This is a genomic window from Pseudomonas fluorescens (genome assembly GCF_902497625.1).
In the GTDB taxonomy this organism is placed as follows: domain Bacteria; phylum Pseudomonadota; class Gammaproteobacteria; order Pseudomonadales; family Pseudomonadaceae; genus Aquipseudomonas; species Aquipseudomonas fluorescens_BQ.
On sequence record NZ_CABVGX010000044.1, the window covers coordinates 1 to 48,771 of the forward strand.

Here is a 48,771-nt window from a genome sequence, read left to right on the forward strand (position 1 = left end):
CCCTTAAGTGGCTTTGAGATTAGCGGAACGTTCTGGAAAGTACGGCCATAGTGGGTGATAGCCCTGTACGCGAAAATCTCTTAGTCATGAAATCGAGTAGGACGGAGCACGAGAAACTTTGTCTGAATATGGGGGGACCATCCTCCAAGGCTAAATACTACTGACTGACCGATAGTGAACTAGTACCGTGAGGGAAAGGCGAAAAGAACCCCGGAGAGGGGAGTGAAATAGATCCTGAAACCGTATGCGTACAAGCAGTGGGAGCCCACTTTGTTGGGTGACTGCGTACCTTTTGTATAATGGGTCAGCGACTTATTTTCAGTGGCGAGCTTAACCGAATAGGGGAGGCGTAGCGAAAGCGAGTCTTAATAGGGCGTCTAGTCGCTGGGAATAGACCCGAAACCGGGCGATCTATCCATGGGCAGGTTGAAGGTTGGGTAACACTAACTGGAGGACCGAACCGACTACCGTTGAAAAGTTAGCGGATGACCTGTGGATCGGAGTGAAAGGCTAATCAAGCTCGGAGATAGCTGGTTCTCCTCGAAAGCTATTTAGGTAGCGCCTCATGTATCACTGTAGGGGGTAGAGCACTGTTTCGGCTAGGGGGTCATCCCGACTTACCAAACCGATGCAAACTCCGAATACCTACAAGTGCCGAGCATGGGAGACACACGGCGGGTGCTAACGTCCGTCGTGAAAAGGGAAACAACCCAGACCGTCAGCTAAGGTCCCAAAGTTATGGTTAAGTGGGAAACGATGTGGGAAGGCTTAGACAGCTAGGAGGTTGGCTTAGAAGCAGCCACCCTTTAAAGAAAGCGTAATAGCTCACTAGTCGAGTCGGCCTGCGCGGAAGATGTAACGGGGCTCAAACCATACACCGAAGCTACGGGTATCATCTTAGGATGATGCGGTAGAGGAGCGTTCTGTAAGCCTGTGAAGGTGAGTTGAGAAGCTTGCTGGAGGTATCAGAAGTGCGAATGCTGACATGAGTAACGACAATGGGTGTGAAAAACACCCACGCCGAAAGACCAAGGTTTCCTGCGCAACGTTAATCGACGCAGGGTTAGTCGGTCCCTAAGGCGAGGCTGAAAAGCGTAGTCGATGGAAAACAGGTTAATATTCCTGTACTTCTGGTTATTGCGATGGAGGGACGGAGAAGGCTAGGCCAGCTTGGCGTTGGTTGTCCAAGTTTAAGGTGGTAGGCTGAGATCTTAGGTAAATCCGGGATCTTAAGGCCGAGAGCTGATGACGAGTGTTCTTTTAGAACACGAAGTGGTTGATGCCATGCTTCCAAGAAAAGCTTCTAAGCTTCAGGTAACCAGGAACCGTACCCCAAACCGACACAGGTGGTTGGGTAGAGAATACCAAGGCGCTTGAGAGAACTCGGGTGAAGGAACTAGGCAAAATGGCACCGTAACTTCGGGAGAAGGTGCGCCGGTGAGGGTGAAGGACTTGCTCCGTAAGCTCATGCCGGTCGAAGATACCAGGCCGCTGCGACTGTTTATTAAAAACACAGCACTCTGCAAACACGAAAGTGGACGTATAGGGTGTGACGCCTGCCCGGTGCCGGAAGGTTAATTGATGGGGTTAGCTAACGCGAAGCTCTTGATCGAAGCCCCGGTAAACGGCGGCCGTAACTATAACGGTCCTAAGGTAGCGAAATTCCTTGTCGGGTAAGTTCCGACCTGCACGAATGGCGTAACGATGGCGGCGCTGTCTCCACCCGAGACTCAGTGAAATTGAAATCGCTGTGAAGATGCAGTGTATCCGCGGCTAGACGGAAAGACCCCGTGAACCTTTACTATAGCTTTGCACTGGACTTTGAATTTGCTTGTGTAGGATAGGTGGGAGGCTTTGAAGCGTGGACGCCAGTTCGCGTGGAGCCAACCTTGAAATACCACCCTGGCAACTTTGAGGTTCTAACTCAGGTCCGTTATCCGGATCGAGGACAGTGTATGGTGGGTAGTTTGACTGGGGCGGTCTCCTCCTAAAGAGTAACGGAGGAGTACGAAGGTGCGCTCAGACCGGTCGGAAATCGGTCGTAGAGTATAAAGGCAAAAGCGCGCTTGACTGCGAGACAGACACGTCGAGCAGGTACGAAAGTAGGTCTTAGTGATCCGGTGGTTCTGTATGGAAGGGCCATCGCTCAACGGATAAAAGGTACTCCGGGGATAACAGGCTGATACCGCCCAAGAGTTCATATCGACGGCGGTGTTTGGCACCTCGATGTCGGCTCATCACATCCTGGGGCTGAAGCCGGTCCCAAGGGTATGGCTGTTCGCCATTTAAAGTGGTACGCGAGCTGGGTTTAGAACGTCGTGAGACAGTTCGGTCCCTATCTGCCGTGGACGTTTGAGATTTGAGAGGGGCTGCTCCTAGTACGAGAGGACCGGAGTGGACGAACCTCTGGTGTTCCGGTTGTCACGCCAGTGGCATTGCCGGGTAGCTATGTTCGGAATAGATAACCGCTGAAAGCATCTAAGCGGGAAACTAGCCTCAAGATGAGATCTCACTGGGACCTTGAGTCCCCTGAAGGGCCGTCGAAGACTACGACGTTGATAGGTTGGGTGTGTAAGCGCTGTGAGGCGTTGAGCTAACCAATACTAATTGCCCGTGAGGCTTGACCATATAACACCCAAGCAATTTGCTTGCTCTAACGAGCACCAGATTGCGGTGACTGTGAAGACGACACGAACCGAAAGTTCGCATGTCTTGCTCACAAGCAGCACACAAAACTATCACATACCCATTCGCTGGAGCGTGAACCGAAAGGTGAACGACCTGGCTACCGAATTTCTTGACGACCATAGAGCATTGGAACCACCTGATCCCATCCCGAACTCAGCAGTGAAACGATGCATCGCCGATGGTAGTGTGGGGTTTCCCCATGTGAGAGTAGGTCATCGTCAAGATTAAATTCCGAAACCCCTATCTGCGTATGCAGGTAGGGGTTTTGTTTTGCCTGCGGGAAAGTCGTGTTTCTTACACTGGCCAGTGCAGTGCATAGACTGCGCCGGTCACAGAATTTCTTGACGACCATAGAGCATTGGAACCACCTGATCCCATCCCGAACTCAGCAGTGAAACGATGCATCGCCGATGGTAGTGTGGGGTTTCCCCATGTGAGAGTAGGTCATCGTCAAGATTAAATTCCGAAACCCCTATCTGCGTATGCAGGTAGGGGTTTTGTTTTAGTAGAAGTCACCAGTTTTCACCAGCTTGTTTCCGAAACGGGCCGGTCACAGAATTTCTTGACGACCATAGAGCATTGGAACCACCTGATCCCATCCCGAACTCAGCAGTGAAACGATGCATCGCCGATGGTAGTGTGGGGTTTCCCCATGTGAGAGTAGGTCATCGTCAAGATTAAATTCCGAAACCCCTATCTGCGTATGCAGGTAGGGGTTTTGTTTTAGTAGAAGTCACCAGTTTTCACCAGCTTGTTTCCGAAACGGGCCGGTCACAGAATTTCTTGACGACCATAGAGCATTGGAACCACCTGATCCCATCCCGAACTCAGCAGTGAAACGATGCATCGCCGATGGTAGTGTGGGGTTTCCCCATGTGAGAGTAGGTCATCGTCAAGATTAAATTCCGAAACCCCTATCTGCGTATGCAGGTAGGGGTTTTGTTTTAGTAGAAGTCACCAGTTTTCACCAGCTTGTTTCCGAAACGGGCCGGTCACAGAATTTCTTGACGACCATAGAGCATTGGAACCACCTGATCCCATCCCGAACTCAGCAGTGAAACGATGCATCGCCGATGGTAGTGTGGGGTTTCCCCATGTGAGAGTAGGTCATCGTCAAGATTAAATTCCGAAACCCCTATCTGCGTATGCAGGTAGGGGTTTTGTTTTGCCTGCGGGAAAGTCGTGTTTCTTACACTGGCCAGTGCAGTGCATAGACTGCCGGCCTCGACGCTGGCGAAGTCCCTGCGCAAACCAGAGTCTTCGACCCCGGGCAGGTTCCCGGGAGAGACGGTGATCCTTGGTGTTGTCCAGGGGACTACCGTCGCAGCCGAGGCTTTTCAATAGTGGGAAACCATCAAGTCGCGGGTACGGGGCAGCTCATATCGCCCTCCGGACATTTCAGGTAACCCTTGAATGTTTCCACGCGCGCTTTGGTCAGGTCAGTGAGGCAGTTACTGTAGATCAGCGGATACACGCTGCCACCCGCGACGCCTGAGGCAGAGAACTTGCATTCAGCATCGCGGAACGCAATCCACGCACGCTGTGCACCCACCAACACCTTTTTGCTGTCCGGGCTGCCCTTCAAGCGCGCCGTGATTTGCTGATACAGCGTATTCAGTTCCTTGTCTGCGGCCTTGTTTTGCTGGACAGCGCACTGATTCATGGTGGCCTGATCGGTCGCGTTATCGCAATCTGCAGCCGAGGCCAGCGTTGCGACGAGCAGAGGCGTCAATGCCCAGAGAAAGCGTGCTTGCATAAGATTCTCGCTGTGTCATGAATATTGAGATGCAGTGTAGCGATCTGCGCTCCACTTGTTGTGTCGCTGCCTGGCACAAGGCCAGAACTTACGCATGCGGAGACGGCCGAATATTGCAGGATGGTCGATTGTGGACCTGTAGTACAACTTTAAGGTTGGTCTTGTGGTCTTACAGGCCTACTGTTCATTACAGGAGGTGATTTATGAATCCTGCATCAGATCGAATCGAAAGAAAGATCCTGCTTAAAGCGCCGCGCTCGCATGTCTGGCGCGTGGTGGCCAATGCCGAAGCATTCGGGCAATGGTTTGGCGTGGCGCTGGAGGGCAAGCGTTTTGTTGCTGGTGACTGGACCCAAGGGCAGATTACCTACCCCGGCTACGAGCATTTGCTGTGGAACGTGCTGGTAGAGCGCGTCGAGCCGGAGCGGGTGTTTTCGTTTCGCTGGCACCCCTATGCGGTCGAGCCGGATATCGATTACACCCAGGAGCCGACTACGCTGGTCAAATTCGAGCTGGAAGACCTTGATGGAGGCACCTTATTGAAAGTCACCGAGTCCGGTTTCGATCACATACCTCAATCGCGTCGTCTCAAAGCTTTCCGAATGGACAGCCGCGGCTGGGATGAACAAATGGGTAACATCGAAACGTTCATCAAAGAGACGACTAGCGCTCGGAAGCTACAGGAAAACTGATCGCTGATCGTTTGAAGAAAGCTTGAGTCGCTGGACCCTGGTGCCAGACGGCGCATCGATGATCAGGCCGGGCAGTCGACTGGAAAGTTGATGCCTGGGAGCATCGTGCAACCGCAGGTATAGCGAATGTCTTACACGCGAGGGTAGCGATGTCGTCTATGCCATATTGGATCCGTTGCGTATTCTAGCCACATCAACTGAAGCACAGGGAGCGCTTCAGGATCATGGATGATCGACCATCAGCAAGGATTCGCTATCGACAGGGAGTCGACAATGGTCTTGGAAAAACCCGCCTATGGCGGGTTTTTTTCGTTTGTCGGAAACCGGACATTCAAGTGCTTTTATCTATCGGCGATACGGTTCAATACCGCTGCCGCCCGCTCGGTGATCAGCGTGCGCTGGAGCAGAGAGTGCGCAGTGCGCCGATTGGCCTCCTGCAGTACATGGGCGGGAGCCGTCTGGGGGGTGCCCGAATCAAAGGGTGGCGCCGGTGCGTATTCGAGCTGCAGCTGCACCAGTTGTGCGGTGTCCTTGTCGAATAATTCAGCGGCCAGCGTCAGGGCGAAATCAATCCCGGCGGTGATCCCCCCTCCTGTCAGCAGGTTACCGTCGCGTACCACTCGTTCCATCACGGGGATTGCCCCCAGCGGCGCGAGCAACTGATGATAGGCCCAGTGGGTGGTGGCTCGTTTGTCCCTGAGCAGACCGGCCGCACCTAGCACCAGCGCCCCGGTGCAAACGGACGTGACATAACGCGCGCCGGCCGCCTGCATCTTGATGAAGTCGAGCGTCTCCTCATCCTCCATGAGCACTCCGACGCCGCTGCCCCCCGGTACGCAAATTACGTCCAGCCGAGGGCAATCGGCGAAGGTCGTGGTTGGTTTCAGCATGAGGCCGGTGCTGGCCTCCACCGGCATCAGGTTTTTCCAGATCAGATGCACTTTCACATCCGGCAACGAAGCCAGCACATCGAAAGGTCCTGTCAGATCCAGTTGCTGCACCTGGGGAAATAATAGGAAACCGATCTGCAGGGTCATGTGTATTACTCTTGAGGTGGGTGGACGACTTCACCTTAGCGTCGTAGGATCTGGCGTATACGCCAATTACCCCACGAATCACGCCAAACATGCCCAAGACCATTCACGTCCTCGCCTTCGCCAATGTGCAGTTGCTCGACGTCACCGGGCCCTTGCAGGTGTTCGCCTCTGCCAATGACATTGCCGGGCACAAGGGCCTGCAGCCACCTTACGCGCCGTCAGTGATCGCAGCGGACGGCGGCGCGGTACTTTCTTCGGCCGGTCTGGCAGTGCTTGCCGAGCCGCTGCCAAAGCAGGCCAGCGATACTGTGATCGTCGCCGGAGGCTGGGGGGTTTACGCCGCAGCAGAGGATCAGGCTCTGGTGACGTGGCTGCGCTCGCATGCGATGGGTTGTCGACGCGTGGCCTCGGTCTGCACCGGCGCGTTTCTGCTGGCGGCCAGTGGCTGGCTGGACGGGCGGCGAGTGGTTACGCACTGGACGCGCTGTGAACAACTTGCGCGGCAGCATCCTCAGTTACAGGTAGAGCCCGATCCTATCTTCATCAACGACGGGCCGGTGTGGACCTCCGCCGGGGTTACTGCCGGCATCGACCTGGCGCTGGCCATGGTCGAAGAGGACCTCGGCCGCGCGATGGCCCTGGAAGTCGCGCAGCAGTTGGTGGTTTTCCTCAAGCGGCCCGGCGGTCAGGCGCAGTTCAGTGTGACCCTGTCTTTACAAAAGGAGGGCAACCGCTTCGATGACCTGCACGCCTGGATCAGCGAAAATCTCACCGTGGACCTGAGCATCCCGACCTTGGCCGAACAGGTGGGCATGAGCGAACGCAGCTTCGGCCGCCATTACCGCGCAGACACCGGGCAAACACCGGCGCGAGCGATCGAGCTGATCCGGGTCGAGACCGCGCGGCGTTTGCTCAGTGACACCGGCACTCCAATCAAACGCGTCGCGATGCAGTGCGGGTTCGGCAGTGAAGAAACCTTGCGGCGCAGTTTTCTACGCTCCATGGGGGTGACGCCGCAAGCCTACCGCGAGCGATTTTCCGTCAGCGCTTCAGCAGATCCAGCAGCGCTTTGACGGTCGCTTCTGGCGCCTCTTCAGGAATGTCATGCCCTACGCCCGGCAATATGCGGCGCTCGTAGGGCCCGCTGAAATGCTCGATGTCCTCATCGATTTCCGCTGGCGGGCCCACACCATCGTCTGCGCCACACAATGAAATGGTCGGGACGCTGATTATCGGTTGTTCCGTCAGCGCTTGCTCCAGCCACTCCAGTGCCGGATCACCGGCGGCATACATGAAACGGTGGCGATAGGAGTGAATCACCACCTCGACGAAATCTGCATTATCGAAAGCGGGAGCGCTGAGTGGGTAGAGTTCGGGACCATCGGTCCAGGTCGGCGACCACAGTTTCCAGAGCAGCTCGCACAGACTTCGGCGATTTTCGGTCAGGCCTTCGACGCCGCGTGGCGTGTGGAAATAATACTGATACCACAGGCGATGTTCGGTTTCCGGTGCGCTCGGCTGGCCCGATTCAGGAATGTTCTGCAGGTTGTACCCATCCCCGGTGACCAGGCACCGAACCCGCTCCGGCCACAGCGCTGCGACGATGCATGCTGCCCGACCACCCCAATCGTAGCCGCACAAAGCGGCTTGCGAGATGCCGAGAGCGTCCATCAGATCAAGCAGATCTTGAGCGAGTGCGGCTTGCTGACCGGAGCGCAATGTCTCGCAATTGTTAAAACGAGTCGGCCCATAGCCGCGCAGGTACGGCACGATGACACGGTAGCCCAGAGCGGCAAGCGGCGGGGCGACTTCATCAAAACCACGCGGAGAATACGGAAAGCCGTGCAGCAGAATCACCGGATCGCCGGACATCGGCCCATGCTCCTCGTAAGCGATTTGCAGCGTGGGGGTCAGGGCATAGTGGACCTGCAAGTGTTCGTTCATGAATCACTCCCGTGGCCTGCAACCGGTCTCAAGGCTGCCAGTAATTTTTCTCCCCGCTCAACTTGCGATCAAGGAAACTCGCCGCGCTGATCAGCGCCAGGTGCGTCAATGCCTGCGGTGTATTGCCCAGGTGCCGGGCGTGGCTGTCGAGTTCCTCGGCATACAAACCCAGCGGGTTGGCATAGCGCAGCAATTGCTCAAATTCCAGATGGGCCTTTTCCACCTGACCGGCGCGGGCCAGGCATTCCACGTACCAGAACGAGCAGGCCGCGAACGCGCCTTCGGTGCCACTGAGGCCGTCGATACCGGCGTCCTCGTTGCGGTAGCGATAGACCATGCCGTCACGCACCAGGTTTTTTTCGATCGCGGCCAGCGTCGAGAGCCAGCGTGGGTCCTTCGCGCTGACGAAGCGCACCAGCGGCATCAGCAACATCGAACCGTCCAGCGCAGTACCGCCAATGTGCTGCACAAAATGCCCGCGTTCCTCGTCCCAGAAATTTTCCCAGATGTCGGCGTAGATCGCCTGACGGGTTTCGTCCCAGCGCGCGAAAGGGGCGGGCAGCGAGCGTTTGGAGGCCAGGCGAATCGCGCGGTCCAATGCAACCCAGCACATCAGGCGCGAGTGCAGGAAGTGATGCTGCTCGCCGCGCATTTCCCAGATGCCGACATCCTTTTGCTCCCAGGTGCGGCAAACTTCGTCGACCACTTCCACGGCATGCTTCCAGCCTTCGTGGGAGATGGCATCACCGTATTTATTGACCAGGTACACCGCGTCCATCAGTTCGCCGAAAATGTCCAGCTGGACCTGATCGTACGCGTCATTGCCGATGCGCACCGGTGTCGCCCCGCCGTGGCCGGCGAAGTGCGAGAGTTCGGTTTCCGGGAGCTTTTGGCGCCCGTCTACGGCGTACAGGATATTCAGTTTTACCGGGTTACCCTGGCAATCGCTGACCCGCCCGCGCAACCAGCGCATGTAATCGTTGGCTTCCTGGACGAAGCCCAGGCGCATGAACGCATAAACCGTGAACGACGCGTCGCGGATCCAGGTGTAGCGGTAATCCCAGTTGCGTTCACCGCCTGGCGTTTCCGGCAAACCGAACGTCGCCGCGGCGAGGATCGCGCCGTGTTTTCGAGAGGTCAGCAGCTTCAGCGCGAGGGCGGAGCGGTTGACCATTTCCCGCCAACGGCCACGGTAGTTGGACTGCCTGGACCAGTCGCGCCAGAACTTCAACGTGCGCTCCATGCACAGCGCGGCGGCACCTTCCTGAAAGCGCGGGTCGTCGATGCCGCCCAGCAGGAATTGCGCGGTCTGATCCTGACTCAGGCTGAATTCAGCGACGGCGGAGTTGGCGTCTACGCAAAGCTTCTGATCGGACGTCAAGCGCAATGAGGGTTGACCGGCGGCCTCGAACACCACGTCCTCAGCATCCGCCCGTGTGTGGGTGTCGGCACGCGCATAGTCGAGGCGCACGGCACAGCGCATGTGAAACGTCGCGCGACCGCTCACCACGCGAACCCTGCGCATCAGCACCGGCAGATCATCTTCGCTGTCGCCGATGGGTAGCAGGTCGGTGACTTCGACCACCGCGTGCGCACTCAACCAACGGGTTTGCAGGACATTGGTGTCGGGCAGGTAGATCTGCTCGCGACGCGCATCGGGCAGGTCCGGGGCCAGCTGAAAAATTCCCGCCTCGGGCGTGTCCAGTAGCGAGCAGAAGATCGATGGGCTGTCGAATTCCGGCCAGCAGAAAAAATCCACACTGCCCTTGTCGTTGACCAGTGCTGCGCTGCGCATGTCGCCGATGATGCCGTGAGCGGCGATCGCGCTTTGTCGTTCCGTATGATGATCAGCCATTGCCGCGAAACTCCGGGTAGAGGCTCATGCCGCCGTCGATGAACAGGGTCGTGCCGACGATGTAATCGGAGGCGTCCGAGGCGAGAAAGACCGCCGCATTGGCGACATCCTCGACGTCGCCGACCCGGCCGTAGGGAATGAGTTTGAGCAACTCTGCTTCAGCGACGTCGCGATTGATCGCCGTGCGAATTGCCCCAGGTGCAATGCCATTGATGCGGATGCGCTGATGGCTGACTTCCTGTGCCAGGGTCTGCATCAATAAGTCCACGCCGCCCTTGGAGGCTGCATAGTTCACGTGCCCGGCCCAGGGAATGCGCTGATGCACCGAGCTCATGTGGATGATTTTTCCGGCGGCGCGGGAGACACCCTCGCGAATACCTTGCCGGTTGAAAATTCGCAGGGCAGCTCGGGCACAGAGAAACTGGCCGGTGAGGTTGACGTTGATCACCGCGTTCCAGTCGGCAAGCGTCATGTCAACGGCCGGGGCATCTTTTTGCAGGCCGGAATTAGCCACCAGAATGTCCAGCGAACCGAACGCATCGAGGGTCTGCGCGAACAGCCGTTCAACGTCGTCTTCCTTTGAAACGTCGGCACCGATGGCGATGGCGCGACCGCCGCTGGTATTGATCTGCCGGGCCAGTTCTTCGGCGGGAGCAGCCTGGGAATGGTAGTTGATCACTACTGCGGCACCGGCGGCGGCCAGCGCTTGGGCGACACCGGCGCCGATGCCGGAACTGGCGCCGGTGATCAGCGCGACTTGTTGGTCGAGAGAAATCTGCATGGACGATCTGCGCCTTCAGGTTGGGGGCCTTATCAGCTGACTGGTCGATACTGTGCAGAGTTCACTTGGCATCGGCACCGCTACGTTAACATTCAAGCAACATTTCGACCCTTCCCCGACCCTCGGCCTTGTGGCAACGTGCAGGCCCCTGACAAGACGCGCACACCATGGCCAACCCCTACCGCGAATTATTCAAAGCGCCCGGCAGCCGTGCGTTCGTGCTGGCCGGCATGATTGCGCGCATGCCGATTTCGATGACCGGAATCGGCCTGATCACCATGCTCGCGCAACTGCAGGGCGGCTACGGATTGGCTGGTGCGGTGGCGGCGACTTTCGCGCTGGCGACAGCTTTCTGCGCGCCGCAGGTTTCCCGTCTGGTCGACCGTTTCGGCCAGCGGCGGATCCTGCCGGCGGCGGCGCTGATCGGCGGCGGCGCGTTGTTGATGGTGTTGCTTTGCACGCGCCTGCAAGCGCCACACTGGACCTTGTTCGTGTTCGCTGCGCTCGCCGGTTGCATGCCAAGCATGTCGGCGATGGTGCGGGCACGCTGGACCGGGATCTATCGCGGCCAGCCACAGTTGCAGACGGCCTATGCGCTGGAGTCGGTGCTCGACGAAGTGTGTTTCATTGTCGGGCCGCCGCTGTCGGTGGGCTTGTGTGTGGTGGCGTTTCCCGAGGCCGGGCCGTTGGCCGCCTTGTTGATGCTGGCGGTCGGCGTCACCGCGTTCGTCCTGCAACGTAGTACCGAACCGGCGATTCACCCCCATGCAGAACACTCAAGAGGCTCGATCATCCGGTCCAGGGACATTCAGTTGTTAATGGCGGCAATGGTTGCCTTGGGTACCATCGTTGGCGTGATCGATGTAGTCAGCGTGGCTTTCGCCCAGCACCAGGGACAGCCGGCGGCGGCGAGCATTGTGCTGTCGGTATACGCAATCGGCTCATGCCTGGCGGGGCTCGCGTTCGGCGCGCTGCGCTCGAAAGTGCCGCTACAGCGATTGTTCCTTTTCGGCGGCGTGGCCACTGCGATCACCACGCTGCCCCTGCTGCTGGCGAGCGATATTTTCGGACTGTCGATGGCCGTGTTCGTCGCCGGCCTGTTCTTCTCGCCCACGCTGATTGTGGCGATGGCACTGGTCGAGCAGATCGTGCCGCCGGCGAAACTCACTGAAGGGCTGACCTGGCTCGTGACCGGGTTGAGTATTGGCGTGGCGATCGGTGCCGCCAGCTCAGGTTGGCTGGTGGATGCTTTCGGCGCGGCCAGCGGTTTCTGGGTGGCGATTGCGGCGGGGCTGGTAATACTGGTCTCGGCCATTCAGGGCTATCGCCATTTGAAATGAAATGCCCGCTCGTTTGCGCAATTACCAGCCTCTCCCCGAGTTCACCCAGAAATTCACCGACAGTGAAGTGGAGATCGATTCCACTTGATGGAACCAGCCCTCGGGCAGGAACAGTAAATCGCCGGCCTCCAGCGTCACCCGCAAAAACGGCACCTGTGCCGCCAAGGGAAAACGCTGATAGTCCGGTGCATCCGGGTTGAAATCACAGCCGTCGAGCCCGCCTTGCGGCGCGGTCGACCAGGTGCCGAGCGCCTCGCGGTGATGGGGCGCAGCGAGGGTGAAGGTTTTGCGGCCCCAGACCTGGGCGAAGAGGTTGTCGGTGTCATCCCGGTGCAATGGCGTCAGCGTGCCTTTGGGGCCGATCCAGATCCGTGGCGGTATGAACAGCGCCTGATCGAAGTAGGACGGGTACTTGATCTGTTCCATCAATTGCGCCGGCAGAATGTTGTTGCCCATGTAGGCCGGTGGTTTCCCATTGGCATCCTTGAGCGCCGGAGCGTCCAGCGATTCGATAAACCCGGCCATGGGCGTCGCGCGAAAATCCCGCTCAGTGGAGAAGGTTTTCTTCACATAATCGCCATGTCGGGTGATGCCCTGCAACTCGGCAAAATGCACCAGCGATTCTTCGCGACTCAGGTTGAACAGGGGCCAGTCATGCAGCGCATTGCTGATGACCACGGGAATCCCGCAGGGCAAGTAACGGGTTTCGAACTCGCATATGGATAACTCGCTGCGCGGTCGCCGCTCGACGGTGCGCTGCACCGGTAATCCGGCGGTGAGTGTTTCGCTGAACCGCGGCGGGGTCGGGTAGCGCTTGTTCATGTCGAGCTTTTCCACCACTGCACCGCCATGCCGGGCATGGTCGATGATCTGCGGCAACATTGTCGCCAGGCCCATGCTGCCGCCGATCTGCAAGCGGCCGCTGGCGAACAGCTCCTCGACGTTGGCGACGCCCTCCATGATCCCGAGGAAATCCTTCTGCGCAATTTCGATGGTGACGTCGGGGCTGGCATGCCGCCCGACTTCAGTGCGGCTGCTCGCCTTGACTTCCGTCCAGTATGCCTGGTGCGGGCCGAAGACGAATTGGAATACACCTTCTATACCGACTGCGCCGGCGTTGGCGAAAAGTTTGCCCAGGATGGTCTGCAGGTCCACGACGATCACTCTTCTTGGTTTTGTCTGAACAGGGAACGAATATGCCGGGCGCGAATTTATCCAGGTCGCTGACTAATTCCTCGTGGCCCTCATGCGTTCAAGGGTACAGACGACTTTTTTAAGGTGAACGCGGTGACCAAGCTGACCTTGCTGTGCCTGCCATACTCCGGCGCCAGCGCTATGGTTTACAGCCGCTGGCGGCGCAAAGTGCCGCAGTGGCTCCATGTGCAGCCTGTTGAACTGCCGGGGCGTGGGGCTCGTTTCGATCAGCCGCTGCACACGGATATGCGGGCGCTGGCGATGCAACTGGCGCAGGAGCTGAAGCCGCAGATAAAAGCGCCGTATGCGTTGTTCGGGCATAGCCTCGGTGCCTTGCTCGCGTGCGAGATAGCCCATGCCTTGCGTGCGCTGGGCTGTCCGGAGCCGGTTGCATTGTTCGCCTCGGGTACCGCTGCGCCAACCATGCGCGCCGACTATGATCGGGGCTTCGCCGAACCAAAAACCGATGCTCAACTGATCGAGCAGCTGCGCACGCTCAATGGCACCAGTGAAGAGGTACTGGCCAACGAAGAATTGATGAGTTTGACCCTGCCGGTCCTGCGCGCGGATTTTCTCTTGTGTGGGCGGTTTCAGCCCTCGCAGCGAGCGCTGCTCTGCTGTCCGGTGCACGTGCTCGGCGGCAAGGCCGACAAGGCGACCACCGAGCAGTTGATCGGCTGGAGCAAGGAAACCCACGGCAGTTTTTCCCTGGACATGCTGGCCGGTGGGCACTTCTTCATTCATGAGCACGAAGCCAAAGTGCTGCGCGTCATCAAGGATCAGCTGGAAGTGCATCATCGGCGGCACGCCATGTCCGTCCCTGCCTGACACGACACGTGCTTAACCCTGTGGGAGCGAGCCTGCTCGCGATAGCGGTGTGTCATTTAGCAATGATGTTGACTGACATACCGCTATCGCGAGCAGGCTCGCTCCCACAGGTTTCTCGACACCTGAAAAGCCGCGCACTACAACCTCTCTGATACTTATTCTCATTCGCTAATTTTTCCGGCCTGCATTCGTTTTATAGGGGCGACGTGCCTTTGTGCTTTCTGCCTACTGAATCCGGATGCCAAGAAATGAATGCTGAAGACTCCTTGAAACTTGCTCGCCGGTTTATCGGGTTGCCCCTGGAAAAGCGCCAGATGTTCCTCGCGGCCTTGCACAAGGAGGGCGTGGATTTCGCCCGTTTTCCGATTCCTCAAGGCGTCGAGGCCGGGGATCGTCACGCACTGTCCTACGCGCAGCAACGCATGTGGTTTCTGTGGCAGATGGACCCGCACAGTGGCGCCTACAACTTGCCGGGTGCCGTGCGCCTTGCGGGTCGTTTGAACCACTCGGCGCTGGAGCAGGCGTTCGCCAGTCTGGTGGCGCGTCACGAAACCTTGCGCACGGTTTTTCAGCGCCAGCCCGACGAAAGCCTGCTTCAAGTGGCAGCCAGCACGCCGCTGCAGATCGGGCAGGTCGACTTCAGCGCGCTGCCGGTCGCCGGGCGTGAACACGCGGTGGCCGACGCGGCGCAACAGCAATCACTGCGGCCCTTCGATCTGGCGCTCGGACCGCTGTTGCGCGTGCAATTGCTCAAGCTGGCCGAGCAGGAACATGTGCTGCTGCTGACCCTGCATCACATCGTGTCTGACGGCTGGTCGATGAACGTGCTGATCGATGAATTCATCCGCTGCTACGACGCTCACGATGCCGGGCAACAACCGCAGCTGGCCGCGCTGCCGATCCAGTACAGCGACTACGCCCTGTGGCAGCGGCGCTGGCTGGAGGCCGGCGAGCAGGCGCGGCAACTCGAGTACTGGCAGGCAACCCTGGGCGACGAGCATCCGGTGCTGGAGCTGCCCACCGACCATGCGCGTCCGGCAATGCCGAGCTACCGCGGCACGCGCCATGAATTCGGCATCGACGCTGCGCTCGCCGGGAAATTGCGCAGCACTGCCCAGCAGCACAACGTCACCCTGTTCATGTTGCTGCTCGGCGCCTTCAATGTGCTGTTGCACCGCTACACCGGGCAGACGGACATCCGCGTCGGCGTGCCGATTGCCAACCGCAATCGCGGCGAAACCGAAGGTTTGATCGGCTTCTTCGTCAACACTCAGGTACTGCGCACGCAACTCGATGGTCAGACCCGCGTGGCTGATCTGCTCGGCGCCATCAAGGAAACGGCGCTTGGTGCCCAGTCGCACCAGGACCTGCCATTCGAGCGCCTGGTGGAAGCGCTGAAACTTGAACGCAGCCTCAGCCATACGCCGCTGTTCCAGGTGATGTACAACCACCAGCCGCAGGTGGCCGATATTTCCACAGTCACCACCGCATCCGGTCTGCAACTGGGCGCCATTGAGTGGGAAGGACGCACCACGCAGTTCGACCTGACGCTGGATACCTACGAAAAGGCCGGCACCTTGCACGCCGCGCTGACCTACGCCAATGACCTGTTCGACGGCTCGACCGTCGCACGCATGGCGCAGCACTGGACGCGCTTGCTGGAGGCGATTGTCGCGGATTCGAATCAGCGCGTCGGCGAACTGGCGATGCTTGCCAGTGCTGATCAGCACAGGCTGGTGCATGACTGGAACGACACCGCCGAGACCTACCCGGTCGATCAGTGCATTCATCAACTGATCCATGCGCAAGTCATGCGCACTCCGAACGCGCCGGCGCTTTTATTCGACGACCAACAGCTGACTTATGCACAGCTCGAAGCGCGCAGCAATCAATGGGCTCATTACCTGCGCGAGCACGGTGTCGGCCCCGATGTGCTGGTGGGGATCGCCGTCGAGCGTTCGCTGGAAATGGTCATCGGCCTGTTGGCGATTCTCAAAGCCGGTGGTGCCTACGTGCCGCTGGACCCGGAGTACCCGGCCGAGCGTCTGGCCTACATGATCGAAGACAGTGCGATCAGCCTGTTGCTCACCCAGCGTGCGCTGCTGGGCTCGCTGCCGAGCGCTGGCATCAAGGTCATTGCGCTGGATCAGGACGAGCACTGGCTGGACGTTTACAGCGACGCGTGCCCGCCGGTGTCGACGCAGCCGTTGAACCTTGCGTATGTGATTTACACCTCTGGCTCCACCGGCAAGCCCAAAGGTGCCGGCAACAGCCACGCGGCACTGGTCAACCGGCTGTGCTGGATGCAACAGGCGTACGGCCTCGATAGCAGCGATTCGGTGCTGCAAAAAACTCCGTTCAGTTTTGATGTATCGGTCTGGGAGTTCTTCTGGCCCTTGATGACTGGTGCGCGTCTGGTGGTCGCGGCGCCCGGCGCACATCGTGAACCGGCACAGCTGATCAGCCTGATCAACGACTGCGCAATCAGCACCGTGCACTTTGTGCCCTCGATGCTCCAGGCGTTCATCCACGAACCCGGCGTTGAAAGCTGCACCAGCCTCAAGCGTATCGTCTGCAGCGGCGAAGCCTTGCCGCTGGATGCGCAACTGCAGGTATTCGGCAAACTGCCGGCGGCCGGGTTGTACAACTTGTATGGGCCGACCGAAGCGGCCATCGACGTGACGCATTGGACCTGCGTTGACGAGGGCGCCGACAGCGTGCCCATTGGCCGCCCTATTGCCAACCTGCGCACCTTCGTCCTGGACGCGCAGTTGTCGCCGGTGCCGGCAGGCGTGGCGGGGGAGTTGTACCTCGGTGGTGCCGGGCTGGCGCGCAGTTATCACCGTCGTCCGGGGCTCACGGCCGAGCGCTTTGTGCCATGCCCGTTTCATCAAGGCGCACGCCTTTATCGCACAGGCGACCGTGTGCGCCAGCGCGCCGATGGGGTGATCGAATACCTCGGTCGTCTCGATCATCAGGTCAAGTTGCGCGGGTTGCGGATTGAACTGGGCGAGATCGAAACCCGCCTGACGCAACACCCGCTGGTGCGCGAAGCCGTGGTGCTGGTGCAGGGTGGCAAACATCTGGTGGCGTACATCGTGCTGCAAAACGTCGAGGTGCAATGGCCGCAAACCCTCAAGGCCTGGCTGCTCAGTAGCCTGCCGGAATACATGGTGCCCACCTGCCTGATCCCGCTGGATGCCTTGCCGGTCACGGCCAACGGCAAACTCGATCGCATGGCCCTGCCGCAACCGGAAGCGGCGGCGCAGCAAGCGTTCGTCGCGCCGCAGGATGCGATGCAGACGGTGCTGGCGCAGATCTGGCAAGACGTTCTCGGTCTGGAGCGCGTGGGCCTCAATGACAATTTTTTTGAGCTGGGCGGCGATTCGATCATTTCGATTCAGGTGGTCAGCCGCGCGCGTCAGTCCGGCATCCGCGTGAGCCCGCGCGACCTGTTCCAGTACCAGACTGTGCGCAGCCTCGCGTTGGTAGCAGCGTTCGATGATCAAAGCTGCATCGACCAAGGTCCGGTCAGCGGTGAAGTGATGCTCACGCCGGTTCAGCACTATTTTTTCGAGCAAGCCATCGCGCAACCGCAGCACTGGAATCAATCCCTTTTACTGACCCCGCGCACGCCGCTCAAGCCTGAAGCGCTGGAGTCCGCGCTGGTCGCCGTGCTCAATCATCACGACGCCTTGCGCCTGCGCTTCACCGCAGGCGTTGACGGCTGGCAGCAACACTACGCCGCCCCCGTCGATACGTCCGGGTTGTGGCAGCGTCACGCATTGTCGGCCGAAGCACTCATGACGCTGTGCGACGAGGCGCAACGCAGTCTGAATCTGGCGAACGGGCCGTTACTGCGTGCGTTACTGGTCAGCCTCGATGACGGCACCCAGCGCCTGTTGCTGGTTATCCATCATTTGGCCGTGGATGGCGTGTCGTGGCGCGTGCTGCTCGAAGATCTCCAGCACGCCTATGGGCAACTCGAACGCGGCAACGCCGTCGAGTTACGCGGGAAGACCAGCGCTTATCAAACCTGGGCGGCGCGTTTGCCGGAGCATGCGCGCACGCTGCACACGCAACTGCCGTACTGGCAAGCGCAAGCGGCCGACGCGCGCGATTTGCCGTGTGCAAACCCGCTGGGCAGTCTGCAAAACCGCCACGGGCAAAAAATCGAAACGAAACTGGACGCCGGATTGACTCGCCAGCTGCTGCACGCAGCCCCGGCGGCCTATCGCACGCAGGTCAACGACTTACTCCTGACCGCGCTGGCGCGGGTGATCTGCCGTTGGACCGGGCACGATTCGACGCTGATCCTGCTCGAAGGCCATGGCCGCGAAGACCTGTTCCAAGAGGTCGATTTGACCCGTACGGTGGGGTGGTTCACCAGCCTGTTCCCGGTGCGTTTGCAACCACAATCCGAGGCTGCCGACTCGATCAAATCGATCAAGGAACAACTGCGCGCCGTTCCCGACAAAGGCCTCGGCTACGGCCTGTTGCGCTACCTCGGCGAGCCGGCTCAGCGCGAATTGCTCGCCGGCCTGCCAGCACCGCAAATCACCTTCAACTACCTCGGTCAGTTCGACCGTCAGTTCGATGAAGACGCGCTCTTCGTGCCGGCGGCGGAAAGTGCTGGACAGGCCCAGGCAGACGACGCGCCGCTGGCCAACCGGCTGACCCTGGAAAGCCAGGTCTACGGCGGTCAACTGTCGCTGCAATGGGGCTTCAGTCGCGAGATGTTCGCCGACTCCACCGTGCGGCAACTGGCCGACGCCTACGCAGAAGAACTCACAGCTCTGATCGAACATTGCTGCGCGACGCCGGCGGGCCAGGCCACGCCGTCAGACTTCCCGCTGGCGCGCCTCACTCAGGCGCAACTCGATGGATTGCCAGTCGCGGTCGGACAGCTCGACGACCTTTATCCGCTGTCGCCGATGCAGCAGGGCCTGTTGTTCCACACCCTGTATGAACAAGCGGCGGGCGAGTACGTCAACCAGTTGCGGGTCGGCGTGCAAGGTATCGATCCCGAGCGTTTCCGTGCGGCGTGGCAGGCGACTGTCGATACGCAGGACATTCTGCGCAGCGGGTTTGTCTGGCAGGGCGAGCTTGAACAGCCCATCCAGATCGTCCACAAGCAGGTGCAGTTGCCATTCAGCGTGCTCGACTGGCGCGGACGCTGCAACATGGCTCAGGCGCTGAGCGAATTGGCCGATGCGGAACGCCAACAGGGTTTCGATCTCAGTCGAGCACCGTTGCTGCGCCTGGTGCTGGTGCAGACTGCCGAGAATGCCTGGCATCTGGTCTACACCCATCACCACATTCTGCTGGATGGCTGGAGCAATTCGCAGGTGCTCGGCGAAGTGTTGCAACGTTACAGCGGCCACACCCCGCCGAACGCGGGCGGGCGCTATGCCGATTACATCGGCTGGCTGCAACGCCAGGATGCGCAGGCAAGCGAGGATTTCTGGCGCGAGCAACTGGGGCCACTGCAAGAGCCGACGCGACTGGCCCAAGTGCTGGCCGGCAACGCCACACTGAGCGGTCACGGCGATTACGTTCAGACCTTTGATCCAAGTTTTACGCAAATCCTTGAGGCGTTCGCGCGGCAGCAGAAAGTCACCCTCAACACCTTTGTGCAAGCGGCGTGGCTGCTGTTAATGCAGCGTTATACCGGGCACGAGACCGTGGCATTCGGCGCAACGGTCGCCGGGCGTCCGGCGGACTTGCCCGGCATCGAGCAACAGGTCGGTCTGTTCATCAACACCTTGCCGGTCATCGGCACGCCGCGTGCGGACCAGAGCGTTTCTGCCTGGCTGCAAACAGTGCAAGGGCAAAACCTTGGCCTGCGTGACTTCGAGCACACACCGCTGGCGGATATTCAGCGCTGGGCCGGGCAGAGCGGCGAGGCGTTGTTCGACAACATTCTGGTGTTCGAGAACTACCCGATTGCCCATGCGTTGCTGCAAGGTTCAGAGCAAGGCGTGGTGTTTGGGGAAGTGGCCAACCTTGAACAGACCCATTACCCGCTGAGCGTGGCAGTCACACTGGGCGAAACCCTGGCCGTGCATTACAGCTTCGACCAGTCACTGTTCGCGCAGTCGGCCATCGAGCAAATCGCCGCGCACCTGAGGCATTTCCTACAGCAATTCAGTGAATCCGCCGAACGTTGCCTGGGCGAGATTGCCATGACCAGCGCCGCAGAAGTGGCGCGGCAAACCGCCGCCAACCAGCCACAGCCGTACCCGGTCAACGTCGCGGTGCACCGGCGCATCGCCGAACTGGCAGCACAGCGGCCCGAGCGCACGGCGGTGATTTTTGCCGGTGAACACTTCAGCTACGGCACCATCGATCGGCGCGCCAACCAATTGGCCCACGCCCTGATCGCTCGCGGAGTCGGCCCGGAAATCCGCGTCGGTGTGGCGTTGCCGCGCAGTGAAGGCGTGATCGTCGCGCTACTGGCGGTGCTCAAGGCCGGTGGCGCGTATGTGCCGCTGGACACCAGTTACCCGCGCGAACGGCTGGCCTATCTGATCGAGGATTGCGGATTATCGCTGCTGCTGACCGACTCGTCGGTGGTGGCGCAACTGCCGGTGCCGGGCTCGGTGTCGTTGCTCGAACTGGATCGAGTCGACCTCGACGACCAGCCACAGAGCGCGCCGCAGGTACAGCTCGATCCGCAGAACCTCGCTTACGTCATTTACACCTCGGGCTCCACTGGCAACCCGAAAGGGGTGAGCGTGGCGCACGGGCCGTTGGCGATGCATTGCCAGGCGATCGGCGAGCGCTACGAAATGCGTGACAGCGACTGCGAATTCCACTTCATGTCCTTCGCTTTCGACGGTGCCCACGAACGCTGGCTGACCAGCCTGACCCACGGCGCGTCGCTGCTCATCCGCGACGACAGCCTGTGGACCCCGGAACAGACCTACAACGCCATGCGCGACCACGCGGTGACGGTGGTGGCGTTCCCGCCGGTGTACCTGCAGCAACTGGCCGAACACGCCGAGCGCGAAGGCAACCCGCCGAAGGTGCGCGTCTACTGCTTCGGTGGCGATGCGGTGCCGGCGGCCAGTTTCGAACGGGTCAAGCGTGCGCTCGATCCCGACTACATCATCAACGGCTACGGCCCGACCGAAACCGTGGTCACGCCGCTGATCTGGAAGGCCGGCCGCGAGGTGCCGTGCGGTGCCGCGTACGCACCAATCGGCAGCCGCATCGGCGACCGCAGCGCCTACGTGCTCGATGCCGATCTGAACCTGGTGCCACAAGGCATGGCCGGTGAGTTGTACCTCGGCGGCAGCGGGCTGGCGCGGGGTTACCTGAACCGCCCGGGACTGACCGCCGAGCGTTTTGTCGCCGATCCGTTCAGCCACAGCGGTGGGCTGCTGTACCGCACCGGTGACCTGGTGCGCCAGCGCGTCGACGGCACCTTCGACTACCTGGACCGCATCGACAACCAAGTAAAAATCCGCGGTTTCCGGATCGAACTGGGCGAGATCGAAGCGCGCCTGCAAGCCTTGATCGGGGTTCGCGAAGCCGTGGTGGTTGCGCAGGAAGGCAGCGCCGGCAGTGGCAAGCGACTGGTGGCGTATGTGGTCGCCGACGCAGTGAATACCGTGAGCACCACGTTCGCCGAGTCGTTGCGTGAGCAGCTCAAGGCCGCGCTGCCCGCGCACATGGTGCCGGCGTATTTGCTGGTGCTCGAACGCCTGCCGTTGACGCCCAACGGCAAACTCGATCGCAAGAACCTGCCCATGCCGGACATCAGCCAGTTGCAGCAAAGCTACCTCGCACCGCAAAGCGCGCTGCAACAGCAACTGGCGGCGATCTGGCAGGACGTGCTGAAGCTTCAGCAGGTCGGCTTAAGCGACAACTTTTTCGAGCTGGGCGGTGATTCGATCATTTCCATTCAGGTGGTCAGCCGCGCGCGTCAACTCGGCATTCGCTTCACCCCCAAAGACCTGTTTCAACACCAGACAGTTCAGACGCTGGCGCGGGTGGCGCGGGTCGGCGAACAGCTGCAACGGGTCGATCAAGGGCCGGTGACCGGCGAGCTGGCGCTATTGCCAGTGCAGCAGGTGTTTTTCGCGCAGGCAATTCCCGAGCGTCAACACTGGAACCAGGCGGTGATGCTCAAACCGACGCAAACCCTGGCCGCTGACATTTTGGAGCAGGCGCTCGGCGCGCTGGTCGCCCACCACGACGGCTTGCGCCTGAGCTTCGTCGAAGGCGCGGCGGGTTGGCAGGCGCGTTACCGCGCGCTGGATAACGCGACGGATGCTCTGGTCCGGTCGGTGGACGTGGCCGATGCCCTGGCACTGGAAGCGATCGCCAATGCCGCGCAACGCAGCCTCGATCTGCGGCAAGGGCCGCTGTTGCGGGCGCTGCTGGCCAACCTCGACGATGGCAGTCAACGGCTGCTGCTGATCGTCCATCATCTTGTCGTAGACGGCGTGTCGTGGCGGATTCTGTTTGACGACCTGCAAAGCGCCTATCGACAATTTTCCGCAGGCGAGCCGCTGCAGTTGCCAGCGAAAACCAGTGCGGCCAAAGTCTGGGCCGAGCGTCTGCAAACCTATGCACGCAGTGCGCCCTTGCAGGCGGAACTGGCCGATTGGCAACAGCGCTTGCAGGGCCCCGACGTGGCCTTGCCGCTGGACAATCCTGGCGGTGGCCTGCAGAACAAGCATGCGCTGACCGTGCGCACGCGCCTGGACCGCGACCTTACCCGCCAACTGCTGCAAGACGCGCCAGCGGCCTATCGCACGCAGGTCAACGACTTACTGCTGACCGCGCTGGCGCGGGTCATCACACGCTGGACCGGCGCCGACAGCGCGTTGGTTCAATTGGAAGGCCATGGCCGCGAGGAGCTGTTTGACGACGTCGATCTGACGCGCACGGTGGGCTGGTTCACCAGCCTCTACCCGGCGCGATTGACCCCGACGGCGGACCTCGCCGGTTCGCTGAAACAGATCAAGGAACAGCTGCGCGCCGTCCCCAATAAAGGCATTGGTTTTGGCGCACTGGCGCATTTGGGCAACGACAACGCAAGGGCCACGCTTGGCCAGTTGCCGGTGCCGCGCATGACTTTCAATTATCTGGGCCAGTTCGACGGCAGCTTCGCCGACACGGCGGGCGCGTTGTTCCTGCCGTCCGCTGAAGCGGCCGGGGACGAACTGGACGCCGAAGCGCCGCTGGCCAACCACTTGGCGCTCAATGGCCAGGTCTATGGCGGCGAGCTCGATCTGGGCTGGACCTTCAGCCGGGAAATGTTCCATGCACAGACCATTCAGCGTCTGGCCGACGCCTACGCAGACGAACTCAAAGCGCTGATCAGCCACTGCTGCGAGGTCGGACGACACGGCATCACGCCATCGGATTTCCCGCTGGCGCATTTGACTCAGGCGCAACTGGACGAGCTGCCGCTGCCGGCACAGCTGATCGAAGACATTTACCCGCTGTCGCCGATGCAGCAGGGCATGCTGTTCCATGCGGTGTACGAAGAGGCCAGCAGCGATTACATCAACCAGATGCGCCTGGACGTCGAAGGCCTTGATCCCGAGCGCTTTCATCAAGCCTGGCAAGCGGCGGTCGTCGCCCACGATATTTTGCGCACGCGCTTCATCTGGCAGGGCGCCTTGCAAACCCCGGTGCAAGTGGTCAGCAAAACCGCGCCGATGCCCTGCAGCCTGCACGACTTGCGCGCGCATCCGCAGCCGGAGCATGCCCTGCAGGCCCTCGCCGACAGCGAGCGGCAACAACTGCAGCTGAGTGATGCAAGCCTGTTGCGCCTGGTGATCGTGCGCCTTGCTGAGCAGCGTTATCACCTGATCTACACCAACCACCACATTCTCATGGACGGCTGGAGTAACTCGCAGTTGCTCGGCGAAGTGCTGCAGCGCTACAGCGGTGAATTCAATGCGCCGATCACGGGTCGCTATCGCGATTACATCGACTGGCTGCAACGCCAGGATGCCGCTGCCAGCGAAGCCTTCTGGACGCCGGCCCTGCGCGAGCTGGAGGAGCCGACGCGCCTGGCGCAAACCGTTCCGTCGCCGTCAGTAGGCGCCGAAGGTTATGGCGATTACTTCCAGGTACTGGACACCGAACTGACCGCACGCCTGAGCGAATTCGCGCGGTCTTCGAAAGTCACGCTCAACACCCTGGTGCAGGCGGCGTGGTTGTTGTTGCTGCAACGCTACAGCGGCAAAGACACCGTGGCGTTCGGTGCGACCGTGGCCGGGCGGCCGGCAGAATTGCCGGGCGTGGAGCAGCAAATCGGTCTGTTCATCAACACGCTGCCGGTGATCGCCACCCCGCGCGCGCAGCAGTCCCTCGACAGCTGGCTGCAAGCGGTGCAGGCGCAAAATGTGGCCCTGCGCGAATTCGAGCACACGCCTTTGTTCGATATACAGCGGTGGGCCGGGCAGGGCGGTGAACCATTGTTCGACAGCCTGCTGGTGTTCGAGAACTACCCAATCGCCCAGGCGCTGGAGCAGGGCGCGCCGCAAGGGCTGCGGTTCGGCCCGGTGGCCAGCCGCGAACAGACCAACTACCCGCTGACCCTGCTGGTCGCTCTGGAGCGTGAGCTGACCTTGCATTTCAGTTATCAGCGCAGCCATTTCGCAGCGGCGACCGTGACGCAACTGGCAACCCATCTGCAACATCTGTTGAGTCAGATGCTGGAGGGGGGTGAGCGCTGCCTCGCGGACCTGGTGCTGCTGGATCAGGCCGAGCACCAGCGCATCGTCCATGACTGGAATCGCCGCGATGAGGGCTTTGCCGACACGCTGTGCATCCATCAATTGATCGCCCGCCAGGTCGCGGAGACGCCGGATGCGCGGGCGGTGATGTTTGGCACGCGGCACCTCAGTTACGCCGAGCTCGACGCGCAGGCCAACCGCCTGGCGCACAGGTTGGTCGAGGCTGGCGTAGGTCCGGAAGTGCGCGTCGGCGTGGCGATGCAGCGTTCCGAACAGTTGCTGGTCGCCCTGCTGGCGGTGCTCAAGGCCGGCGGCGCCTATGTGCCGCTGGACCCGCAATACCCGGCCGAGCGGGTTGCCTACATGCTCGAAGACAGCCGCGCGTTACTGTTGCTGACCGAACAGGCAGTCGTCGCGCACTTGCAGATTGCGAGTGACATGCAAGTGCTGCTGCTGGATACCGCAGGCGCCTGGGCGACTTATCCGGACCACGCGCCACTGACTCGGGTGACCCCGGACAACCTCGCCTACGTGATTTACACCTCCGGTTCCACCGGCCAACCGAAGGGCGTGGCGATCGCACACCGCAACGTACTGGCGCTGATCGACTGGTCGCAATCGGTCTACAGTCGCGACGATATTCAAGGCGTGCTGGCCTCGACGTCGGTGTGCTTCGACCTGTCGGTGTGGGAGCTGTTTGTCACGCTGGCCAACGGTGGCTCGCTGATTATCGCCCGCAATGCGCTGGAGTTGCCGCAGCTGCCGGCGCGCGATCAGGTGCGTTTGATCAACACCGTGCCGTCGGCCATCAACGCCTTGCAAGGTGCCGGGCAGATCCCGCCGAGTGTGCGCATCATCAACCTCGCTGGCGAGCCACTCAAGCAGGCGTTGGTGGAGACGCTCTACGAACAGCCAACGGTCGAGCACGTTTTCGACCTGTACGGCCCATCCGAAGACACCACCTATTCAACCTGGACGCGCCGCGCCGCCGGTGGTTCGGCAAACATCGGCCGGCCGCTGGAACACAGCGCCGGTTACCTGCTGGATGCCGACCTGCAACCAGTGCCGCAAGGCGTTTCAGCCGAGCTGTACCTGGCCGGTGCGGGCATCACCCGTGGCTACCTGAATCGTCCGGCGATGACCGCCGAGCGCTATGTGCCGAACCCGTTCGCGAGCAACGGCGAACGCCTGTACCGCAGCGGCGACCTTGCGCGTTATCAGGCCGGGGGCGTGCTCGAATATCGCGGCCGCATCGACCATCAAGTGAAGATCCGCGGCTTGCGCATCGAGCTGAGTGAAATCGAAGCGCGGCTGCTGCAAGTGCCGATGGTCAGTGACGCGGCGGTGCTGGCTCAGGAAGCCCTTGGTACTCAGCAACTGGTGGCCTACGTGGTTGCGCCGGACCTGGCGCTCGACGATGACCAGGCTCGGCGGCGCTTGCGCGATCAGCTAAAGGCGCAGCTTCAGCAAAGCCTGCCCGAGTACATGGTGCCGGCGCATTGGCTGTTCATCGCGCAGTTGCCATTGACGCCTAACGGCAAGCTCGACCGCAAGGCGCTGCCGGCGGTGGATGTCAGCCGGATGCAGGCCCGCTATGTCGCCCCGGCCAGCGAGCTCGAACAGCAGGTGGCGGCGATCTGGGCGCAAGTGCTGATGGTTGAGCAGGTTGGCGTGTACGACCACTTCTTCGAGCTCGGCGGTCACTCGCTGCTGGCGGTGAATGTGGTGTCGCGGCTGCAACTGGAGTTGGGGCTGAAACTGACCCCGCAACTGATTTTTCAGCACCCCGTGCTGGCGGATTTCGTCGCGCGACTCGACCGCGACGGCGGCGCCATCAACGAACAGAAACTCAACAAGCTGGAAAGCCTGCTTGACGAAATGGAGGAAGTCTAATGGACAAGAGTGTTGCTTTGAGAATTGCCAAGCGCTTTATCACTCTGCCGCTGGACAAGCGCACGTTGTACCTGCAAAAGATGCTCGAAGAGGGCGTCTCGCCGGCGAACCTGCCGATTCCGGAGGTCAAGTCCGGGTTTGATTCGATCCCGCTGTCCTATGCCCAGGAACGCCAGTGGTTCCTCTGGCAGATGGACCCGCACAGCACCGCGTATCACTTGCCCAACGCGTTGCGCCTCAAAGGCGAGCTGGATGTGGCTGCGCTGGAACGCAGCTTCAATGCGCTGGTGGCACGTCACGACAGCTTGCGCACGACGTTCACCGAGCAGGACGAAAAAACCGTCCAGATCATCCACCGGCAGATGCCGATCAGCATCAATGAGCAAACTCTCGACGCGGGGCTCGATCCGGCGTTACAGGATGAGCGGATCAAGGCGTTTGTCGAGCAGCAAACCCATCGGGCCTTTGACTTGCAGCACGGGCCGCTGCTGCGGGTGTCGCTGCTCAAGGTCGCGGCCGACGACCACGTCCTGGCGCTGATCCAGCACCACATCATCTCCGATGGCTGGTCGATGCAGGTAATGGTCAAGGAATTGATCCAGCACTACGTCGCACAGACTTCCGGCCAGCCTTTGAATCTGCCCGAGCTGACGGTGCAATACGCCGACTACGCGATCTGGCAGCGGCACTGGCTCGAAGCCGGCGAGCGCGAGCGTCAACTGGCTTACTGGACCGACACCCTGGGCAGTGAGCACAGCATTCTGCAGCTGCCGATCGATCATCCGCGCCCGGCTGTGCAAAGCTTTCGCGGCGCACGCCTCGACCTGAACCTGCCGCCGGCGCTGGCAACTTCGCTCAAGCAACTGGCGCAACGCGAAGGCGCCAGTGTGTTCATGGTCCTGTTGGCCTCGTTTCAGGCCTTGCTGCATCGCTACAGCGGCCAGGCGGACATCCGCGTCGGCGTGCCGGTGGCCAACCGCAATCGGGTGGAAACCGAAGGTCTGATCGGCTTTTTCGTTAACACCCAGGTGCTCAGTTCACGGGTTCACGGGCAGCTGCCGTTCACGCAATTGCTGGCGCAGGTCAGGCAATCAGCACTGGCTGCTCAGGATCATCAGGATTTGCCGTTCGAGCAGCTGATCGAAGCGTTGCAACCGGAGCGCAGCCTGAGTCACAGCCCGGTGTTTCAGGTGATGTACAACCACCAGGCGCTGGACGACCAGACCCGCCAGCAGAGCCGCGTGCAGCTGCCGCAGTTGGACGTGGAAAGCATCGTCTGGGCAGGGCGCACGGCGCAATTGGATCTGACGCTGGGCACCTACGAATCGAGCGACGGGTTGTCGGCCGAGCTGACCTACGCCACGGACCTGTTCGAGCCGGCGACCATCGAGCGTCTGGCGCGGCATTGGCAAAACCTGCTGCAAGGCATCGTCGCAGATCCAGGCCGGCGTATCGGCGAACTGCCGCTGCTCGACCGTGGCGAGCAGAGTGAAATGCTGCAGGATTGGCACCGCGTGATCGAGCGCAGCGCGCAGGCACCGTGCGTGCACCAGCGCATTGCCGCGCAGGCCGAACGTACGCCGGAGGCCATCGCGCTGATTGTCGGTGAGCAACGCCTGACCTACGCGCAGCTGGACGCTCGCGCCAATCAGCTCGCACACAAACTTGTCGATGCGGGCGTCGGCCCGGATCGGCTGGTTGGAATTGCGGTCGAGCGCAGCGTGGAAATGATCGTCGGCCTGCTGGCGATCCTCAAGGCTGGCGGCGCGTATGTGCCGCTCGATCCGGCGTATCCCGAAGATCGCCTGGCCTACATGATTGAAGACAGCGGCCTCACGCTGTTGCTGACCCAGTCGCATCTGCAGGCGCAGTTACCGATTCCGGTCGGCCTCGACACGCTGTTGCTCGATCAGCCGCCAGCGTGGCTGGCGGGGTATCCGCAGACGTGCCCGGCGCTGACGCTGGACGGCGAACACCTGGCGTACGTGATCTACACGTCGGGCTCGACCGGCAAGCCGAAAGGCGTGATGGTGCGTCATGCCGGGCTGAGCAATTTCGTCGATAGCATGATCGATCAGCCAGGCCTGAACGCCACGGACCGCATGCTCTCGCTGACCACGTTCTCGTTCGATATTTTCGGCCTGGAAATCTACGCTCCGCTGCTGGCCGGTGCCAGCGTGGTGCTGACCGGCAAGGACGAGCATCAAGACCCGCATGCCGTGCTCGAACTGATCGAGCGCCACGACGTGACGGTGCTGCAAGCGACGCCCTCGACCTGGCGCATGCTGCTCGACAGCGAGCAGGCCGCGACCCTCGCCGGGCGCACGTTCCTGTGTGGTGGCGAGGCGCTGCCGCAAGCACTCGCCCGGCGCCTGCTCGCGCTGTCGCCGAAGGTATGGAATTTGTATGGCCCGACCGAGACCACCATCTGGTCGGCGCTGCATCCGTTGACGCAAACGCAGGCTCAGCCGTACCTCGGTAAACCAATCGACAACACCGCGCTGTACATTCTGGGCAGTGATCTGCAACTCAATCCCCCGGGCGCAGCGGGTGAGCTACTGATCGGCGGCGAAGGTCTGGCGCGCGGTTATTTCCAGCGCCCGGCCTTGACCGCCGAACGTTTCGTGCCGGATCCGTTCTCGGCGAACGGCGGGCGTTTGTACCGCACCGGCGACCTGACCCGTTACCGTGCCGAGGGCGTGATCGAGTACGTCGGCCGGATCGACCATCAAGTGAAAATCCATGGGTTTCGTATCGAACTCGGCGAGATCGAAGCACGCCTGCTGGCACTCGATAGCGTCCGTGAAACCGTGGTCGCGGCGCAGGATGGCGCGACCGGACCGCAACTTGTGGCTTATGTGGTGGCGGGCGCCGTTCATGATGATGAAGCTGTGCTGCGCGCCGCGCTCAAGGCCAGCCTCAAGGCCGGGTTGCCGGAATACATGGTGCCCGCGCACCTGTTGTTCCTCGCGCAGTTGCCGTTGACCCCCAACGGCAAGATCGACCGCAAGGCTTTGCCGGCGCCCGACGCCAGCCTGCTGCAATCAACCTACATCGCGCCGCAAACCGCCACTCAGCACAAAGTCGCCGAGATCTGGCAAGCGGTGCTCAAGCTCGAACAGGTCGGGCTGGGGGACAACTTCTTCGAACTGGGCGGTCACTCCTTGCTGGTCACCCAAGTGATTTCCCGTGTGCGTCAGGCTTTGAATGTGCAGGTGCCGCTGCGCACGCTGTTCGAGCACAGCACTCTGGAGGATTTCGTCGCTGCGCTGGACGTCGCCCCGGCACACGCCGACCCGGCGCTGGTGGCGCTGCCACGTCAGGGACCGATGGCGTTGTCGTATGCGCAGGAACGCCAGTGGTTTCTCTGGCAACTGGAGCCGACCAGCAACGCCTACCATGTGCCTGCGGCGTTGCGCCTGCGCGGCAGCCTCGATCTCGCGGCGTTGCAACGCAGCTTCGATACCTTGATCGGCCGCCACGAATCGCTGCGCACTCGCTTCATTCAACGGGACGAACAGACCTTGCAGCAGATCGATGCGCCGGCGCCGCTGGCGCTTGTCGTGCAGGCCTGTGCGGACGGGCTCGATGCCGAGCGCCTGAAGGCGTTGGTCGCCGAGGAGACCCTGACGCTGTTCGATCTGCAGCAAGGCCCGCTGTTGCGGGTCAGGTTGCTCAAGCTGGCCGCCGACGACCATGTGCTGGTGCTGACGCTGCACCACATTGTCTCCGATGGCTGGTCGATGCAAGTGATGGTCGATGAGCTGATCGAGCTCTACACGGGTTTCAGCGCAGGGCAACCGCGGCAATTGCCACCCCTCCCTGTGCAGTACGCCGACTACGCCGTGTGGCAGCGGCAGTGGATGGACGGCGGTGAGCGGGAGCGGCAACTGGCTTATTGGACCGCACACCTGGGTGGCGAGCAGCCGTTGCTGGAACTGCCGGCAGACCGTCCACGTCCGGCCGAGCAAAGTTATCGCGGCGCGCGTCAGGACATCCCGCTGAGCGCGGAACTGACGCATGCCTTGAAGCACCTTGCGCAGCGGGAAAACGTCACACTCTTCGCGCTGTTGCTGGCCTCGTTGCAGACCTTGCTGCACCGCTACAGCGGCCAGGCCGACATTCGTGTCGGCGTGCCGGTGGCGAACCGCAACCGCCTGGAGACCGAAAATTTGATCGGCTTCTTCGTCAACACCCAGGTGCTCAAGGCCGAGATCGACAGCCAGCAAACCTTCCGCGACCTGTTGCAGCAGGTCAAAAACACCGTGCTCGGCGCTCAGGCGCATCAGGACCTGCCGTTCGAGCAATTGGTCGATGCCCTGCAACCGGAGCGCAGCCTCAGCCACAGTCCTTTGTTCCAGGTGATGCACAACCACCAGAGTCAGGCGCGGCAAGCGCGGAGCGCGGCGCGTCTGCCGCACCTGCAGATCGACGGGCTGACCTGGGCGTCGCACACAGCCAAGTTCGACCTGACCCTGGACACCTTTGAATCGGCCGATAACGTCTGGGCCGAACTGACCTACGCCACCGACCTGTTCGACGCCGCAACCATGGCGCGCATGGCCGCGCATTGGACGAATCTGCTGACGGCCATCGTTGCTGATTGCGGCCAGCGCATCGCCGAGTTGCCGTTGCAGGACCACGCCGAGCGCCAGGCCACGCTGTTGCAGTGGAACCCGGCCGTGGCCGATTTCCCGAGCGAGCAGTGCCTGCATCAGTTGATCGAAGCCCAGGCCCTGAAAACGCCCGACGCCATTGCCGTCACCTGCGGTGACCAGCGCCTCAGTTATGCGCAGCTGAACGCCCGGGCCAACCCACTGGCGCATCAGCTGATTGAATGCGGCGTCGGCCCGGACGTGCGCGTCGGCCTTGCGGTCGAGCGCAGCCTCGAGATGCTGGTGGGACTGCTGGCGATCCTCAAGGCCGGTGGCGCCTATGTGCCGCTGGACCCGTCCTATCCCGAGGAACGCCTGGCCTACATGATCAGCGACAGCGGGATCGGCCTGCTGTTGACCCAGAGCCATCTGCTCGTTCGGCTGCCAGTGCCGGACTCGGTGCGCAGCCTGACGCTCAGTCATGAAAACGCTGGCCTCGAGGGCTACAGCGACGCCAATCCACAGGTGCGCATGAGTCCAGACAACCTCGCTTACGTCATCTACACCTCCGGCTCCACCGGTCAACCGAAGGGCACCTTGCTCGCCCATCACAACGTAGTGCGTCTGTTTGAAGCAACGCAAGGCTGGTTCGATTTTGGTCCGCAGGATGTCTGGTGCCTGTTCCATTCGTTCGCGTTCGACTTCTCGGTCTGGGAAATTTTCGGCGCGCTGCTGCACGGCGGCAAACTGGTGGTGGTGCCTTACGAAGTCAGCCGTTCGCCGGAAGACTTTTATGCCTTGCTCTGCCGGGAACGCATCAGCGTACTCAATCAGACGCCATCGGCGTTCAAACAGTTGATGCAAGTCGCCTGCGCGCCGGAACATGCCGCGCAGTCGTTGTTCCTGCGTTACGTCGTGTTCGGTGGCGAAGCACTGGAAGTCAGAAATCTGCGCCCCTGGTTCGAGCGATACGGTGACCACGCTCCGCAACTGATCAACATGTACGGCATCACTGAAACCACCGTCCACGTGACCTATCGCCCCTTGACCGTGGCCGACCTGCAAGGGGAGGCGGGCAGCCCGATCGGCGAGCCTATTCCTGACCTGTCGTGGTACTTGCTCGACGCTGATCTGAACCCGGTCGCCAGAGGCTGCATCGGCGAGCTGTACGTGGGGCGCGCAGGTCTGGCACGGGGATATCTGAACCGCGCCGACCTGACGTCACTGCGCTTTATCCCGGACCCTTTCGCAGCGGACGGCGGCCGCCTGTACCGCACCGGGGATCTGGCGCGTTATCGCGCGGACGGCGTCATCGAGTACACCGGGCGCATCGACCATCAAGTAAAAATTCGCGGCTTCCGCATCGAGCTCGGCGAAATCGAAGCTCAGTTGCTGGAGCAGGCTGACGTGAGTCAAGCGGTGGTCCTCGCCCAGCCGGGCCCCAGTGGTCAGCAACTGGTGGCGTGGCTGGTGCCGTCCGACGCGGCATTGCTCGAGGCGAGCCCGACCGAGCAAAGTCAGTGGCGAGACACTGTGCGCGTTGCACTCAAGGAAACCCTGCCGGACCACATGATCCCGGCACACCTGTTGTTGCTGGCGCAGTTGCCATTGACCGGCAACGGCAAACTCAACCGCAGCGCGTTGCCTTCTCCGGACGCCAGCCAGGCACAGCAGGCGTATGAGGCTCCGCAAAGCGATCTTGAACAGCGCATCGCGGCGATCTGGCAAGACGTCCTGAAGCTGCCGCAAGTGGGGCTGCACGACAACTTCTTCGAGCTCGGCGGCGATTCGATCATCTCGATTCAGGTGGTCAGCCGGGCCCGTCAACTGGGGATTCGCCTGAGCCCCAAAGACCTGTTTCAGCATCAGACTGTGCAGCGTCTGGCGCAGGTGGCACAGGTCGGTACCAGCGAATCCGTTGTAGATCAGCAAGCGGTGAGCGGGCCGGCAGTGCTGTTGCCGATCCAGCAGCAGTTCTTCGACGATGACATTCCCGAGCGTCATCACTGGAACCAGTCGGTGCTGCTCAAGCCGCGTGTAGCCCTCGACCCGGAAAAAATCGAGCACGTTCTGCGCGCACTGGTGGTCCATCACGATGCCTTGCGCTTGAGCTTCACCCAACAGAACGAGGGCTGGGCGGCACAGCATCAGCCGATTGAGCCGCCGCAACAGCACTCACTGTTGTGGCAGGAAACGCTCGCCGATGCGTCGGCCCTTGAAGACTTGGGCAACCGTGCCCAGCGCAGCCTGGACCTGCAACACGGCCCACTGCTGCGCGCGGTATTGGCGACCCTGGCCGATGGCAGTCAGCGTCTGTTGCTGGTGATCCATCACCTGGTGGTGGATGGCGTGTCGTGGCGGATCCTGCTGGAAGACCTGCAAAACGCTTATCAGCAATTGCTCGACGGTCGCGCGCTGAGCCTGCCGGCGAAGACCAGCGCTTTCAAGGACTGGAGCGAACATTTGCAGCGCTACGCCAACAGCCCGGCACTGCAACAGGAACTGGCGTACTGGCAAGCCTGCCTGAGTGACGTGCACTCCGACTTGCCGTGCCTGCGCGACGATGCCGGCCAGCAGAATCATCTGCGGGTAAACGCGCAGACGCGTCTCGGCCAGACGCTGACGCGGCAATTGCTGCAAGAAGCGCCGGCGGCCTATCGGACGCAGGTCAACGACCTGTTGCTGACGGCGTTGGCGCGGGTGATCGGTCGCTGGACCGGACAGCCATCGACGCTGATTCAGCTCGAAGGCCACGGCCGCGAAGAACTGTTCGACGGCGTGGACCTGACCCGTACGGTCGGCTGGTTCACCAGCCTGTTCCCGGTGCGCCTGACCGCAGCCGCAGACCCTGGCGACGCGATCAAGCAGATCAAGGAGCAACTGCGTTCGATCCCCAACAAAGGCATCGGCTTCGGTGCCTTGCGTCACCTGGGCGACGAGCAGGTACAGCAATCGCTGCGCGCACTGCCGAGCCCTCGGATCACCTTCAACTACCTCGGCCAGTTCGACGGCAGTTTCGCTGGCGATGACGCCGCGCTCTTCACCCCGGCGCAGGACAATGCCGGGCTCGACCAGAGCCTCGATGCACCCATGGGCAACTGGCTGACCCTCAATGGTCAGGTGTACGGCGGTGAGTTGAGCATCGGCTGGAGTTTCAGTCGCGAACGTTTCGACATTGCGACCATTGAACGCCTGGCTCAAGACTACGCCGCAGAACTTGCCGCGCTGATCGCCCACTGTGTGACCCCGGGCACGCAAGGGCTGACGCCTTCGGACTTCCCGCTGGCCGGCCTGAACCAGGCCCAGCTCGACAGCGTCCCGGTCGCCTCGCGGCAGATTGCGGACATCTATCCGTTGTCGCCCATGCAACAAGGGATGCTGTTCCATTCTCTCTACGAACAGCAGGCCGGCGACTACGTCAATCAGATGTGCGTGGACGTTGAAGGGCTGCACGTCGAACGCTTCCGCCAGGCCTGGCAAGCGGCGGTGGAGGCGCACGAGGTGCTGCGCAGCAGTTTTCTCTGGGACGGTGAGTTCAAGCGTCCTTTGCAGGTGATTCACAAGCAACTGGCTGTGCCGTTCACGTTCCATGACTGGCGCTCCCACAGCGATGTCGCCCTTGCGCTCAGCGAACTGGCGGACGCGCAGCGCCAGCAGGGTTTTGACCTTGCGAGCGCACCCTTGCTGAACCTGACCGTGGTGCGTCTGGATACCGATCGCTTTCACCTGATCTACACCAGCCACCACATTTTGATGGATGGCTGGAGCAACTCGCAGCTGTTGGGCGAAGTGTTGCAACGCTACAGCGGCCAGACACCCGCGAGCACGGCGGGGCGTTATCGCGATTACATCGACTGGCTGTCCCGGCAAGACGCGCAGGTCAGCGAAGATTTCTGGAAGGGCCAGTTGGCAGCTTTCGAGGAACCGACCCGGCTGGCCAGGGCGCTGGTGTGGACCGGCAGCGAAGCAGGCAACGCCGCTCAGGGCGAACACTTCCTGACGCTCGACCCTGCGCAGACCGCCCGGCTCAACGGTTGTGCACGGGAGCAGAAAGTCACCCTCAACACGATGGTGCAAGCGGCCTGGCTGCTCTTGTTGCAGCGCTACACGGGCCTGGACACCGTCAGTTTCGGCGCCACAGTCTCCGGTCGGCCGGCACAACTGAGCGGGGTCGAGCAGCAGATCGGCCTGTTCATCAACACGTTGCCGGTGATCGCCAGCCCGCGTGCCGAGCAGCCGCTGGCGCAGTGGTTGCAGCAGGTGCAGGCGCAGAACCTGGCCTTGCGTGAGCAGGAACATACGCCGCTGTTCGACATTCAGCGTTGGGCCGGGCAGGGTGGCCAGGCCCTGTTCGACAACATTCTGGTGTTCGAAAATTACCCGATCTCCGAGGCCTTGCAACAGGGTTCGCCGCAAGACCTGCGCTTCGGTGACGTGGGCCATTTCGAGCAAACCAACTACCCGTTGACCCTGGCGGTCAACGTCGGCGCCGAGTTGTCGTTTCAAATGAGTTACGACCGTCAGCAGTTCGATGAGGCCGCGATCAAGCAACTGGCCGGGCACCTCGCGCACTTGCTAGTGCAAATGGCGTCAGCACCTGAGGCCAGTTGCGCCGGTGATCTGGCGCTGATCGTCAGCCCTGTTCGCAAGCCGCTGGCGCTGCCGGCCGATGACACCTGTGTTCATCGTCTGTTTGAGCAGCAAGCCGAACGTACGCCAGACGCGTTAGCGCTGATCTTCAACGAACAACGCCTGAGTTATGCGCAGCTCAATGCCCAGGCCAACCAGCTCGCCCATGTGTTGCTGCAACACGGTGTCGGTCCTGAAGTGCTGGTGGGCATTGCGGTCGAGCGTTCGCCGCAGATGATCATTAGCCTGCTGGCGGTGCTCAAGGCCGGCGGCGCTTACGTGCCGCTGGACCCCGAATACCCGCCCGAGCGTTTGCGCGCCATGATTGAAGACAGTGGCCTGCGAGTGCTGCTGACGCAAAGTCATCTCGCCCCAGCGTTGCCACGTACGGCAGACGTGAGCGTGCTGAGCCTGGATCAACTGGCTTATCCGGCGTTCTCCGATAATTTGCCTGCGCACAGCGGACCGCAAAACCTCGCGTATGTGATGTTCACGTCGGGTTCCACCGGGCGCCCGAAAGGCGTCGGCATCACCCAATCGGCGCTGGCCCGTCACGCGCAAGTGGCGCTGGACTTCCTTGGCCTGACCGCGCACGACCGTTCCCTGCAATTCGCCACGTTCAACTTCGATGCCTTTGTCGAGCAGCTTTACCCGGCGCTGATTTGCGGCGCGTCGGTGGTGTTGCGCGGGCCGGACATCTGGGACAGCGAGACCTGGTATCGCGAATTGCTCGACAAACAATTTACCGTCAGCGACCTGACCACGGCCTACTGGAACATGCTGGCCAAGGATTTTGCCGCCGCCGGGCTGCGCGATTATGGGTCGCTGCGTCAGGTGATTGTCGGCGGCGAAGCCATGCCGCGGGAGGGTGTGGCCGCCTGGGGCAAGGCCGGCCTGGGACATGTGCGCCTGTTGAACACCTACGGCCCGACCGAGACAACGGTCAGCGCCACGCTGCTCGATTGCAGCGGTTACGTGACCGGCCAGAGCGCCCTGCCAGTGACCATGCCGATAGGTCGCGCCTTGCCCGGCCGGGCCATCCATGTGCTCGACTCGCAGGGCCAACCGGCTCCCGTCGGGGTGGTCGGGGAACTGGTCATCGGCGGTGACTTGCTCGCCCGCGGTTACTTCCAGCGGCCGGAGCTGACGGCCGAGCGGTTCATTCCCGACCCGTTCGACCCGTTGGGCGGTGGTCGCGTGTACCGCACGGGTGACCTGGCGCGCTACCGCATCGACGGGGTGATCGAGTACGTCGGGCGCATGGACCATCAAGTGAAAATCCGCGGGTTCCGTATCGAACTCGGCGAGATCGAAAGCCATCTGCTGCAGATGCCAGCAGTGCGTCAGGCGCTGGTGGTGGCGCAACCAGGCGCGGTCAGTCAGCAACTCGTCGCGTATGTGGTGTTCGATGATCCTGCGCACATCGGCGGTGATGCGTCCACGCTGGCGGCATTGCGCGATGACATCAAAACGCGGTTGAAGGCTGGTTTGCCGGACTACATGGTGCCGGCGCATGTGCTGTTCCTCGAGCGCTTGCCGCTGAGCCCGAATGGCAAGATCGATCGCAAGGCCTTGCCGGGCGTCGATGCCAGCCTTGTGGCGCTGGACTTCGTTGCGCCTCAAGGCGCTTTGGAGCAGCAGATCGCCGCGGTCTGGCAGGAGGTGCTGGAGCTGGATCAGGTGGGTCGCGACGACCACTTTTTCGAATTGGGTGGGCATTCGTTGTTGGCCACGCAAGTGGTATCACGCCTGCGCAAACTCACCACTGCTGCGCTGAGCCTGCGTGACGTGTTCAGCCATCCGCGCCTGAAGGACCTGGCGGCATGGATCGCGCAACAGCAGGGCACGCCTGAGTCAAACGCTCACGGTGTGGCACTCAAGGCTCACGGCTCCCGCCACAGCGCGCCGTTGTCGCTGGTGCAGCGCCGGTTGTGGATCGCCGAACAACTGTCCGGCGGCACCTCGGCTTACGGCATGCCGATGGCGTTGCGCTTGCGCGGCGAACTGTCGGTGGAACGGCTGATCAGCAGCTTCGCCGAAGTGGTGTGCCGTCATGAAGTGTTGCGCACTGCCTACACCCAGGACGATGAAGGTAACCCGATTGCGCTGATCGCCGAACAGGTCGAACTGGATTTTCCGCTGATTGATTTGTCCGGGCTGTCGCGCAGTGCCCAGGAAGAACACGTGGCGCAAGCCGCGCTGGACAACGCGCGCACGCCGATTGCCATGGAGCAGGCGCCGCTGTTGCGCGGGCGGATCCTGCACTTGGGCCCGACCGAACATGTGATGCTGTATGCAATGCACCACATCATCTCCGACGGTTGGTCGATGGGCGTGCTGATCAACGAACTGGTGCAGATTTATGACCGCCGCAAGGTCGGTGACACGACTGCGCTGCCAGCGCTGGAGGTGCAATATTCCGACTTCGCGCTGTGGCAGCAGGCACTGCAGCATCAAGGCGTACTGGCGCGTCAGGCCGAGTACTGGAAAGCGCGGCTGAACGGGTATGACGGGCAACTGCAATTGCCTGCAGACAAGCCTCGTGGCCTGACCGCCTCCTACGAGGGCGACGCGGTGCAGTTCCGCCTGACCGTCGAGCTGAGCCGCGCCCTGCGTCAGCGCTCGATGGACGCGGGCGTCACGCTGTACAGCACGCTCCTGGCGTCATTCCAGGTGTTGCTGCACCAGGTCAGCGGTGCGGCGGATGTGCTGGTCGGCGCCGACGTGGCCGGACGCGAACAGCCGGAACTGGAGCGGCTGATCGGCTTCTTCGTCAACGTGCTGCCGCTGCGTTCGCGCTTCGACAACAGCGTTTCCTTCTCGAACTTCCTCGCGCAGACCCAGGAAACCTTGCTCAGCGCCCTTGAGCATCAGGACCTGCCGTTCGACATGATCGTCGACGCCTCGGGCGTGCCGCGCCACAAAGGCATGAATCCGCTGGTGCAGGTGTTGTTCGTGATGAACAACCTGCCGGGCAGTGTCCAGGCAATGGGCGGTTTGAGCGTGGAATCGCTGCCGGCGCTGGAGACCCATTCTAAATTCGACATGGCGTTGTTCGTTGACGAGGAAGAAGGGCAATTGCTGGGTAATTGGCAATTCTCCACAACCTTGTTCGGACACGAGCGCATTCAGTCCCTGGTCAAGGCCTGGATAGCCCTGTTGGAACAGATCGTCGCTGATCAGGACATTCAATTGGGAGCTATCAGCATGCCAGTCGAACCTCTCGCCGTTACCGTACGGCCTGCGGTCCCCGGACCCAAAGCCGACAAGCTGGGCAAATTCCTCAAACGCTCCGCAGGCACGGAGGCAAGGATTCAGCTTTCACCGGTGCGGGAATCCCTGCTGGCGGCGCCGCAGCCATTCCCGCTGTTGCTGGAGCCCAATGAGCCGCAGCTGGACCTGATCGAGTGGATCAATCAGCACCGGCCGTTGATCGAAAAGAAACTCGCCGAGCACGCCGGCATCCTTTTCCGCGGTTTTGCACTGAACGGCATTCAGGGCTTCGAGGCGTTCGCCGAAGCGATACAGCCGGGTCTGTACGGCCAGTATGGCGATCTGCCGAAGAAGGAGGGCGGCAAGAACACGTACCGCTCCACGCCGTACCCGGAACGCAAGATGATCCTGTTCCACAACGAGAGCTCCCACCAGGACCGCTGGCCGCGCAAGCAGATGTTTTACTGCGAGCAGGCCGCTGCGGTGGGCGGCGCGACGCCGGTGGTCGATTGCCGCCTGATGTACGAAAAACTCCCGGCGCAAATGCGTGACACGTTCGAGGAAAAAGGCCTGCTGTACGTGCGCACCTTCACCGACAAGCTCGACGTGTCGTGGCAGCACTTTTTCAAGACCGAGGACCGCGCCGAGGTTGAGGCCCGCTGCCGCGCCGGTGGCATTGAGTGGCGCTGGCTCGACAACGATGAGCTGCAAACCCGTACGCCGGGCCCGGCGATCATTCGCCATCCGCTGACCGGGGCCAAATCGTTTTTCAACCAGGTGCAGTTGCATCACATCTATTGGCTCGAGCCGGATGTGCGTGAAGACCTGCTGTCGATGTTCGGCCTGGAGCGCATGCCGCGTCAGGTGTATTACGGCGACGGCACGCCGATCGAACACGAGGTGATGCAACGCATCGGCGAACTGTACGAAGAATGCGCGGTGCGCTTCGACTGGCACAAAGGCGATGCGATCCTGCTCGACAACATGCTCGTGGCGCACGCCCGGGATCCGTATGAAGGCCCGCGCAAAATTGTCGTGGCCATGGGCGACATGTTCGACCGCAACGCCCTTCAAGGCGCTCAGGCAGCTATCGCCACAGTCGCAATGAATACCGAGGACACCGGCGCATGAACGAAGTCACGATGGACTCGCAACATCCGGGTTACGCCTTGACCCCTGAACAGCAGCTATTGCTGGATCAGTTGCCCAAGGCACCAGTCTGCGGGGATGCGCTGCATTTCCTCACTATCGAGATCATTGGCGATCTCGATCCACAGCGTTTGCAACGTGCACTGGATGGCCTGCTGGCCCAGCAACCATTGCTCGTTGCGCGACTGGGCAGGGCGCCGGGTTTTCATGGCCTGCGACAGTTCGTAGGCAGCGCCGAACGCTTTGCGCTGACGGTGCAGACTCGGATGGAGACGGCGAGCAACGTCGACGCGCAGATCGCCGAATGGGCGGCGCGCTCGTTCGTCATCGGCGAGTCCGAGAATGCGCAAGCGGTGCTTTTCCGCCTCGCGGACACCCGCTGGAAACTGGTGTTGGGTGTGGCCCGGCACAGCAGTGACGAAAGTGCGCTGCAACTGATCCGTCAGCAACTGCAGCAAGCGTATGAGCACGGCCTGGCGCAGGGCGAAGAGGCGCCGGGGGAATTCACCCAATACCTCCAATGGCGCAGTGAAGTGGTGCTCGACGAAGACGCTGCCGGCGCCCGGGCTTATTGGCAAGCGCATCTGCACGACGCGAGCAGCGAGTTGTGCAGCCCATGGCTGGCTTATCGCCAGACTGCTGGTGATTCCGCGCCGGCGAACAGGCTGTTGACGGTCGCATTGGAACCCGCGCTGCGCAGTGGTTTGCAGCAGGTGGCCGACTTCCTGCAGCAACCGCCGAGCGCCGTGCTGCAAGCGGCCTGGTGGTTGTTGCTGGGACGCTTGAGCGGCGCTGAGCAGATGCTGGTTGGCGTGCGCCATGACAGTCGCTGCGACTACGAGTATTTCGCCGACGCCGTGGGTGTTTTCGAGAAGAGCCTGCCGCTCAACCTGTCGCTGCGCAAGGACATGCGGTTCGACCTTTGGCTGGTGGAAGTCGCGGCTCATCTGGAGGCGCACCGCACCTGGCAGGAATACTGGTCAGCGCAACTGGCACCGCTCGCCGCCCGGCCCGCTTATGGTTTCCGCGCTCGACGCGCGTCGCCACTGACGGCGTCCGGCAGCTTGGACTGGCAGCGCGCAGAACGGTCGCAGGTGCAAGAAGCGCTGTATGAGTTAATGCTGGACGTCGAGCTCGATGATGCCGACGGTGCAACTGCGCTGGCGGTACGTTTCGCTGATTCAGGTTATTCGGTCGAGGCCATTCATGGCCTGACGGCGCAGTTCTGCGTGTTGCTCGCAGCCATTGTCGCGGACCCCGCCGCCGTGCTGAGTTGCTTGCCGTTGCTGGCGCCTGCCGAGCAGGTGCGCCTGCTGTCAATCAATCCGCCTCAGCGTGCAGTATCAGGGCCCTGGCTGCCGCAACGCATCGCCGAACACGCCCGGCTCACTCCCGATGTGATCGCCTTGAACGACCCGCAGCAGTGTCTGAGCTACGGGCAATTGCAGGCGCGCGTCGAAACGCTGGCCGGGGCATTGAAAGCAGAAGGGCTGGGCCGTGGCGCGATCGTCGCGCTGAGTTTGCCGCGTTCGGCTGATCTGGTAGTGGGCATGCTGGCTGCCTGGCAGATCGGCGCGGCGTATCTGCCGCTGGACCCGCAGTGGCCGCTGGCGCGTCAGGCGATGATGCTGGAGCAGGCAGACGCTGGCCTGTTACTGGTCGATGCGGCCTGTCTTGATCAATGGCATGACGCCGCGCTGCCTGTAACAACGCTTGCGCAACTGCTGCAGCCGGCCGCGCCATCGGCCACCGCTGTTACGCTAGAGACCAATGGCGAAGACGTTGCTTACGTGCTGTTCACGTCGGGCTCCACCGGCGTGCCCAAAGGCGTGGTCATCGAACATCGGCAATTGCTCAATTACATCGCCGAAGTCAGCCAGACGCTCGGCCTCGAGCAATGCAAACAGGTTGGTTTCACCTCCACCGTGGCCGCAGATCTTGGCAACACCGCGTTGTTCGGGGCGTTGTTCAACGGGGCGACACTGCATGTCGCCAGCGATACGCAAATGCAGGACGCCAACCTGTTCGCCGAATTCGTGCAACAACAGGCGATCGATTGCCTGAAGATTGTGCCCTCGCACCTGGCGGCGCTGCTCGACAGTGACCAGGCGCAATTGCCGCGCACGCTGATCCTCGGCGGTGAACCGATCGCTGCGGCGCTGCTCACGCGCATTGCCGGCTTGCGCAAGGACTGCCGAGTGTTCAATCACTACGGTCCCACTGAAGCCACGGTGGGCGTACTGATTCATCCGGTGCAACTGAACGCTGACGGCGGGGACACGGGCGTGCTCAGCCAGGTGTTGGGCAACAATCAGGTGTTCGTGCTGGATGACGCTTTGCAACTGGCGCCGGTCGGTGTGCAGGGCGAGTTATACCTGGGCGGCGCGCAACTGTGTCGCGGCTACCTGAACGCCGAGGCCGATGCACTGGCGTTCATTCAAAGCCCGTTCGATGCTACGCAACGGCTGTATCGCACAGGCGACCTGGCCCGCTATCGCCCTGACCTGACGATCCAATTGCACGGGCGCCGCGATCAACAGGTCAAGCTGCGTGGTTTCCGTATTGAACTGGCCGAGATCGAAGCAGAACTGCTGCGTTTGCCGCAGGTCGCGCAGGCACTGGTGCTGCACGGCGTGACGGCGGAGGAGGGACTGCTGGCTTTCATCGTGCCACGACAGGCACCGTCGGTCGAGCTGCTCGAGAGCCTGCGCGGCGAACTGATGCTGCGCCTGCCGAGCATCATGGTGCCGCAGCGGATGCAGCTCATCGACAGCTTTCCTCGGGTGGCCAATGGCAAAATTGATCGCAAGGCTTTGCAGCAGCTCGCGGCTGTGTCGAACGATGCATCAGGCGTAGCTCCGCGAGATGCACTCGAGCAAATACTCGCAGCGCGCATGGCGCAGTTATTGGGTGTCGAGAGGCTGTTTGTCGATCAGGATTTCTTCGCCGCCGGCGGTCATTCGTTGCTGGTGATCAAACTGGTTGCGGGCATTCGCAAGTCGCTGCAGTGCGAAATCCAGCCGGGTCTGGTCTTTGATCATCCGACTGTAGCGGCACTGGCGTCGGCGTTGCGCGCTTGCGAGATCAGCCCCGGGCAACTGGAAAAAATCGCCCAGGTCAGGTGGCGCCTGGACGCGATGAGCCCGGAAGAAAAAGCCTTGCTGACCGAAAAGGCCCGGCAGATGCAAGACGCCAAGGCCGGACAAGCCAGCTGAAAAAACCAGAACAAAGGGCCGACGCTTCAGACGTCGGCCTTTTTTTTGAGAATTATCGCTAATGATAAATAAACTCATTCCGGTTTTTGCGCGGTGCTGCGTCTTACTAACGTGAGCAGAAGAATCCGGTGGGGCAGGGCCGCCCCATACGCCTGATTTGCCCAGTTCTACAAGAATTTTTCCGTTGTCTTAACGACCGCTGCCCGGGGAGGGGCGCGGTGTGGCCGGTGATTGACGAGGTGCCTGGAGGCGCCCGTCAGCGGCGGTGTTGACGTCCAGACAGCGTCGGGCTCGATGCCCGCTTATTCACTTCTACCAATAATAGAGAGCACGATGTCAGCAATTCACGAGTTGAAACCTCTGTTCAAAGCCTTGGTCATTTCTCGCAGCCTGCGCCCGCGTCACGCGCTGGCCGGGTTGGGCATGGCCTGTCTGGTGCCGTTCAGTGCGCAAGTTTTCGCGGCAGATTTCGCGATCGACATTCCCGCTCAGCCATTGCCTCAGGCATTGCAGACATTCGGCGTGCAAACCAATCAGCAGGTGATCTATAACGCCAGCGATATGGCTGACCTGCGCAGCACTCGTGTCAGCGGCAAGATGAGCGCCGAAGCCGCCATTGCGCAGTTGCTCGGCGGTACTGGGGTGCGCTACAGCTTTGAGGGTAATACGCTGATGCTGGTGCGCGGCAGTTCGGCTGAGGGCCTGGAACTGGGCGCTACCACCATCAGCGGGCAGCGCGTCGATGCAACCACTGATGGCTCCAACTCGTACACTTCAAATGCGGTGACCATCGGCAAGGGCACCCATACGCTCAAGGAAATCCCGCAGTCGGTCACGGTGATCACTCGCAAACAACTGGACGATCAGGACATTGTCGACCTCAAGGACGCGGCAAATAAAACCACCGGCCTGGTCGGCGCCCAAGGTGTCGGCCGCGGCTTGATCCTGTCCTCGCGCGGTTTCCAGATCGATGACTGGCAATACGACGGCGTGCCGATCCCGCGTAACACTTATGCGCTGGGTAACTGGGCCACGCAGGACCTGATTTTCTTCGATCGCATGGAAGTGCTGCGTGGCGCATCCGGCCTGCTGCAAGGCACTGGCAGCCCCGGCGGCGCGGTCAACCTGGTGCGAAAACGCGCCGGCGCCGCACCGAAAGTCACCGTGACAGGCAAGGCCGGGTCTTGGGACCACTATGGTCTGCAGGTGGACGCTGGCGGTCCGCTGAACCAGGAGGGCACTGTGCGCGGACGCTTTTTGGCTGACCAGGACGACAGTCACTCATTCGTCGATTCCGAATGGTACAAAACCACCTCACTGTACGGTGCGCTGGACTTCGACCTGAGCGAAGCCACGACGCTGGGCCTGGCGGTGAGCCACTCCGACGGCCGATCCCGCGCGAATGTCCGCGGCTTCCCGCGCTACTCCGACAGCAAACCCATTGACCTGCCACGCAAGACCTACACCGGAGCCAAGTGGAACCATACGGACATCGATGTCACCACGCTCTACGCCGATCTGGAACACCGTTTCAACGACGATTGGGCAATGAAGGTCGGCGCGGTACGCATGACCGAAACTAACAAGTCGAAGAACCAGCGCGTTCAGGGTGCCATCAGCCCGACGGGCACCGGTGTGCAATACGCTGACTTCCTGACGGACCTGGACTCAACCAAGGTCGCGCTGGATATGAACGTCACCGGCAAGTTCGAAGCGTTGTCCATGCAGCAGGAAGTCATGTTCGGCGGCAACTATTCCAAGCTGACCACCGATGACAGATACGCTCGAACGTTCAACAACAGCTCTGACAATATTTTCGACATCAATCACGACCGTCCAGACATCAGTTACGATGGTTTGCTCAACAGCCCCGGTGGCCGCGGTTTTCCAAGCGAATATGACGTCCGCCAGAAAGGTCTCTACGGCAGCTGGCGGGTCAAGCCGGTCGACGACCTGACGCTGGTAGCCGGCGCGCGGGTCAGCTGGTACGACTACAGCTACAAGTCGTGGACCGAGACCGCAACCAGCCTAACGGCCGAGCCTGACAGCACTACTAACGAAACCGGTGAAGTCACGCCTTATGCCGGCGTCATCTATGACCTGAGCCGTGAATGGGCTGTCTACGCAAGCTACACCGACGTGTTCATCCCGCAGACAGAGCGCAGTGCAGACGGCTCGGTTCTTGAACCGATTATCGGCAGCAACTATGAGATAGGCCTCAAGGGCGAATTGATGGATGGCCGGGTCAACACCTCCCTGGCATTGTTCCGCTACGACCAGGAAAACCGTTCGATCACCGATGTGGGTGCAGTAGATTGCGAGAACGGCAATTGCTCGCAAGCGTCGGGCAAAGTGCGCAGCCAGGGTCTGGATGCGGAGATCAGTGGTGAGGTAATCGACAATCTGCAGCTGTTTGCAGGCTACACCTACAACACCACTAAATACATCGATGACCCGGATAACGAAGGCAAGATTTTCAGCTGGTGGACGCCGAAACACATGCTGCGTGTATGGGGCAACTATCAGTTCAGCGGCGACTGGGATCGCGTGAGCACTGGCCTGGGCTTTACTGCGCAGACGCATACGGTGGGTTTCGACCACTCTGTGAATGTGCCGGGCTATACGGTTTGGAATGCCCGTGTCGGTTATCAGCTGACCTCGGAGATCGAGCTGGCGATGAATGCCAACAACCTGTTTGACAAGGGTTATTTCACGCCGGCTTACAACCAGATTAATGGCAACAACAACTATGGTGATCCGCGTAATGTGATGTTCAGTGTGAAATATACGCCTGAGTTCTGATTCCTACTCTTAGATTAGAAAGCCCGATCCGCGATTTTGCGGGTTGGGCTTTTTGTTGGGTGCTGGGTTATTGGCGGGGTTGTTGTGATTGGGTTTTTATCCATTATTTGGGTGATGGCTGATATTGGTTTCGCCCTTACGGCGAGTCACTTGGAAGAGCGCCAAGTGACCAAGCGCCTGCGCCCCTGACGTACGGTGGCTCGCTAGTGCTCGCCATACCCTCGCTCCGGTCCTGCTCCGTGGGCCCGCTGCCATCGGCCATCCATGGCCGGGGGCAGCTAACCCGGCATCCTTGCCGGGTTGCCCACTGCGCAGAACCTGCGCTCGGCCTGCCGACGGGGCAGATCAAGATCAAAAGCCGGATCAAGATCTAAAGCAAAGCAAAGCAAAGCAAAGCAAAGCAGCTCCCAGATTCGTCTGCTAGACCCATTCAACCCGACGCGCCACAGAACGTGTAGCAGCTGGCGCAGCCTGCGTCCGGCAGCACAGCAGTCGTCGTGGTTGTCGTTGTTTTCGTCGTCGTCGTCATCGATCCCGAGCATGCGTTTATCTATCAAACCGCGCCGCCTGATTTTACGACTGCTCCGTCCGATCGCGGCCCGAGCCGGACGCAGGCTGCGCCAGCTGCTACACGGATTTGTGTGGGGGCGGAATACCGTGAGCCAGGTCGGTTACCAGGCCGCCTCGGCGGCTGTGGCTGTTAGCGCACCGTCGGGAGCGAAGGCATGGCGAGCCTAAGCGAGCCACCGGACGTCAGGGGCAAGAGCACTTGGTTACTTGGTGTCGGGCCGCGCAGGCTTCTCCAAGTGACTCGCCGTAAGGGCGAAACCAATACTGGCCATCACCAAAAAAACGGATATACACCCCAATCGCCACAGTGAGCACCGCGCAGAAAAGAGATCAACGATCAACCCCCAAAAACACCTCCACCACCGACCCAATCAACCCCTCATCAAAAATCATGCTGCGATGCGGTTCCGGCGAATACAGCGAGCAATTCAACGCTCCCGACCGGCTACAACGCGTGATCAATGCCTCGGCAAAAGCCAACTCCTGCGCAGTCTTCTCCGGCACCGCCCACCAACAGCTCGGCTTAACGTCGACAGGCTTGAACGTAAAGGCGTCGAACGCCTCGACCAACCGCTCATGCACCGAAAATGCCTGGGCATTCATGACCTCGGTTTTAATGTTCTGCACAGTCGTCAACAACTCACCCTGGCCAGGCTCAACCAACCCCGCCGCCCAGTCATAAAACTGCTTCACCGAACCGTGAGGCGAGTCTCGCAGCCAGGCAGCCGTGCGCTCAGTGAGGGTGGGAAACAGCAGGTCAAAATAGCCAATAGCGTCGCGTAATTCTTCCGACGCATCACTGCCTGGCTGCTCGCCGTGCAGGTGTCGATGGCGTGGCAGTCCGCCCGGGTACAGCTGCTCCGGCACGGTACTGTCCACCAGGCCCAGAAATGCCACCTGATGCCCCAGGCCTTCGAGAATGGCGGCAATGTCCAGCGCGATCGGGCCGCCCAGTGACCAGCCCAGCAAATGGTAAGGCCCCTGCGGTTGCGCCTTGATGATTTCGCGGCTGTAGTCGGCAATCATCGCGTCCCAGGTTTGCCCATCGTTCTGTTGCTGATTGAACCCGCGATGCATCACGCCATACACCGATGCCTGGCCCTGAAGTTTTTTCGCCAATGGCTGATAGCAGAACACAATGCCGCCGCTGGGGTGTACGCAAAACAGGTTAGGCGCAGTCGCCGGTGCGGTATTCAGACGGACCACGCACTGGCTCTGTTCGCGATGCTTGCGCGAGATAAACGAGGCCAACGCACCAATGCTCGGATGGGCCAGCAGTTCTTGCAGACGCAGTTCGATATTCAGCCGGGCCTTGAGGGTGGAAATGAACTGGATGGCCAGAATCGAGTGCCCGCCCAGTTCGAAGAAATTATCGCTAACGCCCACCCGCTCGATCCCCAGCGCCTGCTGCCAGAGTTCGGCCAGCGCCTGCTCCAGCGCAGTGGTCGGCGCCACATACGTTTGCCGCCACAGGCTCGCGTCCGGCGTCGGCAATTGCTGGCGGTCGAGTTTGCCGTTGGCATTGAGCGGAAAGTGCTCGAGGAACAGCAGATGGGCCGGCACCATGTAGTCCGGCAACCGTGACCTGAGGTCGCTCAACAAGTGCTCGCGCAGTTCGGCGGTCGCCGGTTCGCGCGGGATCACGTAGCCAACCAGTTGCAGCCCGCTCGGCCCTTCATGGGTCAGTATCGCGCAGTCCTGCACCGCCGGCAGGGCTTGCAGACGCGCCTGGATTTCTCCCGGCTCGATGCGGAAACCGCGAATTTTTACCTGATGGTCGATGCGTCCGGCGTATTCAAGACTCCCGTCGGCGCCATAGCGGGCCAGGTCGCCGGTGCGATACAGACGCCCGCCCGGTTGCCGGGCGTACAGGTCGGGAATGAAGCG

16 protein-coding genes and 6 rRNA genes are annotated in these 48,771 nt (G+C 61.2%); 14 read left to right on the forward strand and 8 right to left on the reverse strand.

The features are described from left to right. From F8N12_RS21900 to rrf (F8N12_RS21925), 6 genes are all read left to right on the forward strand, one after another. Positions 1-2,628 (forward strand): 23S ribosomal RNA (locus tag F8N12_RS21900); the annotation flags it as partial. A gap of 168 nt (positions 2,629-2,796) precedes the next feature. Next, positions 2,797-2,912 (forward strand): 5S ribosomal RNA (gene rrf, locus F8N12_RS21905). Positions 2,913-3,028: 116 nt separating this feature from the next. Further along, positions 3,029-3,144, forward strand: a 5S ribosomal RNA gene (rrf, locus tag F8N12_RS21910). Between the two features lie 105 nt (positions 3,145-3,249). Next, a 5S ribosomal RNA gene (rrf, locus tag F8N12_RS21915) occupies positions 3,250-3,365 on the forward strand. A gap of 105 nt (positions 3,366-3,470) precedes the next feature. Continuing rightward, positions 3,471-3,586, forward strand: a 5S ribosomal RNA gene (rrf, locus tag F8N12_RS21920). 105 nt (positions 3,587-3,691) lie between these two features. Then, positions 3,692-3,807 (forward strand): 5S ribosomal RNA (rrf, locus tag F8N12_RS21925). 235 nt (positions 3,808-4,042) lie between these two features. Here rrf (F8N12_RS21925) and F8N12_RS21930 read toward each other — a convergent pair. Next, positions 4,043-4,444: a lysozyme inhibitor LprI family protein gene (locus F8N12_RS21930; protein WP_150582256.1), complete on the reverse strand. Its 402-nt coding sequence runs from the start codon at positions 4,442-4,444 to the stop codon at positions 4,043-4,045. Positions 4,445-4,647: 203 nt separating this feature from the next. On the opposite strand from F8N12_RS21930, the gene F8N12_RS21935 reads away from it, so the two are divergent. Continuing rightward, on the forward strand, positions 4,648-5,136 hold the full coding sequence (locus F8N12_RS21935; RefSeq protein WP_150582257.1) for an SRPBCC family protein: 489 nt from the start codon (positions 4,648-4,650) through the stop codon (positions 5,134-5,136). A 341-nt stretch (positions 5,137-5,477) separates the two neighbouring features. Here the strand turns inward: F8N12_RS21935 and inhA are convergent, their stop codons facing one another. Then, positions 5,478-6,173 (reverse strand): isonitrile hydratase, encoded by a 696-nt coding sequence (gene inhA / locus F8N12_RS21940; RefSeq protein ID WP_150582258.1) that lies wholly within the window; start codon positions 6,171-6,173, stop codon positions 5,478-5,480. A gap of 89 nt (positions 6,174-6,262) precedes the next feature. On the opposite strand from inhA, the gene F8N12_RS21945 reads away from it, so the two are divergent. Further along, positions 6,263-7,246 (forward strand): GlxA family transcriptional regulator, encoded by a 984-nt coding sequence (locus F8N12_RS21945; RefSeq protein ID WP_150582259.1) that lies wholly within the window; start codon positions 6,263-6,265, stop codon positions 7,244-7,246. On the opposite strand, the gene F8N12_RS21950 is transcribed toward F8N12_RS21945, so the two are convergent. From F8N12_RS21950 to F8N12_RS21960, 3 genes are read right to left on the reverse strand one after another with little or no spacing between them, the layout of a single operon-like run. Beyond that, positions 7,215-8,117, reverse strand: a complete 903-nt coding sequence (locus F8N12_RS21950) for an alpha/beta fold hydrolase (RefSeq protein ID WP_150582260.1) — start codon at positions 8,115-8,117, stop codon at positions 7,215-7,217. The genes F8N12_RS21945 and F8N12_RS21950 overlap by 32 nt on opposite strands. A 28-nt stretch (positions 8,118-8,145) precedes the next feature. Next, positions 8,146-9,972 (reverse strand): glycoside hydrolase family 15 protein, encoded by a 1,827-nt coding sequence (locus F8N12_RS21955; protein ID WP_150582261.1) that lies wholly within the window; start codon positions 9,970-9,972, stop codon positions 8,146-8,148. Further along, positions 9,965-10,753, reverse strand: a complete 789-nt coding sequence (locus F8N12_RS21960) for an SDR family oxidoreductase (RefSeq protein ID WP_150582262.1) — start codon at positions 10,751-10,753, stop codon at positions 9,965-9,967. The genes F8N12_RS21955 and F8N12_RS21960 overlap by 8 nt, the downstream gene beginning before the upstream one ends. A gap of 167 nt (positions 10,754-10,920) precedes the next feature. Here F8N12_RS21960 and F8N12_RS21965 point away from each other — a divergent pair, with 167 nt between their 5' ends. After that, entirely contained in the window at positions 10,921-12,093 is a 1,173-nt protein-coding gene (locus tag F8N12_RS21965; protein ID WP_150582263.1) for an MFS transporter, read from the forward strand. A 21-nt stretch (positions 12,094-12,114) separates the two neighbouring features. Here the strand turns inward: F8N12_RS21965 and F8N12_RS21970 are convergent, their stop codons facing one another. Beyond that, positions 12,115-13,248 (reverse strand): cupin-like domain-containing protein, encoded by a 1,134-nt coding sequence (locus F8N12_RS21970; protein ID WP_150582264.1) that lies wholly within the window; start codon positions 13,246-13,248, stop codon positions 12,115-12,117. A 132-nt stretch (positions 13,249-13,380) separates the two neighbouring features. On the opposite strand from F8N12_RS21970, the gene F8N12_RS21975 reads away from it, so the two are divergent. The 5 genes from F8N12_RS21975 to F8N12_RS21995 all read left to right on the forward strand — a co-directional run bounded on the left by F8N12_RS21975 (position 13,381) and on the right by F8N12_RS21995 (position 46,314). Next, a complete protein-coding gene (locus tag F8N12_RS21975) occupies positions 13,381-14,115 on the forward strand; it encodes a thioesterase II family protein (protein WP_150582265.1) in 735 nt (244 codons plus the stop codon). Positions 14,116-14,363: 248 nt separating this feature from the next. Beyond that, a complete protein-coding gene (locus tag F8N12_RS21980) occupies positions 14,364-26,711 on the forward strand; it encodes a non-ribosomal peptide synthase/polyketide synthase (protein ID WP_150582266.1) in 12,348 nt (4,115 codons plus the stop codon). Continuing rightward, the gene (locus F8N12_RS21985; RefSeq protein ID WP_150582267.1) at positions 26,711-40,279 is read left to right on the forward strand and encodes a non-ribosomal peptide synthase/polyketide synthase; all 13,569 of its coding nucleotides are present in this window, start codon (positions 26,711-26,713) and stop codon (positions 40,277-40,279) included. The genes F8N12_RS21980 and F8N12_RS21985 overlap by 1 nt, the downstream gene beginning before the upstream one ends. Beyond that, positions 40,276-43,512 (forward strand): non-ribosomal peptide synthetase, encoded by a 3,237-nt coding sequence (locus F8N12_RS21990; protein ID WP_150582268.1) that lies wholly within the window; start codon positions 40,276-40,278, stop codon positions 43,510-43,512. The genes F8N12_RS21985 and F8N12_RS21990 overlap by 4 nt, the downstream gene beginning before the upstream one ends. 333 nt (positions 43,513-43,845) lie before the next feature. Next, the gene (locus F8N12_RS21995; protein WP_150582269.1) at positions 43,846-46,314 is read left to right on the forward strand and encodes a TonB-dependent siderophore receptor; all 2,469 of its coding nucleotides are present in this window, start codon (positions 43,846-43,848) and stop codon (positions 46,312-46,314) included. A gap of 278 nt (positions 46,315-46,592) precedes the next feature. On the opposite strand, the gene F8N12_RS27695 is transcribed toward F8N12_RS21995, so the two are convergent. Both F8N12_RS27695 and F8N12_RS22005 read right to left on the reverse strand, forming a co-directional pair. After that, positions 46,593-46,856: a hypothetical protein gene (locus F8N12_RS27695; protein ID WP_191623205.1), complete on the reverse strand. Its 264-nt coding sequence runs from the start codon at positions 46,854-46,856 to the stop codon at positions 46,593-46,595. A 358-nt stretch (positions 46,857-47,214) separates the two neighbouring features. Then, positions 47,215-48,771, reverse strand: a 1,557-nt coding sequence (locus F8N12_RS22005) for an alpha/beta fold hydrolase (RefSeq protein ID WP_150582270.1), incomplete at its 5' end; no start/stop codon positions are given.

Bases quoted from the DNA above. Each gene is read 5' to 3' on its own strand.
- F8N12_RS21930 (WP_150582256.1), bottom strand. From the start codon at position 4,444: ATGCAAGCACGCTTTCTCTGGGCATTGACGCCTCTGCTCGTCGCAACG.
- F8N12_RS21990 (WP_150582268.1), top strand. From the start codon at position 40,276: ATGAACGAAGTCACGATGGACTCGCAACATCCGGGTTACGCCTTGACC.
- F8N12_RS21945 (WP_150582259.1), top strand. From the start codon at position 6,263: ATGCCCAAGACCATTCACGTCCTCGCCTTCGCCAATGTGCAGTTGCTC.
- F8N12_RS21980 (WP_150582266.1), top strand. From the start codon at position 14,364: ATGAATGCTGAAGACTCCTTGAAACTTGCTCGCCGGTTTATCGGGTTG.
- F8N12_RS21960 (WP_150582262.1), bottom strand. From the start codon at position 10,753: ATGCAGATTTCTCTCGACCAACAAGTCGCGCTGATCACCGGCGCCAGT.
- F8N12_RS21995 (WP_150582269.1), top strand. From the start codon at position 43,846: ATGTCAGCAATTCACGAGTTGAAACCTCTGTTCAAAGCCTTGGTCATT.
- F8N12_RS27695 (WP_191623205.1), bottom strand. From the start codon at position 46,856: ATGCTCGGGATCGATGACGACGACGACGAAAACAACGACAACCACGAC.
- F8N12_RS21985 (WP_150582267.1), top strand. From the start codon at position 26,711: ATGGACAAGAGTGTTGCTTTGAGAATTGCCAAGCGCTTTATCACTCTG.
- F8N12_RS21955 (WP_150582261.1), bottom strand. From the start codon at position 9,972: ATGGCTGATCATCATACGGAACGACAAAGCGCGATCGCCGCTCACGGC.
- F8N12_RS21950 (WP_150582260.1), bottom strand. From the start codon at position 8,117: ATGAACGAACACTTGCAGGTCCACTATGCCCTGACCCCCACGCTGCAA.
- F8N12_RS21965 (WP_150582263.1), top strand. From the start codon at position 10,921: ATGGCCAACCCCTACCGCGAATTATTCAAAGCGCCCGGCAGCCGTGCG.
- inhA (WP_150582258.1), bottom strand. From the start codon at position 6,173: ATGACCCTGCAGATCGGTTTCCTATTATTTCCCCAGGTGCAGCAACTG.
- F8N12_RS21935 (WP_150582257.1), top strand. From the start codon at position 4,648: ATGAATCCTGCATCAGATCGAATCGAAAGAAAGATCCTGCTTAAAGCG.